Genomic DNA, 57,671 nt, shown 5'->3' with positions numbered 1-57,671 from the left:
GTAGCCTCCCTGGCTGGCCGGCTTGGTGGAGTGATAGCCGATGGTGTATTGGTTGCGAATGTCGTGCGCCACTTCGGCGCAGATCTGGTCGACATTTTCAAGCGACTTGGGAAAGTAGGCGATGCCGCCGGTTTCATTCGACAGCAACTGCAGGGCGCGCTTGGCACGGTGAGCCTCGCGGCCTCCGCCTTCGTCGCCGAAGAGCAGGCCAATGGAGTAGACAACCGGACCCTGCAGGTCCTGCACGCGGCGGATGGTCTGCTCAAGGTTCAGGCTCGATGCGTTGTCCTCGCCGTCGGTGATTATCAGCAGGACTTGCTTGGGCCTCTTTGCGCCTTTCGCGAGTTGATCGGCGGAGGCGACGACGGCATCGTAGAGAGCTGTTCCGCCTTTGGAGTCGATGTGCGCAAGACCGTCGCGCAGCTTGGCGATGTTGGAGGTGAAGTCCTGGTCGATGAAGGCCTCATCGGAAAAGTTCACGATAAAGGCTTCGTCCTGCGGGTTGGAGGCTTTGACCAGATCGAGAGCTGCGGTGTTCACGGCTGCGCGCTTGTCGCGCATGGAACCGGAATTGTCGATGAGGAAGCCCATCGAAACGGGAATGTCCTGGTGCTGGAAGGCGGCGATCGTCTGTTGCACACCGTCTTCAAAAACGTGGAAGTTGTCCTGTTTCAAGTCGTTGACGATGCGGCCATTGTCGTCGAGGACGGTGGCGTTGAGCACAACCTCATCAACGTCGCGGCGGAAGGTAAAACCGCCCTTTTCCTTTTCCAGGTCTGTGCCGGGCCTAACCGCATTGGGATTTGATGGACTTACTGGCTGGTTGTCGGCCGCGTCCGGGGAGACGATCGGATCCCGGTCCACGGTGAGGGGCGTCTGCTGTTCCGGCTTTGACGACTGTGAAGACGCGGGCGCTTGAGCCCAGATTGCAAACGAAGACGCGACGAGGAGAAAGAAAAAGAAAATATGCCGTTTATTGCAAAGGCGCATAGTATCCGGTGCGAGCATGAACGGTAAGCTGAGGCAGCCCGGCAGGCGGCACCAGCTTTACCTTCACTTTACGCCACTTGCCGTCCTTCCGTTCATCATCCGGTTTATATCCAAGCACATATTCATTGCGCAACTCGGCGCTGATCTTTTCGGCAATATCGCCCATCTCCGCGATGTCGTCTACGCGGAAGAGGCGTCCTCCAGTTTCCGTGGAGATGTCGTTAAGCAGCATGGGACCAAGGCGCTCCTCGGTAGTGGCGGCGTAGGGGTCGAAGATGCCGATGGAATAAATCTGCACGTTGGACTCGCGTACCGTGGAGCGGACCTCGTTTTCCGTGTAGCGGCTGCGATTGTCACCCCCATCGGAAACGATGAGGATGGCGCGCCGCTCATACTTGGCCTGCTTCATTTTGTTCAGGCCAAAATAGATAGCGTCGAGCAGGGCGGTGCGGTGCTCGGCGTGGACGGAGGCGAGGCGCGCTTCAATATCCTGGGGCGATGAGGTGAAGTCCTCGATCAACTCGGGGCGATCATTGAAGCCGATCACGAAGAATTCATCCTGCGGATTAGCGGTGTGCATGAACTGCAGGATGGAATCGCGCGCACGTAGGACCTTATTCGCCATGCTGCCGCTCAAGTCGAAGACAATGCCGATCGAAACCGGGGCGTCTTCCTGCGAGAACGACTTGATGCTTTGGATCTTATTGTTTTCGTAGAGGAAGAAATTCTCTTTTTCGAGGCCGGTCACGAGACGGTCCATCGGGTCGGTCACGATGAGCGGGACAAGCACGAGGTTGACGTCGACACGAATGCGCTCATTCCGACGGGCGGTCATGGCGGCTTCGCCTTCGAGCAGAGGCGGCTGCGTGGTGGGGTCGGGTTTGGGCTCCGGCGGCGGGACGTGAACCTTATTCAGTTCGTCCTCCTGCGCGCGGGCTCTGGGCACAGAAATGACGAATCCGATGACAAGCAATACAAGGGAGATAACTGCCGAAAGGCCGTATGCAGTTCCACGGGTCCAACGAGCGCTTTTGCGCCCCAGCGAGAGCGCCATGCGAGTGGGTCCTTCTTCCAGAGCATCGTAGCACGGTGTAGGCATGGCTGGCCTTGAAGTTTTCGATGCTATCAGAATAAGGAGCGAAGACGTTCAACATTATCGATGAATCGTTTTTGCTGCACGGGGTAGCGGGATGCGGAAATTCCTGGAAATGCGTGAGATACAATGCAAAGAGCGCAACAACTCAGACAGATTTCACGCCGGATTTCCGGCATTTTCCTGGAGTTACGACCGTCCGCATGGCCCGCATTTATCCGTTTCGCGCATTACGTTATAACCCCTCCCTTGTTCACGTAGAGGACTGCGTTACGCAGCCGTATGACAAGATCACGCCTGCCATGCAGCAGGCGTATTACCAGAAGAGCCCCTATAACCTGGTTCGCATCATTCTGGGGCTGCCGGAATTGTTCGATGGCAAGGAGACGGGCGACGTCTATACCCGGGCTGCCAGGGATTTCAAGGAGTGGCGGGAGAGCGGCGTGCTGGCGCAGGAATCCGAGCCTTGCATTTTTGCCTATGCGCAGAAATTTACCGTGCCCGGTTCAAACGGTCAGGTGATGGAACGCCGTGGATTTATTGCCCTTGGCGGACTGCACAATTACAACGAAAAAGTGGTCTTCCGGCACGAGCAGACTCTGTCGAAGCCGAAGTCGGACCGTCTGAATCTGCTGCGGGCGACGCGCGCGCATTTCGGACAGATCTTCATGCTCTACTCTGATCCGGGCCTTACGGCGGAGAAGCTACTTTTCGATGAAGATGCTACTCCTGATATTGAAGTGACGGATGAGTACGACGTGCTGCATCGCGTATGGAAGATCAGCGATGAAAACACGATCAATATTCTGACCAGCGAGTTGGCGGACAAGAAGCTGATTATTGCCGACGGGCACCATCGCTATGAGACGGCTCTGAATTACTCGAAGGAGCATGCACCGGCGCAGGCCGCATCAACCGAGCGCAACAGCTATGAATTGCCGCAGCCACCGTATGCGGAAGCGGCTGTGATGATGACCTTCGTGAACATGGACGCCGAGGGACTGGTGATTCTACCAACGCATCGCGTAGTTTTTGGGCTGAAGGATTTTGATCCCGGCGCATTTGTGGAACGCGCAAAGGCTTACTTTGATGTGGAGCCGGTGGCGTCCTCGGAAACGGCTGCACTGAAGGCAAAGCTCACGGCTGCGAGCAAAGGAAAGACGGCCCTGCTGACTGTCACGAAGAGCGGAAATTACCTGCTGACAGCAAGGCCGGACGCAGTGGCGAAGGCTCTGAGCACTCTATCCGAGCGGCAGCGGCAGTTGGATGTGGCGCAATTGCACGGATTGGTTTTGGAGCAGTTGCTCGGCATTACCCCCGAGGCGATTCGTGAGCAGGCCAACCTGCGCTATCTGCGGGATGCGGGCGAGGCCATCGAGCAGGTCGCGCGCGGCGATGCGGATGTGGCCTTCCTGATGAATCCGGTGACGATGGCGCAGTTGCGCGAAGTTGCCTTCGCCGGCGACGTGATGCCGCAGAAATCTACCGACTTTTTCCCTAAACTATTGAGTGGCCTTGCGATCTATCCACTGGATTGATTTCCGGAAAATGCTGCTAAGCCTGTGCGCGCTGCTCGCAATCTCTGCAGCAGCCGCGCAGGAGGCCCCACCACCCCAATCGAATCTGCCGGACATGGGCAAGTTGCCGGCGGTGCCTCCGGCGCAGCGGGCGCAGGTGCAGCCGCAATATGTAGTCGTGCTGGATGCGGCCCATGGCGACGGCGATGTCGGCGCGCAATTCAGCGACAAGATGTTGGAAAAGGACCTGACGCTTGGATTTTCCGTGCGTCTGCGGCAGGCGCTTGCTTCTCAGGGCATTCAGGTGATCACCACGCGGGATGCGGATACGCAGGTCTCGATGGTGACACGCGCGGAGACTGCGAACCACGCCATGGCTGCAGCGTGCGTCACATTGCATGCCACGGCTACGGGAAGCGGCGTGCATCTGTTCACATCGTCGCTCGCGCCAACTCCATACACGAAGTTTTTGCCGTGGCAGAGCGCGCAGTCCGCGTATGTAACGCAGAGTCTGCGTTTGTCTTCCGAGATCAGCACGGCGCTCGGACACGCGGCGGTTCCGGTTACACTGGGGCGCACAGCGCTCACGCCCATGGATAGTTTTGCCTGCCCTGCAGTCGCCGTGGAGATTGCGCCCCTCATAGGTGGTAACACAACAACGGCCACACCGCTGACCGATGTTGGCTATCAGAACAAGATCATCGGCGCGCTGACCGCAGCGCTCACGCAATGGAAAAATGACTGGAGGCAGCAGCCGTGATTCCGCGCTTCCAGCGTTTTCTGTTCGCCGCGATGCTGCTCGCAGCGGTCGTGATGGCGGTGGTGCTGATCCGCATGCGGGAGCGAGCGCACGATCGCTTGATGACGGCGGTCGACAGTCAGCCTTTGAATGAGTTGTCGAGCGCGTCGTCGAGTGCGCCGGTCGAAAAGATCACGCTGCTGGTGGCAAATGACCTGGATGGATCGCTGATTCCGGTCGAACGCAGCTTTCCCATGCCGAAAGATCCGAACGCGCGAGCGCGTGTGTTGATGGAGAAACTGCTGGAGGAGTATGCAGCGCCCAAGTCGACGCATCCTATTGCAAATGCTTCGGGCGTGGACGAGGTGTTTCTGATGCCGTTGCCGCAGCAGAAAGGCGCGAGCCAACAAGGAGAGATGGCGGTGGTGAATCTCGACGCAGCGTTTGTTCAGGCGCAGCCATCTGGGATCGAGCCGGAGACGCTGACCTTGCTTTCCATGATTGCGACTCTGCATGCGAATCTACCGCAGATTACAGAGGTACGCTTTCTGGTGGATGGTCAGCAGAAAGACACGCTCGCCGGGCATGCCGATCTGACGCGCGTCTACCTTGCATCGGACACGCAGACGGCGGTGCGCCCATGAAGATTGGTGTCTTCGACTCCGGTATGGGCGGCTTGACGGTTCTTGGCGCGCTGCTCAGACAGCTTCCAGCGGCAGACTACATTTATCTGGGCGATACGGCACGGTTGCCTTACGGCTCGAAATCGCAGGCGACCATTGCGCGCTATGCGGTTTCTAGCGCGCGCTTTCTTGTGGAGGAAGGTGCGGAGTTTCTTGTGATTGCATGCAACACGGCGAGCGCGCTGGCCCTCGACGCGATTCGAGAAGCTGTGCGTGTCCCAGTGTTGGGCGTGATCGAGACAGGAGCAAATGCGGCCCAGGTTTCTTCCTTGACCGGCGATGTGCTGGTAATTGCAACCGATGCCACGGTGCAGAGTCATGCGTATGAGCGGGCATGTGCGGAACATGGTCTGCGTGCGCTTGAAAAGGCGTGTCCGCTGCTCGTTCCTCTTGTAGAAGAGGGATGGATCGAGCATCCGGTCACGCTGGAGGTGCTGCGGATTTATCTTGCGGAATTGCTGGAACAAGCCGAAAGGCCGGGCCTGAAGCCGGATACGCTGGTGCTGGGATGTACGCATTATCCTTTACTGCGAACGCAGATTGAGCGCGCTGTTCCGGATTTGCGCGTGATCGATTCTGCGGAAGTAACCGCATCCCAGGTGTCGGCTGCACTCATAGAGTACGTTCACGATGGAACGAGAGAGCGCAGGTTTTACGCAACGGATTCGGTTGAGAAATTCAAGCGCCTGGGCACGCGGTTTCTGGGAGAAGCCATTGACTGCGTCGGCCTGGTCAATCTCGGTGGCTGATATCCTTACGTGTTTGGAGGAAAGAGTTGCATGTTGAATCTTGAAGGACGGGTTGCCGTTGTTTTTGGAGTGGCGAACAAGCGCAGCATTGCCTGGGCCATTGTGCAGAAGCTGCACGAGGCGGGCGCGAAGCTCGCGATCGGCTACCAGAACGAGCGACTGAAGGCAGAAGCCGAAGGACTGATTGCGGATTTACCGGGCGCAGAGGCGTTCCAGTGCGACGTATCGAATGACGCAGAGATTGCGCAGGTTTTTGAAGGACTGAAGGAACGTCACGGCAAGCTGCACGTGCTGGTGCACAGCGTTGCGTTCGCTCCCGCTGAAGAACTGAAGAACGATTTTTTGCAGACGTCGCGCGAAGGCTTTCGCGTTGCTCACGATGTGAGCGTGTATTCGCTGATTGCGTTGAGCCGCGCAGCTGCTCCATTGATGACCGACGGCGGAAGCATTATGACGTTGACGTATTACGGCGCGGAGAAAGTTGTCCCGCATTACAACGTAATGGGCGTGGCCAAGGCGGCGCTGGAAGCGACGGTGCGTTATCTGGCGTCAGACCTCGGTAAATTGAACATTCGCGTAAATGCAATTTCAGCTGGGCCGATCAAGACGCTGGCCGCGCGCGGAATCGGCGGTTTGGGCGACATGCTCAAGTCGCATGCGGATCGCGCTCCATTGCATCGGAATGTGGAGCAGGCCGAGGTCGGCGGGACGGCGCTCTTTCTCGCATCGGATCTATCGAGCGGCGTGACCGGTGAGACGGTGTACGTCGATTGCGGCTACAACATCATGGGCTTTTAGCTTCATCCTGCCGCAACGGCCAAGTGTAAGGTTGCAATCGTGGAGGCGCAAAATGCCTGTTTATCAATACAGCGTACTCAAGGGCGATCCGCAGTCGGGCAGCCTGTCTCCTGACTCGCATCCGCATTATCTGATCAATGTAGATGCGGGTGGGACGACGTATCAGGTTGCAGTCAACATTGAATCGACCGACGGATCGCAGGTTCTCTACTTCATCAACGAGAATTTCACCCCGCCTGATGCCGGAGCGCTGGATGCTCTTGCTGTCGGCATGACGCAGTTGAGCACGCAGGGCAATCCGGCAGTCGACTATGTGCGCAGCACGGCAAATGGGCAGCCGATTGTGACGCTCAGCGAAATGCAGTTGCTCCCGTTGCCGGGGCAATCAGCGTCTTCGAACCTCCAGAACGCGGTGATTCAGTATCTAAATCAGGCGATTGCCGATGACAACGGTACGATCTATGCCTTTGGCAGCCAGTACACCGACGGCACGGGCATTCACGACATCCACATGAACCAGGGCAATCCTCCCGGCGCATATGAGAAGGACAATGGCATCTGGCAGGATGGGCTCCTGGTGTTTGAACTTCCGGCGAGTGGGACGTGGGCTGCGATCTTCATTGCCTTCCAGACGGAGTCGTGGACAACGGACAGCAACGGGAATCCGCAATAATGTTGGTTACGGCAGTGCAGGTTGATCGCTTTCGTCCTTGAGCGCGATCCCTGATTTGCCGAGTCTGCGCGCGGCGAGCATCAGGTGATGCAGCTTGTGCGCTGCGGATGGATAGCTGAGCCCTTCAGGACGCACGTTGGAGATGCAATTTCTGTCCGCGTCTGTGCAGCCGATGTGAGGCTTGTACGTCAGGTAGATGCCGAGGCTGTCGGGTGAGCTTAGGCCGGGGCGTTCACCGATGAGCATTACAGTCATCTCAGCATTGAGGAGCTCTCCGATCGCATCGCCAAGCGCGACGCGGGCCTGCGTCGCGATGATGATTGGCGCGAGGTTCCAGCCTTCTAGCTTGCGCATGATTTCTTTGAGGACCGGAACTGCGTGGCGCTCCGGGGCGATGGCGGATAGGCCGTCGGCTATGATGAAGACCGCATACATCGCTTCGCGCAGCGTCTGATCCGTGAGCAAGGATCGACTTTGCTCGTTGAGCTTGCGGCCCAGATCCGGACTGCGGAGATATTCGGCGCGATCGCTAACCGCGCTTTGTACCGTGATGGATTCGAAACCGGATGCAGTGAGTTCGCGAGTCATTCGGTCCGCGTCGAACATGTTGTGAACGGCGTCGCGAGCCCGCGCATGCGCCAGGGCAAATTCAAGAACTTCGTTTGTTGGCAGGCTGTCACCGGCGCGACCCAATGCTAAACGCGCATTGGTGAAACTGCGCAGACGCGTCCACGGGTTCTGAATGATTTCTCTCATGCGCTTTCAAGCAGTCGGGCGGCGCTTGGAGGCAGACGGTCGGCGAGGGTGCCTTCGCGATCGGTGATTCCCATTTTTTCCAGCCATGTTTCAAATTCCGGTGCGCGCTTCAGGCCGAGGACGCGCCTTGCGTAGAGCGCATCGTGGAATGAGGTGCTCTGGTAGTTGAGCATGATGTCGTCGGCTCCAGGCACGCCCATGATGAAATTCACGCCGGCGACAGCGAGCAGCGTAAGCAGCGTGTCCATATCATCCTGGTCGGCCTCGGCGTGGTTGGTGTAGCAGATGTCGCATCCCATCGGCAGGCCGAGCAGCTTGCCGCAGAAGTGATCTTCGAGTCCTGCGCGCGTGATCTGCTTGCCGTCATAGAGATACTCAGGGCCGATGAAGCCGACAACAGTGTTCACCAGGAGCGGCTTGAATGCGCGGGCTACGGCGTAGGCACGGGCTTCGCAGGTTTGCTGGTCGACTCCATGATGCGCGTCGGCCGATAGAGCGCTTCCCTGCCCGGTTTCGAAGTACATCACGTTGTCCCCGACTGTGCCGCGATGCAGTGCCAGCGCGGCTTCGCGAGCTTCCTTGAGCAAGGCGAGATTTACGCCAAAGCTGGCGTTTGCCTTTTCGGTTCCTGCAATCGACTGGAAAACGAGGTCGACGGGCGCTCCCTGTTCGATTGCCTGCATGGTTGTGGTGACGTGCGCGAGCACGCATGATTGCGTTGGAACTTCGTATCGCTCGCGGAATTTGTCGAGCATGTCGAGCAGCGTTGTGACTGCGGCGAAACTATCGCTTGCCGGGTTGATGCCGATGACCGCGTCGCCGCAGCCGTAGAGCAGTCCATCGAGCATCGATGCAGCGATGCCTTTTGCGTCATCCGTGGGATGATTCGGCTGCAGGCGCACGGACATGTGTCCTTTGAGGCCGATGGTGTTGCGGAAGCGTGTAATGACGCGGCATTTCTGCGCGGCGAGGATCAGATCCTGATTGCGCATCAGCTTTGAGACGGCAGCCGCCATCTCGGGGGTGATGGATAGCGCGATGCGCGTGAGGGTCTCTGTGTCCGTGCTTGCGCTCAGGAGCCAGTTGCGGAAATCTCCAACAGTGAGATGACTGATCTCTGCAAATGTGCTGGCGTCGTGGGTGTCGATAATGAGCCGCGTCACTTCGTCGGATTCGTAGGGAATGACGGATTCTTCGAGAAAGCGCTTGAGCGGCACTTCAGCGAGCGCCATGCGCGCGGCTACGCGCTCTTCTTCGCTTGCCGCGGCGATGCCTGCAAGCTCGTCGCCGGAGCGCAAAGGACTAGCATTTGCCAACAGCGTTTTTAAGTCGTCGAAGCGCCATGTGCGGCTTCCGATGGTGTGCGCGTAGGCCATGTTTAGTCGGCGGCCCGCTCACGCTGATGACGCGTGAGCAGGAAGTAGATAAATCCTGATCCCAACAATGCGAGAAAGACAAGCGCGACCAGGCGATTGTAGTAAAGCATGGTTCCCATGCAGAGCACGGAGCAAATGAGCGCAAAGGCTGGAAAGATGGGATAGAGCGGCGCCTTATAGCTGCGGTGCAGGTCAGGCTGTGTGGTTCGCAGGCGGAAGAGCGCGAGCATGCTGAGGATATACATCAAGATCGCGCCGAAGACAGACATGGTAACAATGTTCGCAGTCAGCGTTTGTCCGCCAAAGGTGATGAGTTGGTCGCTGTAAATGGCAGCAATGCCGACGACGCCTCCAGCGAGAATCGCAAGCCACGGTGTTTTGAATCGCGGATGCACGCCGGCGAGAAAGCGCGGAAGATAGCCAGCGCGGGCGCGCGAAGATTTGTCGCGAATAGCCGAGGATGATTCCGTGAAACGATGCGACGAGGCCGAAGAGTCCCAGCCAGACGAGCATGTGTAGCCATCCACTGCGCGCTCCCACGACGATCTTCATCGCCTGCGGCAGAGGGTCGTTGATGTTTGCGAGCTTCGTCCAATCACCCGCTGCTCCGGCGAAAAGCATCACCCCCAGCGCCAGCGCTACCAGCGTGAGGATACCTGCGATGTACGCGATGGGAATCGAACGCTTCGGATCTTTCGCTTCTTCGGCGGCCATGGCCACGCCTTCGATGGCAAGAAAGAACCAGATTGCAAATGGAATAGCGGCAAAGATACCCGGGACTGCGTGCACGGTGAATTGATTCTGGCCCGCCCATCCACCCTGAAGAAAATTGGCGAAATGAAATCCGGGCGTGACGACCGCCATGAACACCAGTAGCTCAAAGATGGCGAGCAGAGTTACGAACAGTTCGAATGTGGCGGCAATCTGCACGCCAATGATATTCAGCGTCATGAAGACGAGATAGGCCCCGAGCGCGGCATGTTTTGGGGCCAGCGACGGAAACTGCACGTTGAGATAGGCTCCGATGGCGAGCGCGATGGCAGGTGGCGCGAAGACGAACTCAACCAATGTGGCTGCGCCTGCAAGGTAGCCTCCAACTGGGCCGAAGGCTGCCCATGCATACGCAAACGGACCGCCAGCGTGCGGAATGGAGCAGGTCAGCTCGGTAAAGCTGAAGATAAAGGTCGCGTACATGGCCGCGATCAGGAGCGAAGTGACAAGAAAACCGAGCGTGCCTGCGTTGGCCCAGCCATAACTCCAGCCGAAGTATTCGCCTGAGATAACAAGTCCAACTGCGATGCCCCAAAGCTGCCAGGTGCCGAGCGTCTGCCTGAGGTCGTGATGCGTTGTGACGGGCGGCGATTCGATGGCGTGCGACACGCTTGAGAGTATCCGCCTTTACGGTGGACTTATGGAGGGCGCTTCGCGCCTACTAACGTTATATAGACAAAGCAGGTCTTTCGACTCCGCACTCCGTGCTGTGCTCAGGATGACAATGTAGAGAGAGTTAGTCTTTGAGCGTCAGCGTGATCTTGCGCGAGTCGCCGCCGGTGGTCTTCATCACGATTTCGCCGTTACTGCGCTTGGCCACGCTCGGAAACTTGTCGCCCCATTCCACCAATACGATGCTGTCGGGCGTGGCGATCTCATCGAGGCCGAGCGAGTCGAGCTGGCGCTCCTGCTCGATGCGGTAGAGATCGAGATGGTAGAGCATGACCGGCTCGTTTTTTCCGTGATCATGGAGGGTGCCTTCGTATTCGTGCATCAGCGTAAAGGTGGGGCTCGTCACTTCATCCGGTTCGGCGGCGTCGAGGGCTTCGGCAATGCCCTTCACCAGCGTGGTCTTGCCTGCGCCCAGATCGCCTTTCAAGATAAGGAACTTTGGTGGCGTGAGCAGTTTCGCGATCTCACGTCCGGCACGGATCGTATCGGCGGCGCTGTTCGTCTCGAACTCGTGGACCTTCGTGCCTGTGGCCTCTGTCATCGCGGCATCCCCTGTATCCAAACATACCCGCCTTTGTCGTCGGAGCGGAAGCGAAAAGCTGTTGAAAGGTGCGCAACGGTGTCAGTGGCAAGCAGGGTGTGCTCGTCGTGTTCCCACACGGCAAAGTCGGCAGCCAGCCCGTGGAGATAGACGGCGGCGTTCACCGCTTCTCCGGCTAGATGCGGATATTGCGCCAACATAGCCGCTATGATGCCGGTGAGGATGTCTCCGCTGCCACCTTTGGCCATGCCGGGATTGCCGGTGGTGTTGATGGCAATCGAACCGTCCGGATGGGCGATCAGAGTGCGCCATCCTTTGAGCACCAGCGTGACATGATTTTTCATCGAAAATTCACGAGCCAGCGCTTCGCGGTTGGCTTGAACTTCGCCGGTGCTGATTCCGGCGAGCCGAGCCATCTCTCCGGGATGCGGCGTTAAGACGCGTAACCGGTTGCGGCCATTGATCTTGCCGGGATGCTTGGCGAGGATGTTCAGGGCGTCGGCATCGAGGACCGCGGGAAGATCGGTCTTTTCCAGCAGGCCGAGAAGAAATGCTTCGGTCTCCGCCGACTGGCCCAGCCCCGGACCAATCGCGAGCACCGTTTTCTTGTCGAGAAGCTCTTTGAGCGTTTCGTCATCGAGATTGCTGCTGCTGATTTCTCCTTTGCTGCCGGCACGCAGGGGAATGGTCATCAACTCGGGCGTGATGCGCACAACCGAATCGAGGATTGGTTGCGCTACGGCGGCGGTCACCAGGCCGGCCCCGGTGCGCAGGGCTGCGAGCGAAGCCATTGCAGGCGCTCCGGACTTTCCGTATGAGCCGCCAACCACGAGTACGTGACCGAATTTGCCTTTGTTGCTCTCCGCGGGACGTGGAGTCTCGGTGATCCTCTTCGAAGCTCCCGCCCAGGTGAGGTTTAACTCGGATTCGATGGCTGCGTCGGGCGAGCCGATGGGGGCGACAACAATGGGCTGATAGGCGCTGTCGGTCAAGTTGCCGCTGACGTGCGCTGGCTTCGGAGCGGTGAAGGTCACGACCGCATCGGCGCGATAGGCGCCCTCGGTGCGATACTCGCGGGAATCCGAATCCCAGCCGGAAGGAATATCGACGGCGACGACCGGCGCGTCGAGGCTGTTGATCCGGTTGCGTAAAGCCATCGCCACGCCCTTCAGCGGAGGCCTGAAGCCGGTGCCGACGACTGCGTCGAGAAACAGGTCGGATTGATTGAGGATATCCGTGATCTGAGCTGAAGAGAGAGACTCTTCGTCCGGCGCAAGAGCAGGCGCGATTTCCATGCGCTCAAACATCTCTTTGGCGTCGCCTTTCAGGTCAACCGGATAGCCGAGCAGCAGCACCTTGACCCGGCGGCCCTCCCCGGCCAGCACGCGCGCGGCGACAAAACCATCGCCGCCGTTGTTGCCTTTCCCGCACAGAACAGTAATGTTCGCCGCGCGCGGAAATTCCTGCAGCGCGAAGCGGGCGACGGCGTGACCGGCGTTGTCCATGAGGTCAAGCGAAGCGATTCCGTAGCGGTCTACAGTGATGCGGTCGCATGTCTGCATCTCCTCTGCGGTAAGAATTTTCATGATGTAGAAATCGTACCTGAACAAAAACGGCCTCCGCGATGGAGGCCGGTCGTTTCAGAAATTTAAGATGCGCTATTCGGTGACGCCGATAGCTGTCTTGGTTGTATCCGTTGGCTGCTTCGCGACGAAGTAGCTCTTGTCCCAGAGGTTGCGGTAAAAGAGGCCGGTCAGCTCCGCGGCTTTGGGACCGAAGGTCGGGCGTCCACCTTCGAGGAAGAAGACGGTAACGATGCGACCGTACTGCGTGTCAGCGTAGGAAGCGAACCAGCCGAAGCGAGTGCCATTGTTCGAGCAGGTTCCGGTCTTGCCCATCACCGGGAACTGGTTGAAGTTGGCACGTAGCGAGCGCGCCGTTCCATATTGCACCGCGGCCTGCATGCCGTCCTGAATTTCTGGGATGAGCTTGGCAATATCAAGCGTGCGCTTGATGCGCGGCTGGAAGTTCACCACCTCTTCCGGTGTCGTCGGGTGCTGCAGGTAGTAGAGCGTTCCACCGTTGGCGATGGAGGCGACGAGCGCGCCGAGTTGCAGAGGAGTCATCGAAACGCTTTCGCCGAAGGAGCACATGCGGCCCACGCCGCCCTGGCTCTCCGGCAGCTCCTGATCGGGATAGACGCCCAGCTGCTCGTTGGGGATGTTGTAACCGGCCAGCTCGCCCAATCCAAACTGATTGGCATAGTGGCGAACGCGCTCGAAACCAAGGCGGCGGCCCAGCGTCTCGAAGTAGAGGTTATTCGAGTGCGCCAGAGCTTCGGTGAGGTTCATGTGATACGAACCGCCGAGGTTGACCGGCGTGTCCTTCGTAACAATGCCTTCATCGAGCGCGGCCAGGGCGACGGAAAGCTTGATCGTCGAGCAAGGCTCAGCGCCGCTCGACAGGGCAAGCTTCTGGTTGACCATCGCCAGTACGCGCCCGTTGCTGGGATCGATGGCGACGACTGTGCCGTTCATGTTGCCCAGCGCATCGATGGCGGCCTGCCGCACAACTGGATCTTCTCCACCGATCGAGTCGCCGTTCGTGAGATCAATATCTGTAAACGAACTACCAGTGAAGCGCTCGTAGGAGCGGTGACGATGAACTGTCGTCAGGCTGGCGCGGCGAACTCGGCCGTGACTGGTGGTCGTGGTGAGAGAAACATTTGTGACGCGGGCAGGGCGGCGGCTGTGCTGCAGATGCGAAATATGCTGCTGGGCGCTGGCCGATTCCTGCACATGCGTGCGGGTGGTATGGCGGGTGGTGTGGTGCGTCGTCGTAGTAGTTGTGTCCGCCGCGAGCGCGGCGGGTACCGCAACCAGTCCTGCAAGGAAAACGAGGTGTGCTATGCGTTTCATGAATCCATTCATCCTGAGCCCAGCTACTCTTTGAAGGCCGTTCTCTTCTTATCGGCCTCCATGCATCTTGCGCATAGAAACAGCCTGAACTTCTAACAAAAAATACTTGTCGCCCGACCAATAGTTCCGCAATGGTCCGTCCCGTTTCCATTCCGGACTAACGATCGATCCTATTTCACCACAGTTACAACCCGCATACAGCCGGAATGATGCCCCCCGGCATTACTTTTGATTACTGTACTTTAGGATGGGTTCCTGATTAAGCAAAATTTTGCTTTATCCCCATCCAATTTCTATTATTACAAACCGCCGCGACGCATGAAGGCCGGGATATCCAGATTTTCACCGGACTCCTCCTCGTGCATCAGGCCGAAAACATCCGATAAAGGCGCGGGCTCAGCGACCGCGACAGCCACCGGTTCCGGTTCGAGGATCACTTCCGGCTCGGGGACATAAACGGGCTCCGGGGCCGGCTTCGACGCCGCCGGCTTGACCGGAATCGAGATCGACCGGCGCGGCATGTCCTCTTCCTCGCTCATGAACCGGGGAGTCGCAACCGTGGCCTCAACATGGGTTTGCACCTGCACCCGAGGCAACACCGACTCGCGCAGAGCCGCAGTCAGCATGCGCTCGCGGCGCTCGGGCATTTCCTCGCGGAAGCCGGTGGCGATGACGGTGATCTTGACGTCGTCGCCCATCGATTCGTCGAGCACAGCGCCGAAGATGATGTTGGCATCTTCGTGGGCGGCGTTCTGGATAAGAGTGGATGCGGCGTTTACTTCGCTCAGCTTCAGCGTGCTTGATCCGCTGATGTTGATCAGGATGCCCTTGGCTCCGTCGATCGCGCCATCTTCAAGCAGCGGCGATGCCATCGCCGCCTGCGCGGCCTCAATGGCGCGGTTCTCACCTCCGCGTGCTGCCGTGCCCATTACGGCGTACCCCATGCCAGCCATCGTGGTCTTCACGTCGGCGAAGTCGCGGTTGATGATACCGGGGATGGTGATGATGTCCGAGATGCCCTGCACGGCCTGGCGCAACACATCGTCGGCAATGCGGAAGGATTCAAAAAAACCCGCGTCCTTCGCGACAGCCAGGAGCTTTTCGTTGGGGATGACGATCATCGTGTCGACGCTGTCGAGCAGTTCCTGCATGCCACGCTCGGCCTGCGCCATGCGGCGCTTGCCTTCAAAGCCGAAGGGTCGGGTTACGACGGCGACCGTCAGCGCGCCCATTTCACTCGCCAGCGAAGCGATCACGGGAGCAGCACCCGTGCCGGTGCCTCCGCCCATGCCGGCGGTAACGAAGACCATGTCCGCGCCTTCGAGCGCTTCGATGATTTTTTCCGAGTCTTCGAGCGCGGCACGGCGACCCACGTCTGGATTGGCGCCTGCGCCGAGGCCGCTGGTCAGCTTCATACCGAGTTGCAGCTTTACCGGAGCCTGCGAGAGTTGCAACGTCTGCGCGTCGGTGTTGGCGGTGATGAACTCGACGCCCTCGACGCGCGCGGAGATCATACGATTGACGGCGTTGCCGCCGCCGCCGCCCACGCCGATGACCTTGATCTTCGCGCCGGTGGGTAGCTGTTCGTGATACTGAATGCGGATTTCTTCTGACGGGTTCATGGCTAAGACTCCTACAAGCTTCCTGCAAAGATGGCGCGCAGCTTGGCGCGCAGACCCTGGTCTTCCGCCGCACGGGTCACGCTGGTGCGGTGGGCATACAAAAGCATTCCTACTAACGTGGCGTTCTCGGGGGCGATCAATTCTTCCGGCATACGAGAGAGCGGCACCGGCGATCCAATGCGCGCCGGGACCCGCAGCAGGCTCTCAGCGGTATCGAGCAATCCTGGCAAGTGCGAACCGCCGCCGGTGAGCACGCAGCCCGCGCCCAGCGCTTCCAGCACTCCTCCCTGGCGGAGGTTTTCTCTCAGCAGCTGAAAGAGCTCGCGGGCGCGCGGTTCAAGAATCTCACTGATATAGCGTTGCCGAACCATGCGCGGTTCATGGCCCGGCATTCCCTGCAACTCCACTTCGTTCGACGACGAAACACTGGTGACCACCGCGTGACCGTAGGTGCACTTGATCCATTCCGCTTCAGCCGCGGAGATGTGCAGGCCTACGGCCAAATCATTCGTGAAGTGATCGCCGCCGATCGGGACAACAGAGGTATGCGCAACCGAACCTTCAAAGAAGACAACTATTTCCGTGGACCCGGCGCCGATATCGATGAGACAGGAGCCCAGTTCACGCTCGTCGGCGGAGATCGTCGCTTCCGCCGCCGCGATTGCATCGAAGACCGATTCCGTCACCTCAAGACCCGCACGGTTGGCGCACGTCACGACGCTTTGCAACGCGCTGGCTGAGGCGGTTGAGATATGCAGGTTCACTTCAAGGCGATTGCCGATCATGCCGACAGGGTCGTGAATGCCCGGCTGCTCGTCGAGAATGAACTGCTGCGGCAGCAGGTGGATGATCTCGCGATCGGAGGGCAGCGAGACGGAACGCGCACGGTCGACTGCGGCGCGAACATCTTCACGGGTAATCTCGCGCAAGCGCGATCCCAGGCTGACTCCGCCCCGGCTGTTCAGGCCACGAATATGCGGGCCGCCGATGCCGACAACACAGCGGTCGATAGTCCCCTGCGCCATGGTCTCGGCCGCCATCGCCGCCTTGTTGATGCAGCTTGCCGCCTGTTTCAGCTCGGCGATCAGGCCTTTGCGCATGCCGGTGGATTCGGCGATACCATGACCCCGATAGCGCAGCGCGCCATCGTGCAGCTCCGCTACCAGTACGCGCGTCTTCGCGCTTCCCACGTCGAGCACCGTCAATAGCTGTTCGGTCTGGCTCATGCGTGCTTCCTGTGGGGGTGGGCTATGGGCCGCGCCTTTGCGACCGGCTGTTTGGGCGTTGCCGCCGGCGTGGCTGGAGCAGCCGGGGCGTCCTGTGTTCCGGGTGCGTTGTCCGCCATCTTCAGGACCACCTGCCGGTCATACCGCAGGTCAACCGAAGCCAGATGCGGGTACTGCTGCTTCCACTCGGCCAGATGCGACTGGTATTCGTGCCAGCGATTGAGGAAGTTGTCTTCGCCAAAATGGAGCAGAATTTCGGAGTTGCCGGAAGAAACAAGCCCCTGGACGTCCTCGGGATCAGATATGTCGATCTCGCTCAAGCTTCTCGAGAGCTTTTCCCCGCTCGAATCGATCTCATTCATGAACTTCTGGTAAATCCGCATGCGTGGCGCGCGGACGGAAAGCGGATCGTCAGGATTGATGCCGGTGACGACCGGGAACGAATAGTGCTTAGCCGCCAAAGCTGCCGGCTGCATATCGAGAAGGACGCCGTCCGGATCGACCAGCTTGATCTTGTTGCCGATGCGCGCAAAAGCGATCGGCTGGCGCTCAACGATCGCCACGCGCAACTGGTTCGGCAAAATGCGCATGACGGTTGCGTGAGCTACCCAGGGTACCTGTTCCAATTCTTTGCGGCGTTGGGGAAGTGGAACAAAGAAGAGGTTGCGGCCGATATCGGCGCCGAAGACCGTCAACAGGTCTGCCCGCGTCAACTGGCTGTTGCCATCGATCTGAATCGACGAAGCCGAGTCGATGCGAAAACGAGGATCGTGATCGAGAAAATCTTTTGCTGCCAGCCCCACAAAAACAAAAATTGCAACCACCACCAGCGCCAGAAATCCAAGGATGACGCGCCCGGCTGTGGTTTTCGTAAAGAACGCAGGCAGAATGCCCTTCCGGACAGGCACACGCTTGCGCGAGCGCAAAAAGACCTCTTCGCCGTCCGAATCGTCTTCCTGTCGAGGGATCGGGCGTTGCGGTCGCGCGCGCGGAGGAGCAGAAGCGGGACGAAGAAATTCCTCCGCCGGTGCATCCTCGGCAAGCGCCGTGCCATTTCTGTATGCGTCAGTCTTCGCCACGCCCGAGCAAGGTCGTGAGAGTCGCCACCCAAACTATAACGTGCAGCGTGCTGTGGATTACTGGGAAATCAAGGCGGGAACCTTGGAGGGTAATCCCAAAAGAAAACATGGGAGCCGGAAACGCATCGCAACAGGGAGTAGTCTATGGAGACAGACACGCCTCCTTGTCTATCCGGGTTTCGTGATAACGGTATCAAGAGAGTCGAATCAAGAAAGCGCAAGCCCTTCCGCATGAGCATGTTTTCTATTGGAATTGACCTCGGCGGCACCAACTTGCGGATTGCTGCCTTCACTTCCAACTGGGAACGACGCGGAGCCATCACCACCGCCACGCGGGTGCAGGACGGCCCCGGCGCGGTGTTGAACGACATGTGCGCGGCAGTGAAAAAGCTTGTGGCGGAGTGCGGTGGTCCAGGAGACCTGATCGGCGTGGGACTGGGCAGTCCGGGTCCGTTGGAATTGCCTGCCGGACGATTGCTGCAACCGCCCAATCTTCCTGGCTTCGAAGACCTGGAATTAAAGACCGAACTGGAAAATCGCCTTCAGGTCCCGGTTGTCGTCGAGTGCGACGCCAACGCGGCGGCGTTGGCGGAGTGCCACGCCGGCGCGGGCCAAACGTCCGGCTACCACTCTTTATGCATGCTCACTCTGGGAACCGGCGTCGGCAGCGGCATTATTCTCAATGGCCGCGTCTGGCATGGCTTTGCCGGAATGGGCGGCGAGGCAGGCCACGTGCCGGTGTATCACGACGGGCTGCTCTGCGCTTGCGGCTCGCGCGGCTGCCTGGAACAATACGCATCGGCTACGGCAATCGCGCGCGCTGGAAAGAACATCGTTCAGGCAAAATCAGAGAACGGTCTGGGTATGATGACCGCTCGTAGTATCGCCGAAGCTGCGAGCGCGGGAGAGGCTGAATCGCTGAACATTTATCACGGCGTCGGAGAAGCGCTTGGCATTGGACTGGCCAACCTTGTGAGCACGCTGAATCTTCCTCTGTATGTCATCGGCGGAGGAGTAGTGGCTGCATGGTCGCTCTTTGCTCCGTCGATGTTTGCCGAGCTTGAACGCGGCAGCTATATTTACCGGCTCACGAAGCCCGCCGATCCCGCCGTGCTTGAAGCCGGTAAGACGAATGTTCTTCCCGCTGAGCTTGGACCCGATTCGGGCCTGCTAGGCGCGGCGATGCTTCCCTTTTTCCAATCGCTCAGCAGTTGACGCCGCTTTTCTGCGGATGCGCTGGTCGAGATGCCCTGCCCCCGAGATTGCCCCGACAATTCTGAGATTCTGCGCCGCCCTTTGACTGTGGTTCGGTAGCCCGCATCGGAACTGGGTCGCGTCGCTGCCAACCTGCTCTTCGACCGGATCAAGGCGCGACGAGTTCCCGGAAGAAGGCAACTACGTCGTTCTCCCCGTCGAGTTGGTGATTCGCACGTCCTGCGGCTGCAAGGCCCGACATCCGAAGTAACCAGAGTCACGCCCTACTGATTCGCTACGACCTCAGACCTTGTGCTCTTCAATGCCGTCACTTTATTCCGTCGAGAATCGATCCTACAATCCCGCCAACCACCCCGGCCTCGGTCGTCTGCCGCGCCTGCTCCTTCGGCATGTACTGCATCAGCTGATGCGCGAGCTTCGAGATGGGCAAGGTCTGCAGCCACACGCGCCCGGGCCCTGTGAGCAGCGCGAGGAAGATGCCGTCGCCGCCGAAGATCATATTCTTGATGCCGGGGACGCGAGTGATCTGGAAGGAAACCGTGCCCTGGAATGCTCCCACATGGCCGGGATGCACGCGCAGCATTTCGCCGGGGGCAAGATCTCTGACAATCAATTCACCAGAGAGTTCAAGCCACGCAACGCCCTGTCCGCTGACTTTCTGCAGCAGGAAGCCATCTCCCCCGAAAATCCCCGCGCCGAGCGACTGCTGGAAGCCAACACCCAGCTCAATCTGCGCAGTAGCACAGAGGAAGCCGTGGCGATGAATCATGTACTGGTGGCCGCCGTTCACTTCAACGGGAACAATATGCCCCGGCACCCTCGTCGCAAAGGCCACTTCACCGGTTGCGCCCACCGCGCGATACTCCGTCATGAAGAGGCTGCCGCCCCCGGCGACGCGGCGTATCGCGCCGAAGAAACCGCCACCGCCCATCATCTGTGTATGGGTCGTCATCTGGATCGAATTGCCCATCCAGGAAAGCTCTCCGGCTTCTGAAATAACGGCCTCGTTCGGCTCAAGCAGCAGTTCGAGAACGGGCATGGTGGTTCCGGTAATACGGCTCTGCATCTGTGGACTCCTGTTCAGCAGCTAACGCGCATTTTGACAATCGCTTCGATGGGAATGGTACACGAGGTGAGGACCGATTCTGAACTCAAATCCGCTGATCCGTGTTCGCGTACTGTCGCTGCCGCCTAAGGTACAGACACGACATCTGTTTTCACAAAATCCTCGCCCTTGAACAGCAGAGGCTCGTTAGTTGTCTTCGCTAACGCATAGGAAAAACAGTCACCAAGATTCAGCCCCGCGGGATGTTTTCCCTTGCCGAATTTCTCATAGGCTTCTCGTGCGACTTCCGCCTGTTTCACATCAACAGCTGTGATTTGCACGCGGGCGCGTCGCAAAAACTGGTCTAGTTTCTGCCGACCACGTTCGCCCTTGCGGTTGCGAAGAACAATCGACGCCTCGACGAAACTTACCGCCGAACAAAGCCGTATGCGGTCTTCACCGATGAAGTGCACAAGTTGAGCAGCCTCAGGTTCTTCAAGAAGGACAGCAAGAATGGCTGAGGTGTCCAGAACCATCAGCCGGGCAGCCCTTCGGCGTCATATCCCAGGATCTCATCGGCCATACGCGTGTCCACGTCAGGCAACGCCGCACACTGATGGGCAATGCGCAGCAGATCCTTTTCAAGCTGCGTCGCTCCATGCGCAGGACTCTGCGCCGGACGAAGCCGCGCAAGCCTCTCTTCGATGGCCCGCTCCGTGGCCTCGGTCAGGGTCTCTCCAGTCAGGCGCGCAAGCCTCCGCGCAGACTTCTCGACATTCGGATTTTTGATGTATAGAGGCACGGGGATATCCCTTCTTTTTGAGTATATCCCTTTTTCTAGTTGTGGGGTGCTGTCAGACTGTCCAGATATCTCTTTGTAACCTAGTCCATCTGATTTGCGGCCACCGAGGCAGCCATGGGGCTAATTGGCGAGTTTCCAAGCCGCAGTGAGCAGAGCGAACTCTGCCGTCTGGCCGCTCTTGCCTTCAAATGATCTAGGAGATTGTGCGTGAGTCGACCAAGCGAAGGATGGATGAGCGACAGTGACCATTAGCGGTGACATGTTCTCCTGCCCGATGGAGAATGCTCCTCTCACTATCGGATCGCACATCCGGTCGAGATTCGTGAAGGAAATGTCCCTCGTCCATACATGCCCTTCGTTGAGCAAAGTTGGCGCGATAAACTTTCTCGGCTCATGACCAAGGCACACAATCAGTGTAGGCTTCTGCACTTCGAGTTGATAAGCAAGGAACTCCCGGCACATCGCCCGGAATTCCAGCTCTTTTGCACCCGGAGAAACCCCGGTCGTCTTTGTTGCCGTCCTCAAGCCGAGAAAGGCATTCGTAAAGAAGCACCGGTTGCCGGGCAGCCCAGCTTTTCGCAAAGTCTCCTTGATTTTCCATGTTGGCGGATCTTCAAAACCCTTCGCTAGGCACTGCAGGAACCCGGGTGAACGTGGATCAGGATTATCTAGACATCCAAAGTCATTGCCCAGAACCATGACCCCTCCGAGGGGAAATCTGCCTGCGAATGCTGTCGGTCTGTCCCTCCAGAGACCATCGCCACCAGGAAAGAAGCCTTGCCCCGATAAAGTACCTGGAAATCCTGTCAGTCCATCAGGATATGCCCTGCCCCTGAATCTGAGTTGCGACTCGAACAGGTGAATCCGTTGTCGGAGCGCTTCGATCTCGTGCATTGGGTTGATTGTAAGCAATCTGGCAGGTCGCTCGTGAAGGTCTGTACGGAATCGCAGAACGGATTTTCCGCTCAAATCACGACGCTCTCCTGATACTCCCCGAACACCTCACGCATCGCCGCTGCAATCTCTCCCACTGTGGCGTAGCTCTCGACAGCTTCCAGAATCGCAGGCATCAGATTCTCGCCCGAGCGCGCACGCTCTTTCACGCAATCGACCGCCGTCTGCCACCGACCCTTGTCGCGCCGCACACGAAGAGCCTGCAAGCGCTCAACCTGCTTGCGCTCCAAGGCTTCATCGATGCGCTGGATGGGAATGCCCGGCTCATCGTCGCGGGTGAAACGGTTGACGCCGACGACTGTTGCATCCCCGGAATCAACGGCGCGCTGATATTCATAGGCGGCGTTCTGAATCTCCTGCTGCACCCAGCCGCGCTCGATGGCGCGGAGCATCCCGCCCAGCGAATCGATGCGATCGAGATATGCCTTCACCTGCAGCTCGATCTCGTGCGTCAGCGATTCGATGTAATACGACCCGGCGAAGGGATCGATGGTCTGGGCCACTCCCGATTCCATGGCGATAATCTGTTGCGTGCGCAGCGCGATGCGCGCTGCCTCCTCGGTCGGCAGTGCCAACGCTTCGTCGTAACCGTTCGTGTGCAGCGACTGCGTCCCGCCCAGAACCGCCGACAGTGCCTGGATCGCGGTGCGGACAATATTGTTCTCCGGCTGCTGCGCGGTGAGCGTCGAACCGGCAGTCTGTGTGTGGAAGCGCAGCATCCACGAGCGCGGATTCTTCGACATAAAGTGGTCGCGCATGAGATGCGCCCAGACGCGCCGGGCACAACGGAACTTCGCCACCTCTTCCAGAAAATTGTTGTGTGCGTTGAAGAAAAAGGAAAGGCGCGGTGCGAATTGGTCGACGTCAAGCCCGGCGTCAATGGCGGCCTGTACGTAGGTCATGCCGTTTGCCAGGGTGAAGGCGACTTCCTGCGCGGCGGTCGATCCCGCCTCGCGCATGTGGTAGCCCGAGATCGAGATCGTATTCCACTCCGGCGCCTCGTCATTGGCCCACGCGAACATGTCCGTGATGATGCGCATGGCGTGGCGGATGGGATAAATATACGTGCCGCGCGCGATGTACTCCTTGAGAATGTCGTTCTGCACGGTGCCGGTGAGCGTCTTCACATTGGCGCCTGTTCTTTTGGCGACAGCGACATAGAGCGCCAGCAGAATACTCGCCGTTGCATTGATGGTCATCGAGGTCGAGATCTTGTCGAGTGGAATGCCGTCGAAGAGCCGCTCCATGTCTTCTATCGAATCGATGGCCACGCCCACCTTGCCGACTTCACCCAGTGCCATAGGATCATCAGAGTCGAAGCCGATCTGTGTGGGCAGATCGAAGGCGACCGACAAGCCGGCTGTACCGTGTTCCAGCAAGAATTTGTAGCGGCGATTGCTCTCCTCGGCGTCGCCCATACCGGCATACTGGCGCATGGTCCAGAGGCGGCCGCGATACATGGTCGGCTGAATACCGCGGGTGAAAGGAAACTCGCCGGGAAAGCCAAGATCTTCGATTGGGTCAAAGCCGATTGCTTCTAGATCAGGGCGCGCGTAGACGGTCTTCAGATTCTTTTCTTGAGACATGGAGTAGACCAAGAAGAATACCTTCTCCCCGGCTCTTTCGCGAAGCGTTCCCGAATTACCGGGACTGCCGCTTTAATCTCTCTTTTTTTCGCGCCCGATAGAACGAGCTGAAAGCGAAGTAAGCAAAGATCAGCGTAACCAGCGTATACACAACAAAACGCTGATGATCGGGGCCAATCGCCCACTGGTTGCGCAGCTTGTAGGTGTTGATTCCAAAAAACAGCGCGAAGATGCCGAAGAACAGCCCGGTTACCTCGAGCCAGAGAACACCGCTCGCATGGGCGAACGGTTTCCACACCGCCTCGCCGAATTTGCGCGTCCCTTTGGCGACGGCCTTACCCTGCGCGGCGTACACTTGAGTAGAAGGAACTGCCTGCCGCGCTGGGCCGGGAACGTTTGAGCCGGTGGCAGGCGGGGCGCCTTGCGCAGCCCGATCCAGAAGCTTCCTGGACGCGATGCGAACGCCGATTCCGAATTTGCGGCCGAGCGTATTCGGCTCCATGGAGAAAAGTTTAGCAGCCGGGTGATTCCGATTGCTCTCCACGCACATCTGAAAGTAAGGTAAAGAACAATTTCAGCGCACTCCAGGCCGTTCGGTGGCAGGGAGGAAACGGAGAAAGACACCTTGAACGCAAAGCTGCGAAAACTCGTTCAGCAGTTGGGAGAAGCGATCCACGAGACCGTCTCCGAATCCGAACATATTGCTGGCGTCGTGCAGGATATCCGCAAGCAGGGCTTCGACGTCCTGCTCATGCTTGAAGCAACCATCGGCCTCAATGAGCTGGAGCAGCAGCCCGAGGCCATGCTGGAACAATCGCACGGCAAACATGAGGAAGGCCCGGAGGGCAAATCGTTTTCCAGCCAGGATGTGCATTTCCTGCGTTCACTTCGCATCGCGGTTCAAGGGGACGAACGAGTCGACTGAATTCGCCGTCCAATTTGCCGGTTCCTGTGTATTGACTCCCCCGCAGGCAGCTATATGCTAGTATCGCCAGTTCCGGCGAGCGGTGACGGCTGCCGTATCCTGACAGCCAGATCCGCCAAGCCGAGGACAGGCAACCAGCGCAAAAGGGGCGTAGTTACCCATGAAGGATACACTTGGAGTTCTTTTAGCAGGCGGCGCAGGCGAGCGCCTTTTCCCGCTGACCCGCGATCGCGCGAAACCAGCAGTTCCCTTTGGCGGTAACTACCGCATCATCGACATTACGCTTTCCAACTGCATCAATTCCGATCTGCGCCACGTCTACATCCTCACCCAGTACAAGGCTCTCTCGCTTAACCGCCATATCCGCGAAGGCTGGACCAGCGTCGTCGCCCAGGAGTTAGGCGAGTTCATCGAGATTCTTCCGCCCATGCAGCGCGTCAGCGCCAACTGGTATATGGGCACAGCGGACGCCGTCTACCAGAACATCTACTCCATCGGTTCCGAGCAGCCCAAACATGTCCTTATCCTCTCCGGCGACCACATCTACAAAATGGACTACGGCAAAATGCTTCAGCACCACAACGATTCCGGTGCCGACGTTACGCTGGCCACTCTGCCCATCGATCCCACAGAGGTATCCCGCTTCGGTGTTGTCGAAGTGGCCCGCTCGGGCGAGGTCGTCGGCTTCCATGAGAAGCCAAAGTCCACTGACCTGCGATCGCCGTTCAATGCGACGATGGTAGATGCTTCGATGGGCATCTACCTCTTCAATACCGACGTGCTGCTGCCGGCGCTGATGAAAGACGCTGAAGACCCCGCCTCGAAGCACGACTTCGGTCACAACATCCTGCCGTCGCTGCTGGGCAATTACAAGATGTACGCCTACAACTTCGTTGACGAGAACAGCAAGGATGCGCACTACTGGCGCGACGTGGGCACCCTGGACGCCTATTACGACGCGAACATGGACATCGCCTCGGTGTCGCCCACCTTCAACCTGTATGACAGCAACTGGCCTATGCGGACGCGCGTGCGCCAGTATCCTCCGGCAAAGTTTGTCTTCGGCGAGCCGGGACGCACCGGCATGGCCATCAACTCCATCGTCTCCGCAGGCTGCATCATCTCCGGAGCGGTAGTGCGCAACAGCGTGCTCTCACAGGATGTCCGCGTGAATTCCTATTCGGAGCTGGATTCGACCATTGTCTTCTCGCACGTCAACATTGGCCGTCACTGCCGCATCAAGAAAGCCATCATCGACCGCGACGTGCATTTGCCCGAAGGCACGGTCATCGGCTACGACCAGAATGAGGACAGACGCAATTACTTCGTCACGCCATCGGGGCTCACCGTCGTAACACGCGATTATTCGCTGTATGAGAACCCGGTGTCGGCGGATTTCCTTCAGCCGGTTTAAGCAATCACGGGATTGACTGAGAAGCCGCCGTCAGTGGCCGCCTCTCAGTCCTGAGCATCAAACGGCCCATCTCAAAATGAAACGTAGTGGCGCAGTCAAACTGCACCGCTGCACAACACAATCAAAATCTGCAAGTAGGCTCAAACCCTCACCCTAGGTTCACTTCGCTCATAAGAATGGGAGGTTCACTTGGCAACGAAAAGTCTTACTACAGGCACTGCTGCCGATCTGCTCGCGTATCAATCCTTTCACCATGTCTCCAGAAATATGGAGCGTCTGACCCGGGTTGCGACCGCCGATCAACAATGGATCGTCAGGGATTGGGACGGAGAAGTGTATTGCATAAAATTCGAGAAAAACTTCTCGAAAAAACATCTGTTTACCTTCAGCAAGGACGTAGACAGAACGAAGACACAAGCCCAGGCCGAGGCAGCGAAGCCCGGTGTAAGGTCCGACGCAGAAAATTGGCACAATGCGGAACTGGAGCTGCTGAAGTCAAAAATCGCCAAGAACGTCGACAAACGTGCCGTTTCGACCATGTGCTCCTGCGGGCACAGATTCAACCAGCATGCACTCCCCGGGCCAGCCTGTACCGTAGGCGGTTGTGGATGTGCGGCCTTTGCGACGCCTTACAAACTGGCGCGCAAATATGTCGGCAAGCCTACGGAAGATCCGCTTTCCGGTGCATCGACGACACGGAACTCATGCATTATTCTCAACTGGGTCCCGAAAGCCGAATTCGAGGACGTCGTTGTTCGGTCAATTCAGGCGCACGAGAAGCCTGCAGGTTGGGCGAAGGGGCAGCCTCTGGCGGTAACAGCTGCGCCGCCAGGGAGCGCTGCACCCGCTGTAGCCGCCGCCACAAAGGCTCTGAGATGGGATTTTGGACTGGCACGCAGCGGCGCCATCGTCCTCGCCGTAAGAACTGCGGTGGGACCACCCCCGGTTTATAACTACAGCAATTTCCAGGGCTGCTGGGTAAAGGCTACAAAAATCGGCTCGGAAATTGGCAAGCAGACCTGGGAAATTTTCCACATGGAAAGTGCACCGCCGCATGCCCTCTTTTAGGCTTCATCTACAAAGATAGGTGAGGGTCGAGGGCTGCTATCGTGAGCAAAGATTCTGCCTTTTCGACTCTCGCCCGAGATATCGAGCAAAGAAAGACATTACTCACCATCCGGCAAAGGCGGAAAACAGACCCGGTTATCCTTAGCGCGAAGTTTTCTGTTGTCCCAGGATTCCCGGGTCAAGCTCTCGGGCGTTTCCCCCGATACAAGGCCTGCGGTCTTATGCGAGTCGAAACCCTGCGGGCTCACCTCGCCCAGATAACCGTAGACCGTGATGTCCGGGTAATCCTGTTTCATGCAGTTGTATAAGCGCTCCACGTAGGAGGCAGATCCCCCTTCGCCCGCAAGCGTATTACCGCTTCTCGATGCGAAGATCTTCAGCTCTTTGTGGCGCGTATCCAGGCCTTCTGATATCAGATGGAAGGCCAGTTCCTGCGGTGTCTTTCTGCTCTCGCCGACTGCCTCCAATCCATCCCACATGCGCGCGTAGACGTACAGCACGTCTTCGTTGCCCACCTGCGTCAATCTGCGATCCGGGCGCTCGTCTGGCAGGGCTTCGATGAGGGCATACAACTTGCCGCCGGCGGTTTTCCGCTGCTGCCATTCGGAGGCGCGGCTCTGCAAGTCACTTCCGCCAAGAACGTAGATCCAATGCTGCTGAAGCTCGCCTTTCGTCTCGTTTTCTTCCGGATTCGTCATTTGCAGCTCCGTTTACTCGTACGCTAAAGCATCAATCGGGTCTTTACGCGCAGCCTTCAGCGCCGGATAGAGCGCCCCAAGGATCGATCCGCCAAAAGCAATCAATGCGCCTCGCACTCTCCACTGCAGCGTAAGGGGAAACGGCAGCGTTGGGAAGCGATACTCCAGACCAATCTTGATGATGTAGGTCATGGCGATGCCGAGAATAATTCCGGCAATCGCGACCAGGGCGGCCTCACGCAGCACCGCATTTGCGATGTAGCCCTGCGAAGCACCCAGTGATTTCAGGATGCCGATTTCGCGCGTGCGCTCCATGACAGCCGTGTACATGGCCTGAAAAACGACGATGAATCCGACAATGACCGCAATGCCGATCACGCTGTTCAACGCCGCGCTGAACCCGGGCAGATGTTCGGGAGTCATCAACGACATCCACTCCTGCAATGTCTGCACCTGGTATTGACCAAGACCGGGCGTGCTCAGAATCTCCTGCCGGATCGCATCCTGATTCTTTACGTCGTCACTCTTCAGATAAAACAGGGACGCATTGTCGGCATTCCCAACCATCCCACCCAACGTGTGAATCGGCAGGAACTTGCGTCCGCCCTTGCCGTGCTCGACGATGCCGCAGATGCGGAAGGGATGGTTCTTGACCTGAATGGTTTGTCCTACCTTGTGACCGCCGTCCGCACGGGCGAAGATGTCATCGACGATCACATCGTTAGGTCCCTGAAACGTGGTTCCGGATAGATAGACGAAAGGCTTGAGTGCATTGAAGCTCTCGTAGTCGATACCCCAGATGGTTTCAACCGAGCCGCCCATATTGAAGTCGGTGATAACAGGCGCAGCGACGGCGACATGCGGCAGTTTAGCCAGAACATCGGCTATCTTCGCCGGCACCGGCGCCCCACCAACACCGGTGATAAAGCTCGCATTCGGTGGACGAACGATCATGTCCGCGCCAATGCCGCTCGTCTGGTTCCGCGCATTCGAGATCTGGCCGATCATGATGCCCACGATGGAAAGAATCATGACTACCTCGACCGCAACGGCAACGATGCCGATCATGGTGCGCAGGGGACGGTGGAGGAGATTGCCGATGACAAGCTTGTTCATTTCAAATCCCGGAAAGATCGCTTGGAGAGCTGACGTGCCTTCCCGACGGAGGAAGAGGCGAAAATCTTTCGAAATTTAAGTCTAACAAAGCGACCAGCCCTGCCGATAACCATCTGAGGTGAACGAGACGGGTCAACGATCACCGGGAATGGTCAAGGTGACGGGACCGGGCGCGTTTACTTTAGATTCATGAATAGAAAAGGATAATTGCTTTTTCCTTTGACTTGTCGTAATCAGCGTCTTATGGTTTGCCCTAGAGGTTGTGCATTCAGGCGGTTTCGATGTACAACATCTTTTTGCAAGGCTTGCTAACCCCAAAGCGTATCTGCGCAGGATAGGAGCATGGGTCAGTTCGGCGAAGATTTGCGGAAAGAGCGGGAAACTCGCGGCATCGCGATTGGCACGATTACAAACGTGACGAAGATCAGCGGCCGTCACCTGCTCGCTCTTGAACAGGAACATTTCGATGCCCTCCCCGGTGGTGTTTTCAATAAGGGCATTGTGCGCGGCTATGCTCGCGTGGTCGGTCTCGACGAAGACACGTGGGTTGGACGCTTCATGTCCGCCTACCAGCAAAGCGGCCAACTCAAGGATGACGACGTAAGCTGGATCGAATTTGCGGAAAATGTCAGCAAAGGCCGCGATGACGACACTCCGCGTCCGGATGTCCGTCTGCGCTGGGCAGGCGTCGCGGTTCTACTGGTCCTGCTCTCCGCGCTCGGCTGGTTTGTGTGGCACTTCGTCAGCAACCGCGTCACGGCAGAAAATGTCAGCGTTCAGCATTCCGTGTCCGCTCAGGAAATACACACTACGACAGTTCCCATAACCGCTTCTGCCGGTTCTGGAAATTAACCCAGCTGGATAGCCTTGGCAGTTGACTGCCAGTTGCATTCAGGAGCATGGGTTGGTGTGATTCGCGGCCTGGGTAGTGTTTGTCAAGCCCCTCAAGGCTAAGAAATTTCCTAACCCATACATTCCAAACAGCAAAAACCCGCACCGATTTGGCGGTCTATTTCCCTAAAACAGCTAAAATAGAAATAGAGAAAAAAAAGCCGCCCGGGCCGCGGTTGGCCTTTCCGTTTCAGGATTCAGGAATGGATTCCCCCAGCCGTCATTCTGAGCGCGCAATCCGCACAGCCTGTCCTGAGCGAAGGTGAAGAAAAGAATCCAGGAGTCCCATACAACAACCACCGGCTGCCCAGATCTCCTTTTAGCCTGAGTCGCTCCCTAGGAATTTAGTCGGTGGTAATCGGTTGGATCGAGTTCCAGGAGTTTGCCGTTCCACCAGGCAAGCTCAGCGCGTATGTCGGAGTAAGCGGGATGAGTCGCCGGTACTTCGCGCAGTGCTGACCGCAATTGAACAACACACTCCGCAGCGCCCTGAGCATCCACCAGGCCATCCGCGGTCGCCGAAGGAGGATTGCTCACAAACAGTTTGTGGCTTCCCTGGCACATATGCAGAGACACCAGGTCGGCCTCGGTGACGGAATTCAGGTATCCGGCGCCATTCTCGGGGTTCGCCTGGGCAAAAGGCGCAATCTGAGCAGCGGCCTTCAGATCCGCAGTGCGTTGGTTGTGCTTTGCGATCTCCTCGGCCCGGAAGCCGATCGTGCCGACTAGAACAGTCGAAAACGTCAAGACATAGATGAAGCGATTCACTTGTACCAAATTTCCTGACTGGGATGGATTTCGTTCCGTGGTCGATTCAGAGCGGGGCCGGAAACTGACTTTTGCGAATCTTTTAGGAAGGAACGAAGGATTGCCATTAAGATACCAGACTCCTTCAGGAAAGCAATACATATTTGCGAAATTGCAAACATGTAAACCGGAAACCCGGTAGCCCTTCTGTATCCCCATGGGAATCAACTCCAACTTTTCGTTTTCCCACACAAATACTCGATTATTACCTCGGTCATTCGCATTCTTTTTGTGTCGATCACTTTCGGAGGCAATCGACCGCGACAAGCCTGCATCCCAAAATTAAGACCCTAAGACAATCTGACTACATTGTGAGGACTATTCGTGACTCTCTCCCCCTCTCACGGACTCTTTTCGACATTGATTCACATGGTTGTCCCGGCGTGGATGGCCCTGATCTTGTTCTTTATTTTGTTGAAGTTCGTCGCACGTCGGAAGGCTGATTTGAGCGAACCTCACCACCCGTCTGGTGCATCGCGGACACTTATCGGTGGACTGGCGATTCTGATCTTCGCGCTTTACATTGGGGCGCTGGCGATCCGGCTCTTTTTCCCGGGATTTATCGACCCGGTAGAGCCGTTAATGGCGTCGATATCATACTTCTCTCTGCACGGTACATCGGTGTATCAGAACATCGTCGCGTATGGACCCCTCTCCTACCTTCCCTATGGCTTTGCGTTGAAGCTGATGCCTCCAGGCATGCTTGCCTTGAAGATGGTTGTGGTGATCGCGAACATTCTGCTTGTCGCTTTGATGGTCGATCTTTTCCGTCAAATGGTCGAACCACGGAAGGCCTATTTAGCAGCGGGCCTGGTAGTTTCAGTGCTCTTAATGAAGCAAAGCTATCTCATTCAAATTCGAGGAGATGTGTTTATTTTTCTGGCGGTCGCCCTTGCAATCAGGGCCGCATTGATTCGCCGGCAGGTTCTGTCGTCAGTATTGTTCGGGATCGCTCTCGGACTCGCCATCGGGGCAAAAGCTACCGCCGTTCTCTGCCTGTTAGCCCCGTGCTTATTGTTTGTTGAGCGCCATGGCCGGCGGGCTCTTCTCTCGTCAGTCGCGGTTGCGTCTGTCGTGAACCTAGTGCCGTTTCTGGTTCCTACCATTTCACTCCGACAATACTTTTACTGGCTCTTCCACATGTCGCACGAGCTGCGCAGCAGCAGAGAATTGCTTGGCAATCTGTTTGTGACTGCCGTATTGCTGCTGCCGATCCTCTTGGGTTGGCCAAAGAACCGTGCTGCGTCACGCCGTTATTGGGGCGAACGGCGTTGGCACATGCTCGCACTCGTTGTCGGCGTCTTGGCGACCGACATTCTCGCTGCAAAAATGGGAGCGGGAAGACACCACCTGGCGCCATTCACAATTGTGGTGGCTTTCTACGTTGTTGAAATGCTTGCACAACAGAGGGAGAGCGCGCCCACATTCCGGCAGCAAAGGCGCAGTTACGGAATGAGCGTTTTCGTGCTTGGTTGGGCCGCGTTCATTACCCTGGTGGTGATTACCGAAGCCGGTGCGGTGTGGGATGTCTGGGCGCTGGATCGTCAACAGCATTCTCAATCCGTCGCTCTGATGCGAGACGTGCAGGGAGTTCTGAATCGACATCCGGACCAGCGCATTGAGATGGCCCCGGGTACGAGCCAGGAGAATTTGAACGCCACATACTCCCCTGAGTATGGCGCGCCAATTCTCGCATTCCACGGAAATCCGGACGACTTTGAACTTGCCGCTGCCGCCGATGGGGAACTCCTCCACCTTCCCGTTCCGAGGCACATGGAAGAGGCTTTGACCACTTGCCGAACTTCATTGTGGCTGGTGCCACGAACGCAAGCCCCATTCAGTGCTGTCAGCATTTACAGCAGCATGTATCCTGCTGAATACCCAGGGCATCTCGTCTTCACCAACCTCACCCGTTCGAAGTTTTCCTCCAGGCATCGTCTGGTGGGCAGAACGAATTTCTTTGACGTATACAAATGCGTTGGTATGGGCTGACGGACGAGGGTCGGCTTTTCAAGCCAACAATCCTCTCATCCCAACCCCTCCGGTACGGAGGGCGGCGGGCTTGTTGGCAAAGCCGTTCACTGGCTGATTTCGCCGCTGAAATCTTCCACATCCCCTTTGGCTGAACCGCTTTGCCCTGCCTCCGACGGTCTAGTACCATCTAAGATCAGATGCCTGTGCGCGATCGGGCCCTACGGCTTGATCCTCCGCTCCGCACATTCGTGAATCAGGCGATCCGCAAATTCATGGAGGACTGTTTTGTCCGTACGCGACAAGTTTCTATTCACCTCAGAGTCGGTGACTGAAGGGCATCCCGACAAAATCGCAGACCAGATTTCCGACTCCATTCTCGACGCCTGCCTCGAACAGGATCCTTACAGCCGCGTCGCCTGCGAAACCCTAACCGCCACCGGACTCGTCGTTATCGCCGGTGAAATCACGACCAAAGCTTACGTTGACTTCCAGACTCTCGTGCGCGGCGTGGTCGCAGCCATCGGCTATGACAACGCGCTCTACGGTTTCGATTCGAACACCTGTGCTGTGATCTCTTCGATCAACAAGCAGTCCGGCGACATCGCCATGGGCGTTGACACGGGCGGCGCGGGCGATCAGGGCATGATGTTCGGCTACGCTACCAATGAGACGGAAGAGCTGATGCCGGCTCCCATCTCACTGGCCCACAAGCTGACCAAGCGCCTGAGCGAAGTCCGCAAGAGCGGCAGGATGTCGTATCTCCGTCCTGATGGCAAGAGCCAGGTCACGGTCGAGTACGACGCCGAAGGCAAGCCGGTGCGCATCGATGCTGTCGTCATCTCGACGCAGCATGCGGAAACGATCTCGAACGAAGAGCTGCGCGCTGACATTCTGAAGCACGTCATCCAGGCTGTTCTTCCCGCCGAACTCCTCGACGAAAACACCAAGTATCACATCAACCCGACCGGTCGATTCGTCATCGGCGGACCGATGGGTGACTCGGGCCTTACCGGTCGCAAGATCATCGTCGACACCTACGGCGGCATGGGCCGTCACGGCGGCGGTGCTTTCAGCGGCAAGGATCCGACAAAGGTCGACCGCTCGGCTGCATACATGGCGCGCTACATCGCCAAGAACATAGTGGCCTCCGGTCTTGCCGACCGCTGCGAAGTTCAGCTCGCCTACGCCATCGGCGTTGCCGAGCCGGTCAGCGTGCTGGTAGATACCTTCGGCACCGGCAAGATTCCTTCCGACAAGCTCCAGGAACTGGTTCGCGCCAACTTCACGCTGACGCCGAAGGGCATAATCGAGAGCCTGAACCTGCGCCGTCCGATTTATAGGAAGACCGCAGCCTACGGCCACTTCGGGCGCGCCGACAAGGAGTTCACCTGGGAAGCGACTGACAAAGCCGCGGCTTTGCGTGAGCAGGCCGAGGCGGCAACCGCAGTCGCCAAGTAGCAAGTTAGCGCTAAGCAAGTCAGCATAAGGGCAAGCTTCCAGCTTGCCCTTTACTTTTTCTGCCTGAATCGCGGAAGATGCCCCGGGAATCGATACGAGGGATGGCAAAGACAACAAAATTTAACAGCAAGAAGCGGAGTGCCATTGGAACCTTGAAGGCGCGAAGATCAGAACAGCATAGGGAGGAAGATATGAGTGCTGTTCAGGTATCGCACCAGGTTTGGGACAGGGCATGGCAGATGGTGGAGACGCGCAAGCCCGCTGCGGACATGCTCTTCGTGTACGCAGTGAGGACAACGGGCATCTACTGCCGTCCATCCTGCCCCAGCCGCAGGCCGCTGCGCACATCAGTCGAATTCTTTGCCACCAGCGAACTCGCGGAGCGCGCAGGATACAGAGCATGCAAACGCTGCGCGCCGGGTGAGGCGCATCCGCAGGCGCACATGCTGACACAGGCATGCGATTACATCGAGCGGAACATCGACACCACCATCAAGCTCGACAAGCTGGGAAAGATTGTAGGCTTGAGCGCGTTCCACACGCAGAGGCTCTTCCGCCGCTACCTCGGTATCTCTCCACGGCAGTATCAGCAGGCTCGCCGCATGGAGCATTTCCGCAAGAACCTGCTCACGAACGATAACGTGACGACGGCGATGTATGAGTCCGGTTTCGCGTCCAGCAGCCGCCTGTACGAAACAGCAAACGAACACTTAGGAATGACGCCGACGGAGTACCGTCGCGGAGGCAAGGACGTGGTGATCCGCTACACAATCGTCGATTCGCCACTTGGGAAAATGCTGGTCGCAGCTACCGACGCCGGCCTGTGCCTGGTGGCCTTTGGCTCACTCGAAACCGAACTTGAAGATGAGTTGGCGTCACGCTTCCCAGCCTCCGACAGCAGGCGCGACGAGGCCAATCTGGGTTTGATGGTGAAGCAGATACTCACGCAGATGACCGAGCATCCGGTTGCGCTCGAACTACCACTTGATGTCCGCGCCACGGCGTTCCAGAGACGCGTGTGGAAGGCACTGCGTCGCATTCCGCGCGGCCAGACTCGCACCTACTCTCAGATTGCGCAAGAGATTGGTCAACCCACTGCGGTACGCGCAGTCGCGCGCGCCTGTGCAACGAATCCGGTGGCGTTGGTCGTGCCCTGCCACCGCGTCATCGGCAGCGACGGTGCGTTGACTGGTTATCGCTGGGGAGTTGAACGGAAAAAGAAGCTGCTGGAGCTTGAGAGCGTTCCAGCCAAATGAAAAGGGCCGCTCAATGCGGCCCCAATTTTTTACCGATAGCCACCCGAGGCGATAACCAATTCGCCTGACAACCATCCTGAATCGGCAGATGCCAGGAAAACGGCGATGTTCGCAATGTCCTCAGGCTGACCGATGCGTCCAAGAGGAACTTGCGCCTCATGCTGCTTATGGAATTCACTGCCGATGAATCCTGCAGAGTGAACGCCTTCCGTCTCCACCATTCCGGGGTTGATCGAGTTCACGCGAATCTTCTTCGGGCCAAGTTCCTTGGCCAGAGTCTGCGTGATCGCATCGACAGCGCCCTTCGTCCCGCTGTAAACCGACGACGTAGGCGGTGTAACCCTGCTGGCAACCGAGCCGATGTTGATGATGCTGCCTCCATCACCATTAAAGTGCTTTACCGCCTCTCTGGAGGCAAGGAGCAGACCAAGCACGTTTGTGTCGAAAATGCGATAGTAGTGCTCTTCCGTGATGTCCTCAATTGGGGTGAATTCGTAAACGCCAGCATTGTTCACCAAAACGTCCAGCTTGCCAAAAGCCTTTTTCGTCTCGGCAAAGATACGGTTTACGTCGGCTGCTTTCGCAACACTTCCCTGCACCGCAATGGCTTTACCGCCCTTGCTCGAAATCTCACTCACGACGCGATCTGCTCCCTCTTTGCTGGAGGAATAATTCACAACAACAGCTGCGCCTTCCGCAGCCAGACTCTTGGCAATGGCCGCGCCAATACCTTTCGATGCGCCAGTAACAACGGCGACTTTACCCTGAAGCTTGCCCATCTCTTCGCTCCTGTTCGAAACATCATTCGTAGACATTTCGATAACTGTCTAATTGATGAGCGGATCGAGAAAAAGTCGCAAAATGCATTTGTTAAATTGCGGCTAATTGATCGAGGTAGGCTTGCCACACGTCGCGGCAGAGGGAAAGATTTGCAAACTTGCCTTCGCGTTCGATCTTGATCAAGCCGGCTGTCTCAAGTTCCTTGATGTGATGCGACAGGGTGGCAGCGGTAATGGGAATGCAATCGCGCAGATCGCCACATGGCAGCTGGTGTCCGGAGGCGCTGATTTGCTTGAATATCTCAAAGCGGCGCGGATCAGCCAAGGCGCGCGAAATCAATATCATCTGACGCGCTGAGAGCCGCACTTTTTTCTCTTGAGCCACTTAGTAAAGATGCTACAGGACTTTCACATGATTCCTCCGCAAACGACTCGTCGGGGCTGTCGGCGATGATATCCTCAGTAGAGCACCGGGAGGGTCTGCCCGACGTTTAGGACCAGGTGACTTTGGAGAAGATATGGCGACAACGACCGCAACACTGCACCACGTAAAGAATCTGGATCTGGCTGACCAGGGACGCAAGCGCATCGAATGGGCGAACCAGTCGATGCCGGTTTTGCAGACCATCCGCAAGGAATTCATCAAGCATCAGCCGCTCAAGGGCATTCGCGTGGCGGCCTGCCTGCACGTAACCACCGAAACAGCGAATCTGATGATTACGCTGCGCGACGGCGGCGCCGATGTGGCCCTCTGCGCATCGAACCCGCTTTCCACGCAGGACGACGTGGCCGCATCGCTGGCCCGCGACTTCAATATTCAGACCTATGCCATCAAGGGCGAGGATAATGAGAGCTACTACTCGCACATTCTGGCGGCCATTGATCACAAGCCTCACCTGACGATGGACGATGGGTGCGACCTGGTCCACCTGCTGCACACCAAGCGCCAGGATGCGCTTGAGGGCGTCATCGGCGGCACTGAAGAGACGACGACTGGTGTGATTCGCCTGCGGGCCATGGCTAAGGACGGCGTGCTTCGCTACCCTGTCGTTGCCGTCAACGACGCACTCACCAAGCACCTCTTTGACAACCGCTACGGTACCGGGCAGTCGACCATCGACGGCGTAATTCGCTGCACTAACGTGCTGCTCGCCGGATCGAAGTTCGTGGTCGCCGGCTATGGCTGGTGCGGTCGCGGTCTCGCGATGCGCGCACGCGGCATGGGTGCTGAAGTCATCGTGACCGAAGTCGATCCGACCAAGGCGCTTGAAGCAGTCATGGACGGTTTCCGCGTGATGACCATGATCGAAGCAGCCAAGCAGGGCGACGTCTTCGTGACCGTAACCGGCAACAAGAGCGTCATTCGCCAGGAGCATTTCGACGTGATGAAGAACGGCGCGATCATCGCCAACTCCGGACACTTCAATGTCGAAATCGACATCCCGGCTCTGGAGCGCACCGCTTCCTCCAAGCGCGCAACCCGCGACTTTGTCGACGAATATGCCATGCGCGATGGCCGCAAGATTTACCTGCTCGGCGAAGGCCGCTTGATCAACCTTGCTGCAGCGGAAGGTCACCCGGCGTCGGTGATGGACATGAGCTTCGCCAACCAGGCGCTTTCGGCCGAATACATGGTGAAGAACCATGCCAGCCTGGAAAAGAAGGTCTACTCCGTTCCGCAGGAACTTGACAAGCGTGTTGCCCGTTTGAAGCTCGAAGCGATGAGCATCGGCATCGACCGCCTGTCGCCAGAGCAGGAAGAGTACCTGGCCAGCTGGTCGGAAGGCACCTAGCCTGAACCCGAAATTCGAAGTGAAAGGCCTCGATACTTGATCGAGGCTTTTCTTTTGCCCTACACTCTTGCTGACGAAGCGGCAAAAGCAGATGATGGATGCGTTTAGGCCATTTGTTCGGTTCGAACGTCATACGATTTATGAAACTTTCGCGCTTCCTCCGGAGCATCCCGAGCCTTACCGTCACCTGCCTCGCGCTCTCTGGAATTGCCTGCAGTCAGCAACAACCAGCGCCTACCTCAGTACGCCCCGGCGTTCAACTCATCGAATTGAAGGCACCCGACGCCAGCGTTCTCTCGTCCCGCAAAGGCTCCTATTCTTTCAATGTGCCAGCCGGAGATTGGACCGATACCGGCGTCACCGTCACATTGGGTGATCAGCTCGACTTTTCTGCAACGGGCACAGTTACAGTTTCCGACGGACATTCATCCACGCCGGACGGAAACGCGCGTGGATGGAAGGACCTGGTGCGCCAGTTTCAGCTGAACAGCGCTAACAGCGGTGCGCTCATCGGACGTGTTACTAATGGCGACGCTTCTATTCCCTTTCCGATTGGCGCGAGTAAGCAGATCGAGATAACGACCAGCGGCAAGCTGTATCTCAATGTGAACCTGAGCAGCGACCTCACCGGGGATGGGAGTTACACGGTAAAGATGAAGCTGTCGAAATCGCCGACTACTGCCACAGAAACAACAGCCATTAACCTCGCGAGTTCTCTGTCACCCGATTTATTTGCCAATATCCCGCGCAGAGTGCAGGACCAACAAGGGAATCCGGGAGACATGGTGAACTTCGCCATTATCGGCACGCAGGACCAGGTGCAGAAGGCCTTCACCGGCGCAGGTTGGACCACAGTCGACAAGACCACTCAAGACGCGATTGTGCATGGACTTATAGCAACGCTTTCTCACGAGGCTTACACGGAAATGCCGATGAGTATTCTTTACCTCTTCGGGCGTCCACAAGATTTCTCATATGCGCGCGCCGATCCCATTGCGGTTGCCGCAATCCGGCACCACCTGCGCGTATGGAAATCGACGGAGACAATCGACGGAAAGCCATTGTGGGTTGGCTCGGCCACGCATGATAGCGGTTTTGAGAAGGACCAGCGCAACGGCAACGTAACGCATCACATCGATCCCAACATCGATGAAGAGCGCGACTTCATCGAGCAGAGCTTTGCGGCAGCCGGTGCGATCACCGGCGCGGCATACGTCACGCCGTCGAATCCGCTGAAAACTGCGCTTACCGCAACTGGCGGGAGCTTCCACTCCGATGGACGCATTGTAGTGCTGGCCCTACGTTAATAGCTTTGCTTCTTCACACGTGCTGCGCCAAAACACGATAGGATGATGGCGCAGCGGTGCCATTCTTATTCCTGCATCTGAACAGGTGATATGCGAACTCTTGACCTGCTGTTTGGCCGTCCGTTAGCCACATCAGAAGAACGCGCAGAACAGATCGGCCCGTCCGCCGGCCTTCCGATCTTCGGGCTTGATGCTCTCAGCTCTGCCGCCTACGGACCGGAAGCTGCGCTCACACTGCTGATTCCGCTCGGCATTGCTGGCGTACATCACATTGTGCCGGTGACAACGGCAATCATCATTCTGCTGGTCATCGTCTATTTTTCTTATCGCCAGACCATCGAAGCCTATCCACATGGCGGAGGCTCCTACACGGTGGCGACGGAAAACCTGGGTGCAGGTGCCGGTTTGTTGGCTGCCGCCGCGCTCATGATCGACTACATCCTGACTGCCGCAGTTGGGATTTCCGCCGGTGTAGGCGCTCTCATCTCTGCCGCTCCCGGCCTGCAGAAACATACGCTCTTACTCTGCCTGCTCATACTTCTAATCCTCACGCTTGTGAATATGCGAGGTGTTCGTGATACCGGCGTTGCGTTTCTCATACCAACTTACCTTTTTCTCGGGACACTGATCATCGTCATCATTCTCGGTGGCGTCAAGGCTCTTGTGCATGACGGCCACCCAGTACCTGTTGTCGCTCCTCCGGCACTTCCGCCCGTAACCACCGCGCTGACCTGGTGGCTCCTGCTCAAGGTCTTTTCGAGTGGCTGCACGGCAATGACCGGTGTCGAAGCCGTCAGTAACGGCGTCATGGCGTTTCGTCAGCCTACGACAAAAAATGCAAAGAACACACTCACAATCATCATTGCGCTACTGATCGTCCTGCTTGCAGGTATCGCCCTGCTCTGCCGCGCTTACGGTATCGGCGCAACGGATCCGGGAGGGGCGGGATATCAGAGCGTGCTTTCACAATTGACAGCCGCCGTTGCCGGCAAGGGCATCTTCTATTGGGTCACGATCGGATCCATCCTGCTCGTGCTCTCGCTCTCTGCCAACACAGCTTTTGCCGATTTCCCGCGCCTCACGCGCGCTATCGCGCTCCGTGATTACCTGCCGCATGCCTTCATACTCAGGGGACGCAGACTGCTTTATTCACATGGCATCTACGCTCTGGTGACGTTTGTAGCTGTTTTGTTGATCCTCTTTGGCGGAGTCACAGACAGACTCATCCCGCTCTACGCAATCGGAGCATTCCTCGCGTTTACGCTCTCGCAGGCGGGCATGGTAGTGCACTGGTACAAGCAGGGACATGCCATGGGCCACATGATCGTAAACGGAATCGGCGCAGCCGCCACCGGACTAACGCTACTAGTGGTCCTGGTCGCTAAGTTCCTCGATGGCGCCTGGATCACGGTCATCCTGGTCCCGGCGCTCATTATCGTCATGAGGACAGTGCGCAAACATTATGACGATACGGCGAAAGAAACGGCTCATCCTGAGCCACTGCGGGTTGATGGACTACAGCCGCCACGCGTGATCATCCCGATGGACAAGTGGAACCGCATCAGCGAAAAGGGCTTGCGCTTCGCTATCGCGATGTCTCCTGACGTTGAGGCCGTCCACGTAGAGTGCGGAGATGAGGAGGACAGCGTCTGCCAGATATGGAATGACCTGGTGGTTTCTCCGATTCGAGCCGCAGGACTGCCCGAACCACGATTGACCATCATCAAATCTCCTTATCGCTTCTTCATCCAGCCCTTCGTAGACCACGTACTCGCAGAGCAGATGAAATCGAGCGACAGGCAGGTTGCCGTACTGGTGCCGGAACTTGTGGTGAAACACTGGTATGAAAATGTATTGCACAACCAGCGCGCCAACCTGCTGAAGCTGTTTCTGCTTGTGAGAGGCAATGAGAATGTGGTTGTCATCAATATCCCCTGGTATCTGCACAAGTAGCCATAAGACGATTCTTGCGAGTGAGGTAAATGCAATAGCATTCTTTCGAGTTTCCCGATAAGTTTTAGTTTTGGGGGGTCGCGCTACATGTTCTACAGAAAGTTGTTTGTGCTTCTTGGACTGCTTGCTTCTATGTACACGTATACATTTGCGCAGAGCATTCAATTCGATCAGCAATCTCGCGTTTTTCGGATCGATAGCGTTGGTGTGACGTACGCGTTCGGAGTGAATGAGGAAAATGAGCTCCAAACTCTCTATTGGGGAGGCCGGCTCGGATCCAATGATCATCTCGGACCGGCACAGGCAAATCAAGGCCATGCATCCTTCGACCTGCCTTCTGGAAGTACCCGGCAGGAGTTCGAGGGCTGGGGGGCAGGCTTGTTTTATGAGCCCACGCTTAAGATCACCTTTCCGGATGGCAACCGCGACCTGGTGCTTCACTACATTGACCACCACATCGAAGGAAACACGCTCAATGTGCACCTCAAAGATATTTCGCGGGATGTGCTGGTTGATTTGAAATACCAGATCGATCCTGAAACCGGAATTCTAGGCCGCTCGGCAGTCATCACGAACAAGACGAAAGAGCCGCTGCTCATCGAGCAGGCAGCCGCTGCGACGTGGTCTCTGCCGCAAAGCACCGACTACTGGCTCTACTATCTGACTGGCCGATGGGCGGGGGAGATGAACGTGCAGCATGAGGCGATACGTCCCGGCACACGGCTGATCGAAAGCCGTCGCGGGTCAACCGGACATCAGAACAATCCGTGGTTTGCGATTGAACGCGGCAACAGCGGCGATCAGGACACAGGAGATGTCTGGTTTGGTGCGCTCGGATGGAGCGGCTCGTGGCGGATCACCGTCGAGCAGGACAGCCTGCGCCAAATCCGCATCACGGGCGGCTACAATCCCTTTGACTTCGGCTACCAGCTCGCGCCGAACGAACAACTCGAAACACCGGTCTTTTATGGCGGCTACTCTCATAACGGCATCGGCGGAGCGTCGCGCCTGCTGCATCGGTTCGAAATCAGCAAGGTTCTCCCGCAGGCTCCGAAGCCCCGGCCACGGCCCGTTCTCTATAACTCGTGGGAAGCTACGGAATTCAACGTAACCGAGCAAGGCCAGGAAGAGCTCGCGGAGAAAGCAGCAAAGATCGGCGTTGAGCGCTTCGTCATGGACGACGGCTGGTTCGGCCAGCGCAAAGACGACCATGCGGGGCTCGGAGACTGGTATGTGAACAAGGAAAAATTTCCGGTCGGCCTCAAGCCGCTCATCGATAAAGTGCATTCGCTCGGCATGGATTTTGGACTCTGGGTTGAGCCAGAGATGGTCAATCCCGACAGCGACCTGTATCGCAAACATCCCGACTGGGTTCTGAATTTCGATGGACGACCGCGCACTGAGGGCCGCAATCAGCTTGTACTGAATCTGGCGCGGCAAGATGTGCGCGATTATGTCTATGGCTTCCTGGACAAGTTGCTCAGCGAGAATGACATCGCTTTTCTCAAGTGGGATTACAACCGCAACTGGTCTGAACCAGGATGGCCTGCCGTCGCACCGGACGAACAGAAAAAGGTCTATGTGAAGTTCATCGAAAACCTGTATTCGATCCTGAAGAAGCTTCGCGAGAAGCATCCCAAGGTTGAGATCGAATCGTGCTCAGGCGGCGGAGGCCGCGTCGATCTCGGCATCCTTCGCTACACGGATGAAGTGTGGCCCTCTGACAACACCGACCCGTTTGACCGCCTCTCCATTCAAGATGGATTCACCTACGCCTACACGCCGGGCGTGATGATGGCCTGGGTCACGGAGTCGCCAGGCGGGGCGAATCACAGTCCGCGGTCGATTGAATACCGCTTCCTCTCGTCGATGCAGGGCTCGCTTGGCATCGGCTCAAACCTGAATCACTGGAGCGACGCGGATTTCGCTTCCGCGCGGCATTTGGTATCTGAATACAAGGAGATTCGCGAAACCGTGCAGCATGGTGCACTTTATCGCCTGATCTCACCCGCAAATGGCAGTGAGCAGTCCGCGACAGAATCAGTAGCAGCTGACGGCAGTCAGGCAGTCGTCTTCGGCTTCCTGCACTCGAGTCAGTTTGGATACCCCTATCCGCGGCTCTTGTTACGCGGATTGAACAAGGATGCGCAGTACAAGCTGCACTGGATCACGGAGAAACCCGGCGGCAAGCGTCCTGAAACAGCCAGTGGCGCCTACTGGATGGGCCACGGTGTCGATCTCGACCTGGATGGTGATTTTCAGGCTACTGCTTTTCGACTGGATAAAGAGCGGTAGCGCGTCGAAGCCGCCGATTGGAGGCGTAATAAATGGCAACACCAGCGCTGACCAGGAAGATTGTAGAACCGATCACCTTCATCACAGCGAGGGGTTTGTTCGGTTCTTCGTCTGGTGGAATCACGGAGAGCACGATCGTCAGCAGTGTTGTCAACAAGCCGAGTGAAGCGAGCACAATTGCAACCGGCTTTCCGCCGGGAATAAGGATCGTTCCCGCCGGAGCGGGCTCGCGCTGCAGCCGGATCATAGAAGCAAAAAGAAACGCGAACGGAATGAAGTAGGTGATGATCGACATGCTCACCAGCACGTCATATGCGCTGCGCACCGTCGTTCCCGCCTGGCTGAGCAACGCGCATAGCATTCCCACAAGCCCATACGCTCCAATGGCAATCCACGGAGTACACCAGCGCGGGTGCACGCGTCCAAAAACCGGCGGCAGATAGCGATCGATACCGGCAACAAAAGGCAGTCTTGATGTCGAAGACAGATAGGCTGTCGCACTGCCAATACTGTTGAAGACCACGAGCAGAGCAACAGGAGTGATGAGCCATCCCAGACTCAACTTCGTGCACATCAGGGAAATCGCGCTCACGAATCCACCCACTCCAGTGATAGCGGAACTTGGCAGCGCAATCAGCATGGCAATCGTTCCGGCCACGTAGCACAGCACGATCAAAGCGCCAGCAATGACAATTGAGCGTGGAATCGTCCGACGTGGATCCTTGATCTCTTCACCCATAAACGAGCCGGTTTCAACCCCGCCGAAGGCAAAAAAGATTGTCGACCAGAAGATGGCATTTTTCAGATCGGCGTGTGGAATGAGCTGTGCCCCGGCGAAACTCGTTGCTGAACCATATCGGCTGGCAAAGATGGCGCCGAGCCCCAGCAAAACAACCACGGGGATCCATGTGCCAATGGTGCTGCAGTTGTTCAGCCACTTAACCCGCCTTAGCCCGAAAATATTCAGCAGCGTGATGAGTGCAAGCCATGACAGCGCGAACAGCATGTAATACTTTGGCTCATTGGTCAGGTGCTCGCCACGCTTGCCCAGCGCAAACAATGCACTGCCCGCGCCGAAATAAAGCACGGCGGGAAAGTACGGCAGATTGCTCATCCAGTACGTCCACGCCGCTATGAAGCCGGAGAAATCGCCGAAGGCGCGCTGCGTCCAGACGTACAGACCGCCTTCTTCCGGATAGCGTGAAGACAGTTCAAGCACGCACGCCGCAAGCGGCACGAAGAAGCAAAGACAGGCGAAAATCCAGACGACAATCGTGCTCGGGCCAGCAGCCGCGGCAGTGGCGATCCAGCGAAGGCTCAACCCTCCTGCAACGTAAAAGAGGACGAGATCGAAGAGGCCTAGTTCGCGCTTGAGCGCACATGGGGTCGGTGTTTCCGGCATGCTTTCGCCGCAGCATACCTGCAGAAACGTGCAAAGACCAGAACTATTTCTGCGCCATGTCTTTCAGCACCGCCATCGCAGCATTGCGCCCGTTGATTCCGATCACGCTGCCACCAGGATGCGTGCACGCTCCGCAGAGATAGACGCCCGGCATCGGCGTCCGCGCGCTGAGACGGTTCGACCACATATACTGCGGCAGGCATTCACCCTGAAAGATATGCCCGCCAGTTAGTCCGACTTTTTCTTCGATATCCGGAGGCCCCAGCACCTGCGCGTCGATCACCGCCGTATCCATGTTGCTGCAGAATCGTCCAATGGAGTCCAGGGCCGCCTTTCGCACTTCAGCACGGCGGTCGTCCCACGTGCCTTCCTTGAAAGTGTATGGCACATACTGCGCAAAGACGCTCATCGTGTGCTGCCCGTGGGGAACAACGCTGGCGTCATGCGCGCTCTGGAAGTAGAGCTCACACCAGAGATGTTCAGGCAACTGTCCGCCACGCGCCGCAGCGTAGCCATGTTTCCACTCGGCCTTGGTAAGCGGTGCGTTGATCTGGCCCAGATGATGTGGCTCCATCGTTCCGGGGCGTGAAGTGAAGTTCGGCAGCTCCCACAACAGCACATTCAGCTTCACCGTGCAGCCTTCAATAGGAACCGATTCGACCTTGGCCTTCCACGCGGCATCACTGGAACCATCCAACATGCGCAGCGTCCGGCGAGGATCGGCATTGGAAATCACAATCGGCGCATTGATCCGCTCGCCGCCGTCAAGCAGCACACCCTCTCCAGGAAGAATGCGCGCGACTGGAACTCCGGCTGCAACCACTGCTCCCGCCTCGCGCGCGGCATCGCAAAAGTAGAACGAGACCATTCCCATTCCGCCCTTCACGTATCCCCACATGCCCGGCATACCCCCGAGTCTTCCTGAAGAGTGATGAAAGCGAATCGAAGCTGTGCCGGGGTCGAACGGACTGGCGTTCGTGCCGATCACACCTTGCCCTAAGTACGCGACCTGCAACCGCTCGTCGTGCAGATAATGCTGGACAAGTTCCGCCATCGACCACTCGAAAAGCAGCTTGATCGCTTCATCATCGTTTCCCAGCCGATCTTCAATCTGCTCGCGCGTCGGCGCATCGCCAATCCATGTATCGCCGTCACCCGCTGGACGCAATGCGTCGCGCAACCGTCGGATGGCGTCGCTCATGGCCCGCCAACCTTCGACGTCACTGCTGCTGAAACGTCGGATCTCATCCTCGCACTGTGCATCATCATCCCAGAGCTGAATGCTGGTGCCGTCGAGAAAGGGTACAAAGAGGCCATTCACCGCGGGCGTCCATGTAAAGCCACGTTGCGGCAGTTGTAGTTCCTCGACTACGAGCGGGTGCAGCAGTCCCGCCAGATACGCGCACGGCGACATGCGCACTCCGGGGAATGGCTCTTCAATCGTGCAGGCGCCACCGATGCGCTCGCGGCTTTCCAGCACAAGAACGCGCTTACCTGCGCGTGCGAGATACGCTGCGCATGCGAGGCCGTTGTGTCCGGCGCCTACAATGATGGAATCCCACTGACGTTGAGCCAGTTCCCTGAGGGGCGCAGGTAGCCCAATCTTTCCAAGAGAATTTGCTGTAGGTGAGAAATGATTGCTGGTCATTGAATAGTCTGCGGTATGAAATGCAGCTTACATCAGTGGAAAGCGTTCGCGCACTTCGTATCTTGACCCGCTTGGATCAGTGAAGCTCTGATAAAGAAGAAACTCCTTCGCCTGAATAGAGGGCAGCCTCATCGGAGGAAGTTTCTGAACGCTCTTCTTCAACTGCTCGAAGTCATGTGAGAAACCGCGTCCCTTTCTGCGCGCCAGCGTGATATGTGGAGAATAAGGGCGGAGCTCCGGTTCAAAACCGCATGTTGCAAGCGCAGCCTCTGCCTGATCATGCAACTCAATCAGCGACGCCGCTGTCAGCACTGAAACATGAAAGATACCTGCGCGCTCAAAGAATCCCGGCTGGTCGATCTGGATACTCACCGGATGCGCACGAAGTCCTCGCAACTGCTCGACAACACAGGCGTAACGGGCTTCTTCTGTTTGGCCGAGGAATTGCACAGTCACATGCCATTGCTTCGGCTCAGACCAACGTAACTTTGGAAATGTATTTCGAAGAGCGCTTAGCCATGATTCGAGCCCTTCCTGCACTTCACTCGTCAACGCAATGCCCACAAAGAGACGCACGATGATACTTTACCCGCAAGAAATGGTCGGCGAGAAGCAGCTTCCGCCCCATGAAAAACCTGTAAGACACCAACTTTCTTTATCTAGCCGAAATTCCGGCGGTCGCTACTGTTTTTGCAGTCGAAAGATGCAGCCTTAGATCGGGAATATTCCATCCTGATACGACGATGGTCGCGTTTTCCAGTGCATGCGAGGGGAGTTTTGCGGTCAAGACGCGGGATTCGCCCGGCATGAGTTCTACGTAGTCATCAGACCACACGACAGGCACAATGTCCTCATCATGAACATCGCGCGCAGCTACCGCTACCTGAAATGCCAGGACCTTCGAATCATTATGTAACCGTATCTGTAGCGTTTTTCCATCTTCTGCATTTGTTAGTCGGGCCTCGACCTTGGCCTTCGGGAGAGATATCAACTCCGTCATATCCTCATGTTGAATCGCCGGAGTGTGCGTGTAGTCCGTCTTGCTCCAATCGAATGTCGTCAAACTTGATGGCACCCAATAGAAGTTTCGGCTGAGAATCTCTCCCACATCATTTTTCAATGCGAGATCAACAAAAAACACCTTAGAAGATCCGGTGAATACATCATCAGGGATTGAGATTGCTTTCTGCACGGCATCCGCGTCAATCGTAATGTCAGACTCCTTGCTGAAAAGCTCCTTGAGATTGAAATCGTAGACTTTGGCCGTTACCGAAAGACGTGGTGATTGCTGATAGGTGCCGTTGACTACGACAATGCTGTGATCATCATAGGAATACTGCACGTGCAGCGGCTCGCATGCCTTCTTCGTGCCGTAATACCCTCCGCCTGCGTCCAGATAATAGTCATACAAATGCCAGATATTCGAAGGCCACGCGTTGTTGAGCATCCACTGAATCACGCCAGTCGATGTGTATTTGTTTCGCGAATATGCCTCGAACATGGCACGTTCGCCGTTGTAAGTCATGGCCTGCGCCACACGAACATAGGCGTTCAAATCATCCGGCGGGTTGTAGGTCGCCTTCATCGCGTCATCGAAGACGGTAAGCGTCTTGAATTTCCCCCCGCCATTGTGGAGCGACCATGAAGCACTCGTCGCAGGCCACATCTGATCCTCAGGTATGAATTTACGCAGGCTGCTGATGTTCGGGATTGCCGGCCCGGGGCTCGTCTCCGTATTGAAGCCGTACCCGCCGCCATGCTTGTCCGTGTCTACGTACCAATACGACGGAGCTACATAGTCGTATGGCCCGCTCATCTTTACTCCGCTTCTTCCGCTCACCGTCGTTGGTCTAGCGGACGCCGATGACAGAATTGGATTCGGCCAATGCATCCGCGCCTCAACGTCGAGATACATCTGCTCGACATCAGCCGGTGGGGGATTGTCGCTCCCGTTCAACCACACCAGCAGGCTCGCATGGTGGCGGATGCGCAGGATCTGTGCTTGCAGCGACGCCTTCGCCACCTCATAGTTTTCTGGTGTCCAATTCTTCCAGTGTTCCCATTGATCGCAGCAGCACCAGCCCAGCATCACGAGAATCCCCTGCTCGTCGGCAAGTTGAAAGAAGTCGTCCGTCTCCAGCTTGCCTTCCAGCCGGATCGTGTTCAGGTGCATGTCGCGTACGAGCATGAATTGCTCTCGCAACCGCTTTGGATCTTCTCGCAGCAGCATGTCCTGCGACCAGCCAGCTCCGCGAATCAGAATCGGCTTGCCGTTCACGCGAAAGAGCCGATAGCCCTTGTCGGTAAGCTCAGATGTAATTTCACGAATCCCAAAACGCACGGATTGCTCGTCGGAGACTTCGCCGCCCGCGGTAAATCTCAGAGTGAGCGCCTCAAGGTACGGTGTCCCCATCTGATATGGCCACCAGACATTCGGATTGTTGAGCTTCAGCTGCGTGTAAGTTTCAGGATCGAAGACGACTGTCTTATCTTCATGCGGAGCAAGATTGACCTGTTGCTCGATGCGAATTCCAGCAACTGTACCGCTTACGATTCCGCTTGCCGGTTTATCGCTTGCATTGTGCAGTTCAGCATATACAGTTAGATTCGCCTGCTTTAGAGAAGCATCCGTGAAATGCGTTACAGCCATGGGTGATCGCAAAACAACCGATCCCCTGGTCACAAGGTCAACTGCGCCCCATATGCCCATGTCTTTATCGGGCGGGCACGGATTCCAATCCACCCAGTTAATGCCGAGGTCTTTCTCAGTAGGCGCAAATGTCTCTACAGCGACAACATTCGGTTTGCCGATAACAACATTGTCAGTAACGTCGAATTCATAGGTGCGATACGCACCTGCAACCTGCGAAGAGTCGGCAATGCGTTTCCCGTTCACCCAGATGTCGGCTCGGTAGTTAATGCCCTTGAAGCGAAGCCATAACGTGCGCCCCTTCTCCAACGCAGGTATGACAAACTCCCTGCGATACCACCAGCCACAGCGATACGGACTATCATCGGGCATCGGCAGATTCGAGAAGTTATTTCCAAGCGGATAGCTTGTTCCCGGAATATCGCGCAGATTCGTACCATGGTACGGGTCTTTGTAAATGCCAGCCGCCACCTGCGCAGCAAGCACCGTGGCCGGCACGGTCGTCTGATTCCATCCCTCAGGATGATAGGTCATCGTTGAAATAGTCTCGCCGGAAGCTTGCACCTTGCACGCCGACTGCAGGCGCCATCCCTCGGCAAGAACCATCGACGGAGAGACAGCGGCGCAGGCGAGGGGAACCATCGTACCTAGCATCAGAACAACAGCACAACTGATCGCCAACCTTTTCAGCATGCCAGCACCTTTCTCCAGCGCATCGTCTACTTAGAAATTTCTAGCAGAATATCGGACACGCTAGCTCGGCTTCGCAACAGGCGAGAGTGTGCCTCGCGACGAAGTCCGCTGACTCCTCACTCAGGTGTTCGAGAATGCCATACGATATTCAAACGTTTTAAATTTGCAGTTTTAACGTATTTCTTGCCATTGTCAAGCGCAGAAATGAAATTCTCAGGAGGTTATACAGGAGCGCGTTGAACCGCGAACAAGAACGGCGGGCGGCAAAAGCTTCAAAACAGGTGCACTCGCATTACGGTCTTCATCCTTGTCAATCGACTTCAAGACCCACTCAGTGCCCATCATGCCCATTTCCTCCATGGGTTGGCAGATGGTGGTAATCGCAGGCGTGCAGAAGGCCGCGGGCGGAACGCCATCAAAGCCAATCACCGAGCAGTCCTCGGGCACGCGCACACCTGCCTGCATCAATGCGCGCAATGATCCTAAAGCCGTCACATCATCGAAGGCCATCAGCGCCGTGAACTTTTGATGCGAGCGGATCAGGTCGGCCGTCAAGTCCACGCCGCCATCAAATCCCGAGTTCGCTTCAAGTATCTCCGGCAATTCCCGGATGAGCTTCGGATCGAGTTCGAGCTCCCGTTCGGCAGCAAACTTCTCGATGCCTCGCCAGCGATTCACGCTGTCATGCAGGCTCGCCGGTCCACGAATAAAAGCGATTTTTCTATGCCCGAGTTCATAGAGATGATCCAGTGCAGCATAGGCTCCGACCGCGTTGTCAACCAGAACAGAGCTGATGTGGCTTGATGTCAGATCGCGCCCGATCACCACAGTCGGAATGCTGTGCTTCTCCATGTCAGCCAGCAGATCGGTTTCCGCGAAGAGCCAGTTCGCCACGACGATCAACCCCTCGACACGCCGGTCGAGCAACATTTCAAGGTAGCCCTCAAACAGTTTTCGCTCGTTGTGCGCATCCATAATGATCGGCAGATATCGGGTCGGATGCAGGGTCTTCTCAATACCACGCAAAATCAGCGTGCAGAAGGGATCGGAGATGTCGAAGATCATTACACCGATCGTGTGACTACGCCTGCTCCGCAGAGAACGCGCGAAAGCGTCCGGCCGATAACCCATCGCCTGTGCAATCTTGCGAATATGCTCCTTCGTCTTCGCGGCTACATAGCGGGAAAGCGGCGCTTCGTTCAGGACAATCGAAACGGTAGATGGCGAGAAACCGCTCTTGCGAGCTACATCGACAATTGTTACCCGGTTACTTGTATGCCTGCGACCAGCCAAAGCGATATGTCCTTAAGAATCGAGGTGCGTGTGAATCCCAAAGCATAGCACCCGCACCGGACTCTTTCAGAACTTCTTCTCCGGTCGCCCACAAAACTAAATCGTTTCGGCAGCCACCGGACGGATCACAATCTCGACAGTCTGGGTTCCCAGCCTGGGATGTTTTGCCGTCAATCGCACGGTGCCCGGCTCTTGCCTGGCGCGAACCCAAACCGCACCCGTGCCACCAATCAGCCCGAACGGATTATCCCCGATCAACTCGGCGGGGCCTTCCAAGGTCAACACGATCGGATCGTTCGCATAAGGACGAATTGCATCGTATTCATCCGTCACGCGCAGAACAACACGCGTCGTATCAGCCCCGTCAGCGCCAAGTTCATGATCGTCAGCAAGGATGGAAAACTTCTGATCGACGCCCAGGCCGGAGAGCGTTTTTGAAATCATCTGTTTGCCCTTCAAATAGCCATCAATGCGAAGATCGCCCCACTTCAGCCAGCTATCATCGCCGTCGATCTTCGTCAGATCGAGGCTGAACGGCGGATATTTGAGATGCTCGAACTGCTCGCGGTCCGGATCCAATTCGGCAATCTGCTTCCAGTCGCCCCCATATCTGACGAAGAATTTCAGGTGGTCGCAGTTCGAGCAGACCATCGCCACCGTAAAGCGCACCGACTCATCACCCATAGCCCAGTGAAATGCCGGCTCCAGCACAATCTCATCTTCCGGATCGCACTGCGATTTGTAGAACCCGGCTGCCGGCTTCGGCTCGCGGAAGATATCAAACAAGCCGTGATAACAGATGCGATCGCCCGATCCAAAATCATAATGCGTGTTGTAATCAAACGCGCACCACCCAATCCCACCCGCATACTGCGGATTCGATGCAAGTTGATTGTGCACGCGCGCATGCCGAATCGTGTGCTCGCGCTGCCGCGAATTTTCGTCGATCGTCTTCGTCGGGAAAGTGTGCCCCACAAACTCCGTATTCAGATACCGGGGATGATTCGGCGGTTTCAGAGGCCAGCCGAAATCGTTCACCGTGAAGACGTCCTCCAGAAACTCCGATCCCTGAAAATTGCGGATTCCGCCTGTTTGCCGCGTTGGATCGAGCTTGTGCGCCATCGCATTCGTCCGAACATAAAAGTCGTGATTATCGCGTGACTCATTGATACGCACGCCCCACAACACAATTGAAGGATGGTTCCAATCGCGCCGAATCATCCGGCTCACGTTGTCGACGGAAATATCCTGCCATGCCTTATCGCCGATGTGCTGCCAGCCTGGAATCTCTTCCAGCACCAACAACCCATATTCGTCGCAAGCATCCAGAAAATGCCGCGATTGCGGATAGTGCGACGTGCGCACGATATTGCAGTGATACTGTTTTCGCAGAATATACGCATCGCGGCGCTGCACGCGCCCGGGCATCGCCTGCCCTACAAACGGAAAAGTCTGGTGGCGATCGAGCCCGCGCAGTTTGATGACTTTGCCATTCAGCTCAAACCCATGATCGGTAAACTGCGCCTCGCGAAATCCGATACGTCGTGAATCTTCGTCGACGAACTGCGAACCACGCAACAGACGTATCTTCACCGTATAGAGCTTTGGATTCTTCAAATCCCACAGCGTAATGCCATTCAGCTTGCCAAACGTAATCGTATGACTCAGGGGTTCAGTCGAAGCCGCTGAAGCCGGAACCTTCTGCGTAGCTTTCGCAACCACGCTGTCGCCATCAAGCAGCGTCGCCTCGATCGTCAGCGCATCGCGGGTTGCTTCAAGCTGTTGCAGGTAGCACAGCACATCGAGCGAAGGGCTTCCACTCATCACATCTTTGGGCTGGGCGAAAATATTCTCAATAAAGGTCGATGGGACGACGCGCAGCGACACTTCGCGATAAATCCCGCCAAACGTCAGATAGTCAATCTGATATCCGAACGGAGGAATGTCCGGCCTCTCGGTCGAATCCACATCGACGGCAAGCACGTTGTAGCCGTCGAAATTCAAATGTGTTGTTAGTTCAAACGAAAACGGCGTGTATCCGCCCTTATACTCTCCAAGCCGCTGCCCGTTAATCCATACCGTCGAAGCCGTCATTACGCCTTCAAAATCGACAAAGACCCTTTTGCCCTTCGCCTCGCCAGGCAGCTGAAATTTCCTGCGATAGAGCGAGATAAACTCATACTCCTTGTCATCGAACCCATGCCAGGGCAACGGTAGGTTCGTGTGCGGCACCACAACGCGATCCAATTTCGAATCGTCGAACGCCGCATCATGACCGCCATCTACGAACTTCGGGCTGTATCGCCATCCGCGATTCATCGCGAGCACCATCCTGCCCTGCCCGCCCTGCTCCTCAGCAAATACATTGCCGCGAACAGCTGCTCCCGCAAGAAGCGCGCCGCTCGTTTTCATGAAATTGCGTCTGTCCATATCTTTTCCTGACAAAATGAAACCGCTTTCAATTCCAACCACAAAAACAATAAATGATAGAAACAGCCTGTGCACGAAAAAGGCAGCCCAAGACCCTAAATCTCTGCTGCCCCCTGAACGGCTGGCTTGCCAAAGGGTTCTCCGCTCTCAGATCCGAATCTAAATGGCTATTTCGCCAATCGCAGGGGTCTGCATTTTCTTTCCAATGCCAGTGAGTCGATAAAAGACCAGCGCGCAGAGAGCGATTAGCTGAGTCAATCCGAGGGACGCAGTCAGAATGTCATGGCGCAGGTGCGCCACCTTCAGCAGCATGGCAAGCCACGCGTAGCTACCGACCGTAATTGAAGCAAACGTCAGAAGACTCAGGTACGGAATAGAGAATCGCGACCGCAGGGCTTCAGACCAAAGAACCGCAAAAGCCACGAATGCGATCGCATAGGCATGTAGCCAAGAAACAGGAGAGAGCAGAGGCGATGCCAATGCAAGGAGAGCTAGAACGACGATCTGGCTCTTCATGGCAAGATTTTGTCCCAGTCTCGCAATCGTGAATATAAGAGCCAGGGTGAGCAACAGCGAGACAGTTTTTCCAGCGAGTACTACCTTCGCGGGAAGAACTGCCGGATCAGGAAAAATCGGTATTCCTCGCAACGCGGCTATCATCAACTGCGTGCTCGATGAGATCGACAGGTTTGGAATCTGCGGGATAGAGCGCGACATGGCTGGGGTTATGCGTCGAAAATACAGGATCAGCGTTGAAGGCGCGTTGATATAGAGCGTCGCTGCCGTAAATGCGGAGAAGGAAGCCAGGAAGGAGATGATCCATTTCCAATTCCTCCAAACGATAAAAGGAATGAGAACGATCGCTGGTGTCAATTTGATTGCAGCTGCCAGCGCAAAGATGATTCCTGACGAAGTGGTATAGCCCTTCGCATATAAAGCAGTCCCCAAAGCCCAAAGGAATAATAGGAAAATTGTTATTTGCCCATATGAAATGCAGTCGACTACCGGGGAGAAGCAAATTACTCCCACCAAGAGGAGTCCTGTCCAGAGACCGACTAAACGCACCCGGATCACTGATGCGAGACATATCGCTGTTGCCAGGAGCAATCCAAGATTGATGACGATCCATATATGCGCCGCAGTTCTGAGGCCAACATAGGTCAGCGGCACCAGCATGTCAGCCAGCAACGGTGGATAGAGGTAATAATCTATGCCAGTTATCCCTTGGGATCGGGCCGCTCTATCGATTGGGGCACCAGGACGAGCAGGCTTCTTTTGCGGGTCTGTTCCATCATCGGCGCCTGTGTACAGTTGCGAGCCAAGTCCCTCATGCACTAGGACGGCGCCTGAAAAATAGACATTAAAGTCTCCCCATTTCATCGCCGGCAGAGGATGTCGCAGACGTGGCGCTACACATGGCAGCAGGGCAATGAGGAGTGCAACACACGTTATGAATGGTGTCGTCCGAATGGTTTTCATGGATATGGCTAAAGACTATCCGAACTAGTCTTGCAAATGCCGTCTCTTATGATCAACGGATTGAAATGATTTAGATGCAGAGTTTTGCGCTCACATTTTCAACACAACGCGACGCAGATTGCTTTCGACTGACTTTTTGAGCACTTCTCATTTGATGATGAGGAACAGCAAACAAGCAAGTCTCTGCATCCAATAGGTCAAAAACAAAGAGAGTTAGATTGAACGATACAATATTGAATGAACCAGCAAGGTCCGTCCTAATTCGCAAGACAACGTGATTCGCCCTTACAGATTCCGGTTTTGAGGTACATGCTATTGTCACAACGCCTTAGTTTACCGACAGGTACGCCATGACCATACCGGTACTTTTCTGTATCGACGGGGCGTTCTGGCAGCACGTGGCTGTGTCAATCGCTTCCCTGCTGGAGAATAATGCTCGAAACACGTTCCGAATATTTGTGGCTTCCGTATCCGAAATGGATGGGGTAGAAGTTACAAAACTCAAGTCAATGATTGAGCGAAAGGGCAGCTGTCTCGAGACGATCGTCTATTCACAAGCGACAAATTATCACCATCTGCCTACGCATAGCCATCTCACCTTCGCAATGTATTTGCGCCTTTTCATGACCGAATACATAGACCACTCTCTTGATAAGATCCTTTACCTGGACAGCGATATCATCATCTGCTCGGATATTGAGGAACTGTGGTCTTTCTCGTTGGGAGATGCCTATGTCGGAGCAGCGCGCGAACCCTATAACCGGCGGCAGCGTGAGCCTCTTGGCTTTTCTCCAACTGACTTGTACGTCAACTCCGGCGTAATGCTTGTAAATCTCAAGCAATGGCGAGCCGATCAGGTTTTACCTCGCTTGCTTGATTTCGCAGAAAGAAACCAAGCGATTATCCATAGCCCTGACCAGGACACTATCAACAGCGTGTTTCGCGGTCGAATTTGCGATATCGGTTATCAATGGAATTGGCAGGCTCTATTTCCGCGTTTCGCGCCAGCAGAATTGGGTTTGGACCGTGAGACCTTTGCCAGCCTTCGCCTCATGCCGAAATTGGTCCACTACACTTCCAAATACAAGCCCTGGTTTTATCGCTGGCAGCCGCACTACAAGGAGATCTACTACAAGTATCTGGCACAAACTCCTTGGGCGGTTTATGAGCCGCCCGATCGATCCTTCGCAAACTTTCCGCTTCGGTCGATCCGCAGACTTCAACGCGCAATGGAATGGCATTTACCTTCGTTTGCACGTGCGCTCAGGAATTTGAAAGCCGGCTCTGACGCCAGGTCTTGATTGGTGCTGCCAAAGCTTCGGATTTCATCATTCCATGTTTGAAGCATAAAGCGAGCCATATACTCACATACGGAGAAAAGGATGCTTCGTGTCCTGTCCATTCAAAGCGATATCATCGGCAACAGGACGTACGGCTCCATCCTGCGGGACAGTTTCGCCTCCATCTCCGATATTGATCTGGATTCACATTGGTATAACTCGGCTCGCAGCCTGCCCACACGAGTTATCAATAAATTGGCTTCGTTATCTGTTCCCGTCCTTAATGCTGGAGGTAGAAATCTTGACCTTCGGCGCGCTCGTGCCGAATGGTCATACGGAAGAACGAGCCGAATCTTAACGGAACGGCTTCTTCGAACCAACACCTATGATCTGTTGCATTTCCACACGCAGATCCAGGCATACGGTGCGGTTGAGCTGATGAAACGCATTCCAACGATCGTAACAACCGATATGACAGCGTCTCTCGCATCGAAGCAAACGACCACCCTGCATCCGCGGACATATCGGATTAACATTTCGTTTGACAGGAAAGTCTTCGCAGTCGCTGAACATATTGCCGTATTCACGGAGTGGGCTCGACAATCGGTGATTCACGACTACGGCATACACGAAGGAAAAGTAAGCGTCATCCCACCGGGTGCGCGGCTCTCCACCTTTTTGCAGCCCCACTTTGGTGAACGGCGCATTCCTAAGCTCTTGTTTATTGGTGGAGACTTCGAACGAAAAGGCGGCTGGGATGTTCTCGATGTTTTCACAAAATACTTTTCCGATATGGCCGAGCTTCACATCCTCACTAAAGAAAAGCTAAAGATACAGAATAAGAACGTTCATGTGCACTGTGGAGTCCTTCCATATACGCTGCGCTGGCACCAATTAATACGAGATGCAGACATATTGGTAGTACCAAGTTATGCAGAACCATATGGCCTCGTCTTTCAAGAGGCAGCAGGATACGGACTTGCTCTTATTGGTAGCCGAGTCGGAGGCATACCAGAGATTATTGTTGAGCATCAAACTGGATTTCTAGTAGATGCAGGCAGCAGGGAAGATTTGAGGTCTAGAATCGAGTGCTTAGTCGTTGATCCTCAGCGCCTGCTCACAATGAGAAGACGAAGCCTGGAAATCGCAACCGAGCGCTTCGATGCAGAGAAGAATATCTTGAAACTTGCGGAGTGTTTTCGGAGCGTCTATGCAAGACGTTACGCTAACTGATTCCAAATATGTTGCGCGCACGCG

50 protein-coding genes (1 of these 50 only partly in view) are annotated in these 57,671 nt (G+C 56.5%); 20 read left to right on the top strand and 30 right to left on the bottom strand.

Annotated elements, in window-relative coordinates:
• A protein-coding gene (locus H7849_RS25485; protein WP_186743249.1) for a VWA domain-containing protein crosses the window boundary here: on the bottom strand, positions 1–990 show its 5' portion. Its footprint begins 135 nt before the window's first position; only the first 990 of its 1,125 coding nucleotides appear in the window; the start codon lies at positions 988–990; the stop codon falls past the left edge of the window.
• Positions 974–2,089 carry a VWA domain-containing protein gene (locus tag H7849_RS25480; RefSeq protein WP_251106487.1) on the bottom strand — a complete coding sequence of 372 codons (1,116 nt, stop codon included), beginning with the start codon at positions 2,087–2,089 and terminating at the stop codon, positions 974–976. The genes H7849_RS25485 and H7849_RS25480 overlap by 17 nt, the downstream gene beginning before the upstream one ends.
• A gap of 113 nt (positions 2,090–2,202) precedes the next feature.
• Here H7849_RS25480 and H7849_RS25475 point away from each other — a divergent pair, with 113 nt between their 5' ends.
• Genes H7849_RS25475 through H7849_RS25450 form a run of 6 tightly spaced genes read left to right on the top strand, consistent with a single transcriptional unit; the run spans position 2,203 to position 7,242 of the window.
• On the top strand, positions 2,203–3,621 hold the full coding sequence (locus tag H7849_RS25475; RefSeq protein ID WP_349627443.1) for a DUF1015 domain-containing protein: 1,419 nt from the start codon (positions 2,203–2,205) through the stop codon (positions 3,619–3,621).
• A 10-nt stretch (positions 3,622–3,631) separates the two neighbouring features.
• Entirely contained in the window at positions 3,632–4,360 is a 729-nt protein-coding gene (locus H7849_RS25470) for an N-acetylmuramoyl-L-alanine amidase family protein (protein WP_186743248.1), read from the top strand.
• Positions 4,357–4,983, top strand: coding sequence for a GerMN domain-containing protein (locus H7849_RS25465; protein WP_186743247.1), 627 nt, complete (start codon positions 4,357–4,359; stop codon positions 4,981–4,983). The genes H7849_RS25470 and H7849_RS25465 overlap by 4 nt, the downstream gene beginning before the upstream one ends.
• Positions 4,980–5,771: a glutamate racemase gene (murI, locus tag H7849_RS25460; RefSeq protein WP_186743246.1), complete on the top strand. Its 792-nt coding sequence runs from the start codon at positions 4,980–4,982 to the stop codon at positions 5,769–5,771. The genes H7849_RS25465 and murI overlap by 4 nt, the downstream gene beginning before the upstream one ends.
• Positions 5,772–5,801: 30 nt before the next feature.
• Positions 5,802–6,569, top strand: coding sequence for an enoyl-ACP reductase FabI (locus H7849_RS25455; RefSeq protein ID WP_186743245.1), 768 nt, complete (start codon positions 5,802–5,804; stop codon positions 6,567–6,569).
• Positions 6,570–6,621: 52 nt separating this feature from the next.
• The gene (locus tag H7849_RS25450; RefSeq protein ID WP_186743244.1) at positions 6,622–7,242 is read left to right on the top strand and encodes a YukJ family protein; all 621 of its coding nucleotides are present in this window, start codon (positions 6,622–6,624) and stop codon (positions 7,240–7,242) included.
• A gap of 6 nt (positions 7,243–7,248) precedes the next feature.
• On the opposite strand, the gene eutC is transcribed toward H7849_RS25450, so the two are convergent.
• The 10 genes from eutC to H7849_RS25405 form a co-directional block, all read right to left on the bottom strand.
• Positions 7,249–7,998 carry an ethanolamine ammonia-lyase subunit EutC gene (eutC, locus tag H7849_RS25445; RefSeq protein ID WP_186743243.1) on the bottom strand — a complete coding sequence of 250 codons (750 nt, stop codon included), beginning with the start codon at positions 7,996–7,998 and terminating at the stop codon, positions 7,249–7,251.
• A complete protein-coding gene (locus H7849_RS25440) occupies positions 7,995–9,374 on the bottom strand; it encodes an ethanolamine ammonia-lyase subunit EutB (RefSeq protein ID WP_186743242.1) in 1,380 nt (459 codons plus the stop codon). Before H7849_RS25440 ends, eutC begins: the two co-directional genes overlap by 4 nt.
• A 2-nt stretch (positions 9,375–9,376) precedes the next feature.
• Entirely contained in the window at positions 9,377–9,619 is a 243-nt protein-coding gene (locus tag H7849_RS27700; protein WP_251106486.1) for a hypothetical protein, read from the bottom strand.
• Positions 9,567–10,754: an ethanolamine permease gene (gene eat / locus H7849_RS25435; protein ID WP_251106485.1), complete on the bottom strand. Its 1,188-nt coding sequence runs from the start codon at positions 10,752–10,754 to the stop codon at positions 9,567–9,569. The genes H7849_RS27700 and eat overlap by 53 nt, the downstream gene beginning before the upstream one ends.
• A 127-nt stretch (positions 10,755–10,881) precedes the next feature.
• Positions 10,882–11,358, bottom strand: a complete 477-nt coding sequence (gene tsaE / locus H7849_RS25430; protein ID WP_186743241.1) for a tRNA (adenosine(37)-N6)-threonylcarbamoyltransferase complex ATPase subunit type 1 TsaE — start codon at positions 11,356–11,358, stop codon at positions 10,882–10,884.
• On the bottom strand, positions 11,355–12,944 hold the full coding sequence (locus H7849_RS25425) for an NAD(P)H-hydrate dehydratase (protein WP_186743240.1): 1,590 nt from the start codon (positions 12,942–12,944) through the stop codon (positions 11,355–11,357). The genes tsaE and H7849_RS25425 overlap by 4 nt, the downstream gene beginning before the upstream one ends.
• Before the next feature lie 72 nt (positions 12,945–13,016).
• A complete protein-coding gene (locus H7849_RS25420; RefSeq protein WP_186743239.1) occupies positions 13,017–14,276 on the bottom strand; it encodes a penicillin-binding transpeptidase domain-containing protein in 1,260 nt (419 codons plus the stop codon).
• A 299-nt stretch (positions 14,277–14,575) separates the two neighbouring features.
• Entirely contained in the window at positions 14,576–15,898 is a 1,323-nt protein-coding gene (gene ftsZ / locus H7849_RS25415; RefSeq protein WP_186743238.1) for a cell division protein FtsZ, read from the bottom strand.
• 11 nt (positions 15,899–15,909) lie between these two features.
• Complete coding sequence (gene ftsA, locus H7849_RS25410) at positions 15,910–17,124, bottom strand: cell division protein FtsA (protein WP_186743237.1); 1,215 nt, start codon at positions 17,122–17,124, stop codon at positions 15,910–15,912.
• Entirely contained in the window at positions 17,121–18,203 is a 1,083-nt protein-coding gene (locus H7849_RS25405) for a cell division protein FtsQ/DivIB (RefSeq protein WP_186743236.1), read from the bottom strand. Before H7849_RS25405 ends, ftsA begins: the two co-directional genes overlap by 4 nt.
• A gap of 144 nt (positions 18,204–18,347) precedes the next feature.
• Here H7849_RS25405 and H7849_RS25400 point away from each other — a divergent pair, with 144 nt between their 5' ends.
• Positions 18,348–19,418 carry an ROK family protein gene (locus H7849_RS25400; protein ID WP_251106484.1) on the top strand — a complete coding sequence of 357 codons (1,071 nt, stop codon included), beginning with the start codon at positions 18,348–18,350 and terminating at the stop codon, positions 19,416–19,418.
• Between the two features lie 307 nt (positions 19,419–19,725).
• On the opposite strand, the gene H7849_RS25395 is transcribed toward H7849_RS25400, so the two are convergent.
• The 6 genes from H7849_RS25395 to H7849_RS25370 form a co-directional block, all read right to left on the bottom strand.
• On the bottom strand, positions 19,726–20,484 hold the full coding sequence (locus H7849_RS25395) for a TIGR00266 family protein (RefSeq protein WP_186743235.1): 759 nt from the start codon (positions 20,482–20,484) through the stop codon (positions 19,726–19,728).
• Between the two features lie 125 nt (positions 20,485–20,609).
• Positions 20,610–20,999, bottom strand: a complete 390-nt coding sequence (locus H7849_RS25390) for a type II toxin-antitoxin system VapC family toxin (RefSeq protein WP_186743234.1) — start codon at positions 20,997–20,999, stop codon at positions 20,610–20,612.
• Entirely contained in the window at positions 20,999–21,265 is a 267-nt protein-coding gene (locus tag H7849_RS25385; RefSeq protein ID WP_186743233.1) for a type II toxin-antitoxin system VapB family antitoxin, read from the bottom strand. Before H7849_RS25385 ends, H7849_RS25390 begins: the two co-directional genes overlap by 1 nt.
• Positions 21,266–21,385: 120 nt before the next feature.
• Positions 21,386–21,964, bottom strand: a complete 579-nt coding sequence (locus H7849_RS25380) for a uracil-DNA glycosylase family protein (protein ID WP_349627442.1) — start codon at positions 21,962–21,964, stop codon at positions 21,386–21,388.
• A gap of 266 nt (positions 21,965–22,230) precedes the next feature.
• A complete protein-coding gene (locus H7849_RS25375; protein ID WP_186743231.1) occupies positions 22,231–23,805 on the bottom strand; it encodes an acyl-CoA mutase large subunit family protein in 1,575 nt (524 codons plus the stop codon).
• A gap of 55 nt (positions 23,806–23,860) precedes the next feature.
• Positions 23,861–24,349 (bottom strand): hypothetical protein, encoded by a 489-nt coding sequence (locus H7849_RS25370; RefSeq protein WP_186743230.1) that lies wholly within the window; start codon positions 24,347–24,349, stop codon positions 23,861–23,863.
• 81 nt (positions 24,350–24,430) lie between these two features.
• On the opposite strand from H7849_RS25370, the gene H7849_RS25365 reads away from it, so the two are divergent.
• The 3 genes from H7849_RS25365 to H7849_RS25355 all read left to right on the top strand — a co-directional run bounded on the left by H7849_RS25365 (position 24,431) and on the right by H7849_RS25355 (position 27,212).
• Positions 24,431–24,730, top strand: a complete 300-nt coding sequence (locus tag H7849_RS25365; protein WP_186743229.1) for a hypothetical protein — start codon at positions 24,431–24,433, stop codon at positions 24,728–24,730.
• Positions 24,731–24,890: 160 nt separating this feature from the next.
• A complete protein-coding gene (glgC, locus tag H7849_RS25360; protein WP_186743228.1) occupies positions 24,891–26,144 on the top strand; it encodes a glucose-1-phosphate adenylyltransferase in 1,254 nt (417 codons plus the stop codon).
• 189 nt (positions 26,145–26,333) lie between these two features.
• On the top strand, positions 26,334–27,212 hold the full coding sequence (locus H7849_RS25355) for a hypothetical protein (protein ID WP_186743227.1): 879 nt from the start codon (positions 26,334–26,336) through the stop codon (positions 27,210–27,212).
• Between the two features lie 98 nt (positions 27,213–27,310).
• On the opposite strand, the gene H7849_RS25350 is transcribed toward H7849_RS25355, so the two are convergent.
• Both H7849_RS25350 and H7849_RS25345 read right to left on the bottom strand, forming a co-directional pair.
• A complete protein-coding gene (locus tag H7849_RS25350) occupies positions 27,311–27,910 on the bottom strand; it encodes a hypothetical protein (RefSeq protein ID WP_186743226.1) in 600 nt (199 codons plus the stop codon).
• A gap of 12 nt (positions 27,911–27,922) precedes the next feature.
• Positions 27,923–29,026, bottom strand: coding sequence for an ABC transporter permease (locus H7849_RS25345; RefSeq protein ID WP_186743225.1), 1,104 nt, complete (start codon positions 29,024–29,026; stop codon positions 27,923–27,925).
• 342 nt (positions 29,027–29,368) lie between these two features.
• On the opposite strand from H7849_RS25345, the gene H7849_RS25340 reads away from it, so the two are divergent.
• Positions 29,369–29,878, top strand: a complete 510-nt coding sequence (locus tag H7849_RS25340; protein WP_186743224.1) for a helix-turn-helix domain-containing protein — start codon at positions 29,369–29,371, stop codon at positions 29,876–29,878.
• Positions 29,879–30,253: 375 nt separating this feature from the next.
• On the opposite strand, the gene H7849_RS25335 is transcribed toward H7849_RS25340, so the two are convergent.
• On the bottom strand, positions 30,254–30,685 hold the full coding sequence (locus H7849_RS25335) for a Rossmann-fold NAD(P)-binding domain-containing protein (RefSeq protein ID WP_186743223.1): 432 nt from the start codon (positions 30,683–30,685) through the stop codon (positions 30,254–30,256).
• Positions 30,686–31,048: 363 nt separating this feature from the next.
• On the opposite strand from H7849_RS25335, the gene H7849_RS25330 reads away from it, so the two are divergent.
• From H7849_RS25330 to ada, 3 genes are all read left to right on the top strand, one after another.
• Positions 31,049–32,716: a glycosyltransferase family protein gene (locus H7849_RS25330; RefSeq protein WP_186743222.1), complete on the top strand. Its 1,668-nt coding sequence runs from the start codon at positions 31,049–31,051 to the stop codon at positions 32,714–32,716.
• A gap of 267 nt (positions 32,717–32,983) precedes the next feature.
• The gene (metK, locus tag H7849_RS25325) at positions 32,984–34,156 is read left to right on the top strand and encodes a methionine adenosyltransferase (protein ID WP_186743221.1); all 1,173 of its coding nucleotides are present in this window, start codon (positions 32,984–32,986) and stop codon (positions 34,154–34,156) included.
• Between the two features lie 191 nt (positions 34,157–34,347).
• Complete coding sequence (ada, locus tag H7849_RS25320) at positions 34,348–35,412, top strand: bifunctional DNA-binding transcriptional regulator/O6-methylguanine-DNA methyltransferase Ada (protein ID WP_186743220.1); 1,065 nt, start codon at positions 34,348–34,350, stop codon at positions 35,410–35,412.
• A 29-nt stretch (positions 35,413–35,441) separates the two neighbouring features.
• Here ada and H7849_RS25315 read toward each other — a convergent pair whose 3' ends face one another.
• Together H7849_RS25315 and H7849_RS25310 are read right to left on the bottom strand one after the other, a co-directional pair.
• Positions 35,442–36,191, bottom strand: a complete 750-nt coding sequence (locus H7849_RS25315; RefSeq protein WP_186743219.1) for an SDR family NAD(P)-dependent oxidoreductase — start codon at positions 36,189–36,191, stop codon at positions 35,442–35,444.
• A 91-nt stretch (positions 36,192–36,282) separates the two neighbouring features.
• On the bottom strand, positions 36,283–36,576 hold the full coding sequence (locus H7849_RS25310) for an ArsR/SmtB family transcription factor (RefSeq protein WP_251106483.1): 294 nt from the start codon (positions 36,574–36,576) through the stop codon (positions 36,283–36,285).
• A 133-nt stretch (positions 36,577–36,709) separates the two neighbouring features.
• On the opposite strand from H7849_RS25310, the gene ahcY reads away from it, so the two are divergent.
• The 4 genes from ahcY (at position 36,710) to H7849_RS25290 (ending at position 43,539) form a co-directional block, all read left to right on the top strand.
• Positions 36,710–37,984: an adenosylhomocysteinase gene (ahcY, locus tag H7849_RS25305; protein WP_186743218.1), complete on the top strand. Its 1,275-nt coding sequence runs from the start codon at positions 36,710–36,712 to the stop codon at positions 37,982–37,984.
• 140 nt (positions 37,985–38,124) lie between these two features.
• A complete protein-coding gene (locus tag H7849_RS25300) occupies positions 38,125–39,291 on the top strand; it encodes an LssY C-terminal domain-containing protein (protein WP_186743217.1) in 1,167 nt (388 codons plus the stop codon).
• A gap of 90 nt (positions 39,292–39,381) precedes the next feature.
• Complete coding sequence (locus H7849_RS25295; RefSeq protein WP_186743216.1) at positions 39,382–41,244, top strand: APC family permease; 1,863 nt, start codon at positions 39,382–39,384, stop codon at positions 41,242–41,244.
• Positions 41,245–41,331: 87 nt separating this feature from the next.
• Positions 41,332–43,539: an alpha-galactosidase gene (locus tag H7849_RS25290; protein ID WP_186743215.1), complete on the top strand. Its 2,208-nt coding sequence runs from the start codon at positions 41,332–41,334 to the stop codon at positions 43,537–43,539.
• On the opposite strand, the gene H7849_RS25285 is transcribed toward H7849_RS25290, so the two are convergent.
• The 7 genes from H7849_RS25285 to H7849_RS25255 form a co-directional block, all read right to left on the bottom strand.
• Positions 43,508–44,941, bottom strand: a complete 1,434-nt coding sequence (locus H7849_RS25285; protein ID WP_186743214.1) for an APC family permease — start codon at positions 44,939–44,941, stop codon at positions 43,508–43,510. The two genes, H7849_RS25290 and H7849_RS25285, sit on opposite strands and share 32 nt — an antisense overlap.
• 43 nt (positions 44,942–44,984) lie before the next feature.
• Complete coding sequence (locus H7849_RS25280) at positions 44,985–46,589, bottom strand: phytoene desaturase family protein (protein ID WP_186743213.1); 1,605 nt, start codon at positions 46,587–46,589, stop codon at positions 44,985–44,987.
• A gap of 27 nt (positions 46,590–46,616) precedes the next feature.
• A complete protein-coding gene (thpR, locus tag H7849_RS25275) occupies positions 46,617–47,165 on the bottom strand; it encodes an RNA 2',3'-cyclic phosphodiesterase (protein WP_186743212.1) in 549 nt (182 codons plus the stop codon).
• 79 nt (positions 47,166–47,244) lie between these two features.
• Complete coding sequence (locus tag H7849_RS25270; protein WP_186743211.1) at positions 47,245–49,932, bottom strand: glycosyl hydrolase 2 galactose-binding domain-containing protein; 2,688 nt, start codon at positions 49,930–49,932, stop codon at positions 47,245–47,247.
• Between the two features lie 213 nt (positions 49,933–50,145).
• Complete coding sequence (locus tag H7849_RS25265) at positions 50,146–51,225, bottom strand: LacI family DNA-binding transcriptional regulator (RefSeq protein ID WP_186743210.1); 1,080 nt, start codon at positions 51,223–51,225, stop codon at positions 50,146–50,148.
• Positions 51,226–51,321: 96 nt separating this feature from the next.
• Positions 51,322–53,655 carry a glycoside hydrolase family 2 TIM barrel-domain containing protein gene (locus H7849_RS25260; RefSeq protein ID WP_186743209.1) on the bottom strand — a complete coding sequence of 778 codons (2,334 nt, stop codon included), beginning with the start codon at positions 53,653–53,655 and terminating at the stop codon, positions 51,322–51,324.
• Positions 53,656–53,814: 159 nt separating this feature from the next.
• Positions 53,815–55,134 (bottom strand): glycosyltransferase family 87 protein, encoded by a 1,320-nt coding sequence (locus H7849_RS25255; RefSeq protein WP_186743208.1) that lies wholly within the window; start codon positions 55,132–55,134, stop codon positions 53,815–53,817.
• 350 nt (positions 55,135–55,484) lie between these two features.
• Here H7849_RS25255 and H7849_RS25250 point away from each other — a divergent pair, with 350 nt between their 5' ends.
• Both H7849_RS25250 and H7849_RS25245 read left to right on the top strand, forming a co-directional pair.
• Complete coding sequence (locus H7849_RS25250; protein WP_186743207.1) at positions 55,485–56,435, top strand: glycosyltransferase family 8 protein; 951 nt, start codon at positions 55,485–55,487, stop codon at positions 56,433–56,435.
• An 81-nt stretch (positions 56,436–56,516) separates the two neighbouring features.
• A complete protein-coding gene (locus H7849_RS25245) occupies positions 56,517–57,647 on the top strand; it encodes a glycosyltransferase family 4 protein (RefSeq protein ID WP_186743206.1) in 1,131 nt (376 codons plus the stop codon).
• The last annotated feature ends 24 nt before the right edge of the window (positions 57,648–57,671 follow it).

Source organism: Alloacidobacterium dinghuense (assembly GCF_014274465.1).
GTDB lineage: Bacteria > Acidobacteriota > Terriglobia > Terriglobales > Acidobacteriaceae > Alloacidobacterium > Alloacidobacterium dinghuense.
Note: the sequence above shows the minus strand (reverse complement) of the source record. Positions and strands in the feature narration are given on the sequence as shown.

Excerpts from the sequence above, each read along its gene's own strand:
- H7849_RS25480 (WP_251106487.1), bottom strand. The coding sequence starts at position 2,089 with ATGCCTACACCGTGCTACGATGCTCTGGAAGAAGGACCCACTCGCATG.
- H7849_RS25470 (WP_186743248.1), top strand. The coding sequence starts at position 3,632 with ATGCTGCTAAGCCTGTGCGCGCTGCTCGCAATCTCTGCAGCAGCCGCG.
- murI (WP_186743246.1), top strand. The coding sequence starts at position 4,980 with ATGAAGATTGGTGTCTTCGACTCCGGTATGGGCGGCTTGACGGTTCTT.
- H7849_RS25455 (WP_186743245.1), top strand. The coding sequence starts at position 5,802 with ATGTTGAATCTTGAAGGACGGGTTGCCGTTGTTTTTGGAGTGGCGAAC.
- H7849_RS25450 (WP_186743244.1), top strand. The coding sequence starts at position 6,622 with ATGCCTGTTTATCAATACAGCGTACTCAAGGGCGATCCGCAGTCGGGC.
- eutC (WP_186743243.1), bottom strand. The coding sequence starts at position 7,998 with ATGAGAGAAATCATTCAGAACCCGTGGACGCGTCTGCGCAGTTTCACC.
- H7849_RS25440 (WP_186743242.1), bottom strand. The coding sequence starts at position 9,374 with ATGGCCTACGCGCACACCATCGGAAGCCGCACATGGCGCTTCGACGAC.
- H7849_RS27700 (WP_251106486.1), bottom strand. The coding sequence starts at position 9,619 with ATGTATATCCTCAGCATGCTCGCGCTCTTCCGCCTGCGAACCACACAG.
- tsaE (WP_186743241.1), bottom strand. The coding sequence starts at position 11,358 with ATGACAGAGGCCACAGGCACGAAGGTCCACGAGTTCGAGACGAACAGC.
- H7849_RS25425 (WP_186743240.1), bottom strand. The coding sequence starts at position 12,944 with ATGAAAATTCTTACCGCAGAGGAGATGCAGACATGCGACCGCATCACT.
- H7849_RS25420 (WP_186743239.1), bottom strand. The coding sequence starts at position 14,276 with ATGAAACGCATAGCACACCTCGTTTTCCTTGCAGGACTGGTTGCGGTA.
- ftsZ (WP_186743238.1), bottom strand. The coding sequence starts at position 15,898 with ATGAACCCGTCAGAAGAAATCCGCATTCAGTATCACGAACAGCTACCC.
- ftsA (WP_186743237.1), bottom strand. The coding sequence starts at position 17,124 with ATGAGCCAGACCGAACAGCTATTGACGGTGCTCGACGTGGGAAGCGCG.
- H7849_RS25400 (WP_251106484.1), top strand. The coding sequence starts at position 18,348 with ATGGAGACAGACACGCCTCCTTGTCTATCCGGGTTTCGTGATAACGGT.
- H7849_RS25395 (WP_186743235.1), bottom strand. The coding sequence starts at position 20,484 with ATGCAGAGCCGTATTACCGGAACCACCATGCCCGTTCTCGAACTGCTG.
- H7849_RS25390 (WP_186743234.1), bottom strand. The coding sequence starts at position 20,999 with ATGGTTCTGGACACCTCAGCCATTCTTGCTGTCCTTCTTGAAGAACCT.
- H7849_RS25380 (WP_349627442.1), bottom strand. The coding sequence starts at position 21,964 with ATGGTTCTGGGCAATGACTTTGGATGTCTAGATAATCCTGATCCACGT.
- H7849_RS25375 (WP_186743231.1), bottom strand. The coding sequence starts at position 23,805 with ATGTCTCAAGAAAAGAATCTGAAGACCGTCTACGCGCGCCCTGATCTA.
- glgC (WP_186743228.1), top strand. The coding sequence starts at position 24,891 with ATGAAGGATACACTTGGAGTTCTTTTAGCAGGCGGCGCAGGCGAGCGC.
- H7849_RS25350 (WP_186743226.1), bottom strand. The coding sequence starts at position 27,910 with ATGACGAATCCGGAAGAAAACGAGACGAAAGGCGAGCTTCAGCAGCAT.
- H7849_RS25345 (WP_186743225.1), bottom strand. The coding sequence starts at position 29,026 with ATGAACAAGCTTGTCATCGGCAATCTCCTCCACCGTCCCCTGCGCACC.
- H7849_RS25340 (WP_186743224.1), top strand. The coding sequence starts at position 29,369 with ATGGGTCAGTTCGGCGAAGATTTGCGGAAAGAGCGGGAAACTCGCGGC.
- ada (WP_186743220.1), top strand. The coding sequence starts at position 34,348 with ATGAGTGCTGTTCAGGTATCGCACCAGGTTTGGGACAGGGCATGGCAG.
- H7849_RS25315 (WP_186743219.1), bottom strand. The coding sequence starts at position 36,191 with ATGGGCAAGCTTCAGGGTAAAGTCGCCGTTGTTACTGGCGCATCGAAA.
- ahcY (WP_186743218.1), top strand. The coding sequence starts at position 36,710 with ATGGCGACAACGACCGCAACACTGCACCACGTAAAGAATCTGGATCTG.
- H7849_RS25300 (WP_186743217.1), top strand. The coding sequence starts at position 38,125 with ATGAAACTTTCGCGCTTCCTCCGGAGCATCCCGAGCCTTACCGTCACC.
- H7849_RS25295 (WP_186743216.1), top strand. The coding sequence starts at position 39,382 with ATGCGAACTCTTGACCTGCTGTTTGGCCGTCCGTTAGCCACATCAGAA.
- H7849_RS25290 (WP_186743215.1), top strand. The coding sequence starts at position 41,332 with ATGTTCTACAGAAAGTTGTTTGTGCTTCTTGGACTGCTTGCTTCTATG.
- H7849_RS25285 (WP_186743214.1), bottom strand. The coding sequence starts at position 44,941 with ATGCCGGAAACACCGACCCCATGTGCGCTCAAGCGCGAACTAGGCCTC.
- H7849_RS25280 (WP_186743213.1), bottom strand. The coding sequence starts at position 46,589 with ATGACCAGCAATCATTTCTCACCTACAGCAAATTCTCTTGGAAAGATT.
- H7849_RS25270 (WP_186743211.1), bottom strand. The coding sequence starts at position 49,932 with ATGCTGAAAAGGTTGGCGATCAGTTGTGCTGTTGTTCTGATGCTAGGT.
- H7849_RS25260 (WP_186743209.1), bottom strand. The coding sequence starts at position 53,655 with ATGGACAGACGCAATTTCATGAAAACGAGCGGCGCGCTTCTTGCGGGA.
- H7849_RS25255 (WP_186743208.1), bottom strand. The coding sequence starts at position 55,134 with ATGAAAACCATTCGGACGACACCATTCATAACGTGTGTTGCACTCCTC.
- H7849_RS25250 (WP_186743207.1), top strand. The coding sequence starts at position 55,485 with ATGACCATACCGGTACTTTTCTGTATCGACGGGGCGTTCTGGCAGCAC.
- H7849_RS25245 (WP_186743206.1), top strand. The coding sequence starts at position 56,517 with ATGCTTCGTGTCCTGTCCATTCAAAGCGATATCATCGGCAACAGGACG.